Annotated in this window: 50 protein-coding genes; 33 read left to right on the top strand and 17 right to left on the bottom strand. The window is 69.0% G+C overall.

The annotated features are described in order from the left end of the window. Window positions 1-46: 46 nt before the first annotated feature. A complete protein-coding gene (gene bluB, locus ACFW3F_RS01160; protein WP_388053459.1) occupies window positions 47-685 on the bottom strand; it encodes a 5,6-dimethylbenzimidazole synthase in 639 nt (212 codons plus the stop codon). A 182-nt stretch (window positions 686-867) separates the two neighbouring features. Here bluB and ACFW3F_RS01155 point away from each other — a divergent pair, with 182 nt between their 5' ends. After that, complete coding sequence (locus ACFW3F_RS01155) at window positions 868-2376, top strand: YifB family Mg chelatase-like AAA ATPase (RefSeq protein WP_388053457.1); 1509 nt, start codon at window positions 868-870, stop codon at window positions 2374-2376. After that, on the top strand, window positions 2373-3518 hold the full coding sequence (gene dprA, locus ACFW3F_RS01150) for a DNA-processing protein DprA (protein WP_388053455.1): 1146 nt from the start codon (window positions 2373-2375) through the stop codon (window positions 3516-3518). The genes ACFW3F_RS01155 and dprA overlap by 4 nt, the downstream gene beginning before the upstream one ends. Window positions 3519-3520: 2 nt before the next feature. Here the strand turns inward: dprA and ACFW3F_RS01145 are convergent, their stop codons facing one another. Next, window positions 3521-4099 (bottom strand): TetR/AcrR family transcriptional regulator, encoded by a 579-nt coding sequence (locus ACFW3F_RS01145; protein WP_388053453.1) that lies wholly within the window; start codon window positions 4097-4099, stop codon window positions 3521-3523. 172 nt (window positions 4100-4271) lie between these two features. On the opposite strand from ACFW3F_RS01145, the gene ACFW3F_RS01140 reads away from it, so the two are divergent. Next, window positions 4272-5138 carry a siderophore-interacting protein gene (locus tag ACFW3F_RS01140; protein WP_388053451.1) on the top strand — a complete coding sequence of 289 codons (867 nt, stop codon included), beginning with the start codon at window positions 4272-4274 and terminating at the stop codon, window positions 5136-5138. Between the two features lie 91 nt (window positions 5139-5229). Next, window positions 5230-6114 (top strand): tyrosine recombinase XerC, encoded by an 885-nt coding sequence (locus ACFW3F_RS01135; RefSeq protein ID WP_388053690.1) that lies wholly within the window; start codon window positions 5230-5232, stop codon window positions 6112-6114. A gap of 27 nt (window positions 6115-6141) precedes the next feature. Here ACFW3F_RS01135 and ACFW3F_RS01130 read toward each other — a convergent pair whose 3' ends face one another. Then, on the bottom strand, window positions 6142-6561 hold the full coding sequence (locus ACFW3F_RS01130) for a M23 family metallopeptidase (protein ID WP_388053688.1): 420 nt from the start codon (window positions 6559-6561) through the stop codon (window positions 6142-6144). Window positions 6562-6980: 419 nt separating this feature from the next. Between ACFW3F_RS01130 and rpsB the strand changes: the two genes are divergently transcribed. Both rpsB and tsf read left to right on the top strand, forming a co-directional pair. Then, window positions 6981-7802, top strand: coding sequence for a 30S ribosomal protein S2 (gene rpsB / locus ACFW3F_RS01125; RefSeq protein WP_388053449.1), 822 nt, complete (start codon window positions 6981-6983; stop codon window positions 7800-7802). 56 nt (window positions 7803-7858) lie between these two features. Then, complete coding sequence (tsf, locus tag ACFW3F_RS01120) at window positions 7859-8683, top strand: translation elongation factor Ts (RefSeq protein ID WP_388053447.1); 825 nt, start codon at window positions 7859-7861, stop codon at window positions 8681-8683. A 58-nt stretch (window positions 8684-8741) separates the two neighbouring features. On the opposite strand, the gene ACFW3F_RS01115 is transcribed toward tsf, so the two are convergent. Both ACFW3F_RS01115 and ACFW3F_RS01110 read right to left on the bottom strand, forming a co-directional pair. Then, window positions 8742-10427 (bottom strand): MFS transporter, encoded by a 1686-nt coding sequence (locus tag ACFW3F_RS01115; protein WP_388053445.1) that lies wholly within the window; start codon window positions 10425-10427, stop codon window positions 8742-8744. After that, complete coding sequence (locus ACFW3F_RS01110) at window positions 10424-11845, bottom strand: condensation domain-containing protein (protein ID WP_388053443.1); 1422 nt, start codon at window positions 11843-11845, stop codon at window positions 10424-10426. The genes ACFW3F_RS01115 and ACFW3F_RS01110 overlap by 4 nt, the downstream gene beginning before the upstream one ends. A gap of 302 nt (window positions 11846-12147) precedes the next feature. Here ACFW3F_RS01110 and ACFW3F_RS01105 point away from each other — a divergent pair, with 302 nt between their 5' ends. The 4 genes from ACFW3F_RS01105 to ACFW3F_RS01090 all read left to right on the top strand — a co-directional run bounded on the left by ACFW3F_RS01105 (window position 12148) and on the right by ACFW3F_RS01090 (window position 15465). Next, window positions 12148-13179, top strand: a complete 1032-nt coding sequence (locus ACFW3F_RS01105; protein WP_388053441.1) for an alpha/beta hydrolase — start codon at window positions 12148-12150, stop codon at window positions 13177-13179. A gap of 87 nt (window positions 13180-13266) precedes the next feature. After that, a complete protein-coding gene (pyrH, locus tag ACFW3F_RS01100) occupies window positions 13267-14001 on the top strand; it encodes a UMP kinase (RefSeq protein WP_058250098.1) in 735 nt (244 codons plus the stop codon). 58 nt (window positions 14002-14059) lie between these two features. Next, window positions 14060-14617 carry a ribosome recycling factor gene (frr, locus tag ACFW3F_RS01095; protein ID WP_388053439.1) on the top strand — a complete coding sequence of 186 codons (558 nt, stop codon included), beginning with the start codon at window positions 14060-14062 and terminating at the stop codon, window positions 14615-14617. Further along, the gene (locus tag ACFW3F_RS01090) at window positions 14614-15465 is read left to right on the top strand and encodes a phosphatidate cytidylyltransferase (RefSeq protein ID WP_388053437.1); all 852 of its coding nucleotides are present in this window, start codon (window positions 14614-14616) and stop codon (window positions 15463-15465) included. The genes frr and ACFW3F_RS01090 overlap by 4 nt, the downstream gene beginning before the upstream one ends. 20 nt (window positions 15466-15485) lie before the next feature. Here the strand turns inward: ACFW3F_RS01090 and ACFW3F_RS01085 are convergent, their stop codons facing one another. Then, a complete protein-coding gene (locus ACFW3F_RS01085) occupies window positions 15486-15899 on the bottom strand; it encodes a lipopolysaccharide assembly LapA domain-containing protein (RefSeq protein WP_388053435.1) in 414 nt (137 codons plus the stop codon). A gap of 30 nt (window positions 15900-15929) precedes the next feature. Here ACFW3F_RS01085 and rlmN point away from each other — a divergent pair, with 30 nt between their 5' ends. Next, the gene (gene rlmN, locus ACFW3F_RS01080; protein ID WP_388053433.1) at window positions 15930-17036 is read left to right on the top strand and encodes a 23S rRNA (adenine(2503)-C(2))-methyltransferase RlmN; all 1107 of its coding nucleotides are present in this window, start codon (window positions 15930-15932) and stop codon (window positions 17034-17036) included. Between the two features lie 78 nt (window positions 17037-17114). Here rlmN and ACFW3F_RS01075 read toward each other — a convergent pair whose 3' ends face one another. Further along, window positions 17115-17396, bottom strand: a complete 282-nt coding sequence (locus tag ACFW3F_RS01075) for a DUF2631 domain-containing protein (protein WP_388053431.1) — start codon at window positions 17394-17396, stop codon at window positions 17115-17117. 141 nt (window positions 17397-17537) lie between these two features. Here ACFW3F_RS01075 and dxr point away from each other — a divergent pair, with 141 nt between their 5' ends. From dxr to ACFW3F_RS01050, 5 genes are all read left to right on the top strand, one after another. Then, on the top strand, window positions 17538-18713 hold the full coding sequence (gene dxr, locus ACFW3F_RS01070) for a 1-deoxy-D-xylulose-5-phosphate reductoisomerase (RefSeq protein WP_388053430.1): 1176 nt from the start codon (window positions 17538-17540) through the stop codon (window positions 18711-18713). 51 nt (window positions 18714-18764) lie between these two features. Further along, window positions 18765-19991, top strand: a complete 1227-nt coding sequence (locus tag ACFW3F_RS01065) for a M50 family metallopeptidase (protein WP_388053428.1) — start codon at window positions 18765-18767, stop codon at window positions 19989-19991. Between the two features lie 69 nt (window positions 19992-20060). Next, window positions 20061-21248, top strand: a complete 1188-nt coding sequence (gene ispG, locus ACFW3F_RS01060; RefSeq protein WP_388053426.1) for a flavodoxin-dependent (E)-4-hydroxy-3-methylbut-2-enyl-diphosphate synthase — start codon at window positions 20061-20063, stop codon at window positions 21246-21248. 32 nt (window positions 21249-21280) lie between these two features. After that, entirely contained in the window at window positions 21281-22117 is an 837-nt protein-coding gene (locus ACFW3F_RS01055) for a GNAT family N-acetyltransferase (RefSeq protein WP_388053424.1), read from the top strand. A gap of 58 nt (window positions 22118-22175) precedes the next feature. Beyond that, window positions 22176-24017, top strand: coding sequence for a penicillin-binding transpeptidase domain-containing protein (locus tag ACFW3F_RS01050; RefSeq protein ID WP_388053422.1), 1842 nt, complete (start codon window positions 22176-22178; stop codon window positions 24015-24017). On the opposite strand, the gene ACFW3F_RS01045 is transcribed toward ACFW3F_RS01050, so the two are convergent. Genes ACFW3F_RS01045 through ACFW3F_RS01035 form a run of 3 tightly spaced genes read right to left on the bottom strand, consistent with a single transcriptional unit; the run spans window position 23959 to window position 26956 of the window. After that, window positions 23959-24801: a heme ABC transporter ATP-binding protein gene (locus tag ACFW3F_RS01045; RefSeq protein WP_388053420.1), complete on the bottom strand. Its 843-nt coding sequence runs from the start codon at window positions 24799-24801 to the stop codon at window positions 23959-23961. The genes ACFW3F_RS01050 and ACFW3F_RS01045 overlap by 59 nt on opposite strands. Then, the gene (locus tag ACFW3F_RS01040; protein WP_388053418.1) at window positions 24795-25937 is read right to left on the bottom strand and encodes a FecCD family ABC transporter permease; all 1143 of its coding nucleotides are present in this window, start codon (window positions 25935-25937) and stop codon (window positions 24795-24797) included. The genes ACFW3F_RS01045 and ACFW3F_RS01040 overlap by 7 nt, the downstream gene beginning before the upstream one ends. Continuing rightward, complete coding sequence (locus ACFW3F_RS01035; protein WP_388053686.1) at window positions 25934-26956, bottom strand: hemin ABC transporter substrate-binding protein; 1023 nt, start codon at window positions 26954-26956, stop codon at window positions 25934-25936. The genes ACFW3F_RS01040 and ACFW3F_RS01035 overlap by 4 nt, the downstream gene beginning before the upstream one ends. Before the next feature lie 119 nt (window positions 26957-27075). On the opposite strand from ACFW3F_RS01035, the gene map reads away from it, so the two are divergent. After that, window positions 27076-27939 (top strand): type I methionyl aminopeptidase, encoded by an 864-nt coding sequence (gene map, locus ACFW3F_RS01030; protein WP_388053416.1) that lies wholly within the window; start codon window positions 27076-27078, stop codon window positions 27937-27939. Between the two features lie 28 nt (window positions 27940-27967). Here map and ACFW3F_RS01025 read toward each other — a convergent pair whose 3' ends face one another. Further along, window positions 27968-30268, bottom strand: coding sequence for a protein kinase (locus ACFW3F_RS01025; protein ID WP_388053414.1), 2301 nt, complete (start codon window positions 30266-30268; stop codon window positions 27968-27970). A gap of 150 nt (window positions 30269-30418) precedes the next feature. Between ACFW3F_RS01025 and ACFW3F_RS01020 the strand changes: the two genes are divergently transcribed. Next, window positions 30419-31993, top strand: a complete 1575-nt coding sequence (locus ACFW3F_RS01020; protein WP_388053412.1) for a cobyric acid synthase — start codon at window positions 30419-30421, stop codon at window positions 31991-31993. A gap of 71 nt (window positions 31994-32064) precedes the next feature. Continuing rightward, window positions 32065-32868 (top strand): alpha/beta fold hydrolase, encoded by an 804-nt coding sequence (locus ACFW3F_RS01015; protein ID WP_388053684.1) that lies wholly within the window; start codon window positions 32065-32067, stop codon window positions 32866-32868. 23 nt (window positions 32869-32891) lie between these two features. On the opposite strand, the gene mtr is transcribed toward ACFW3F_RS01015, so the two are convergent. Together mtr and ACFW3F_RS01005 are read right to left on the bottom strand one after the other, a co-directional pair. Continuing rightward, complete coding sequence (gene mtr / locus ACFW3F_RS01010; protein WP_388053410.1) at window positions 32892-34289, bottom strand: mycothione reductase; 1398 nt, start codon at window positions 34287-34289, stop codon at window positions 32892-32894. Continuing rightward, a complete protein-coding gene (locus tag ACFW3F_RS01005; RefSeq protein WP_388053408.1) occupies window positions 34286-35314 on the bottom strand; it encodes an alpha/beta hydrolase in 1029 nt (342 codons plus the stop codon). The genes mtr and ACFW3F_RS01005 overlap by 4 nt, the downstream gene beginning before the upstream one ends. 197 nt (window positions 35315-35511) lie before the next feature. On the opposite strand from ACFW3F_RS01005, the gene mqo reads away from it, so the two are divergent. Genes mqo through ACFW3F_RS00975 form a run of 6 tightly spaced genes read left to right on the top strand, consistent with a single transcriptional unit; the run spans window position 35512 to window position 43320 of the window. Further along, entirely contained in the window at window positions 35512-37038 is a 1527-nt protein-coding gene (mqo, locus tag ACFW3F_RS01000; protein ID WP_388053406.1) for a malate dehydrogenase (quinone), read from the top strand. 47 nt (window positions 37039-37085) lie between these two features. Then, complete coding sequence (locus ACFW3F_RS00995; RefSeq protein ID WP_388053404.1) at window positions 37086-37580, top strand: GNAT family N-acetyltransferase; 495 nt, start codon at window positions 37086-37088, stop codon at window positions 37578-37580. Further along, complete coding sequence (locus ACFW3F_RS00990; protein WP_388053402.1) at window positions 37577-39568, top strand: VWA domain-containing protein; 1992 nt, start codon at window positions 37577-37579, stop codon at window positions 39566-39568. The genes ACFW3F_RS00995 and ACFW3F_RS00990 overlap by 4 nt, the downstream gene beginning before the upstream one ends. 58 nt (window positions 39569-39626) lie before the next feature. Continuing rightward, the gene (gene cobO, locus ACFW3F_RS00985) at window positions 39627-40244 is read left to right on the top strand and encodes a cob(I)yrinic acid a,c-diamide adenosyltransferase (RefSeq protein ID WP_388053400.1); all 618 of its coding nucleotides are present in this window, start codon (window positions 39627-39629) and stop codon (window positions 40242-40244) included. Further along, window positions 40238-41707 (top strand): cobyrinate a,c-diamide synthase, encoded by a 1470-nt coding sequence (locus ACFW3F_RS00980; RefSeq protein WP_388053398.1) that lies wholly within the window; start codon window positions 40238-40240, stop codon window positions 41705-41707. The genes cobO and ACFW3F_RS00980 overlap by 7 nt, the downstream gene beginning before the upstream one ends. Further along, on the top strand, window positions 41707-43320 hold the full coding sequence (locus tag ACFW3F_RS00975; RefSeq protein WP_388053396.1) for a GAF domain-containing protein: 1614 nt from the start codon (window positions 41707-41709) through the stop codon (window positions 43318-43320). The genes ACFW3F_RS00980 and ACFW3F_RS00975 overlap by 1 nt, the downstream gene beginning before the upstream one ends. 12 nt (window positions 43321-43332) lie before the next feature. On the opposite strand, the gene ACFW3F_RS00970 is transcribed toward ACFW3F_RS00975, so the two are convergent. Next, window positions 43333-44016, bottom strand: a complete 684-nt coding sequence (locus ACFW3F_RS00970; protein ID WP_388053394.1) for a response regulator — start codon at window positions 44014-44016, stop codon at window positions 43333-43335. Between the two features lie 142 nt (window positions 44017-44158). On the opposite strand from ACFW3F_RS00970, the gene ACFW3F_RS00965 reads away from it, so the two are divergent. The 3 genes from ACFW3F_RS00965 to ACFW3F_RS00955 all read left to right on the top strand — a co-directional run bounded on the left by ACFW3F_RS00965 (window position 44159) and on the right by ACFW3F_RS00955 (window position 48193). Continuing rightward, complete coding sequence (locus tag ACFW3F_RS00965; RefSeq protein WP_388053392.1) at window positions 44159-45166, top strand: acyl-ACP desaturase; 1008 nt, start codon at window positions 44159-44161, stop codon at window positions 45164-45166. 87 nt (window positions 45167-45253) lie between these two features. Continuing rightward, a complete protein-coding gene (cobA, locus tag ACFW3F_RS00960; protein WP_388053390.1) occupies window positions 45254-46543 on the top strand; it encodes a uroporphyrinogen-III C-methyltransferase in 1290 nt (429 codons plus the stop codon). A 99-nt stretch (window positions 46544-46642) separates the two neighbouring features. Next, window positions 46643-48193, top strand: coding sequence for a DHA2 family efflux MFS transporter permease subunit (locus ACFW3F_RS00955; protein WP_388053388.1), 1551 nt, complete (start codon window positions 46643-46645; stop codon window positions 48191-48193). A gap of 76 nt (window positions 48194-48269) precedes the next feature. Here the strand turns inward: ACFW3F_RS00955 and yaaA are convergent, their stop codons facing one another. Further along, entirely contained in the window at window positions 48270-49052 is a 783-nt protein-coding gene (yaaA, locus tag ACFW3F_RS00950) for a peroxide stress protein YaaA (protein WP_388053386.1), read from the bottom strand. On the opposite strand from yaaA, the gene ACFW3F_RS00945 reads away from it, so the two are divergent. After that, window positions 49051-50781: a proline--tRNA ligase gene (locus ACFW3F_RS00945; protein ID WP_388053682.1), complete on the top strand. Its 1731-nt coding sequence runs from the start codon at window positions 49051-49053 to the stop codon at window positions 50779-50781. The two genes, yaaA and ACFW3F_RS00945, sit on opposite strands and share 2 nt — an antisense overlap. Before the next feature lie 6 nt (window positions 50782-50787). Here ACFW3F_RS00945 and ACFW3F_RS00940 read toward each other — a convergent pair whose 3' ends face one another. Further along, on the bottom strand, window positions 50788-51288 hold the full coding sequence (locus ACFW3F_RS00940; protein WP_388053384.1) for a ferritin-like domain-containing protein: 501 nt from the start codon (window positions 51286-51288) through the stop codon (window positions 50788-50790). After that, window positions 51285-51848 carry a hypothetical protein gene (locus ACFW3F_RS00935; RefSeq protein WP_388053382.1) on the bottom strand — a complete coding sequence of 188 codons (564 nt, stop codon included), beginning with the start codon at window positions 51846-51848 and terminating at the stop codon, window positions 51285-51287. The genes ACFW3F_RS00940 and ACFW3F_RS00935 overlap by 4 nt, the downstream gene beginning before the upstream one ends. Before the next feature lie 96 nt (window positions 51849-51944). Here ACFW3F_RS00935 and rimP point away from each other — a divergent pair, with 96 nt between their 5' ends. The 4 genes from rimP to infB all read left to right on the top strand — a co-directional run bounded on the left by rimP (window position 51945) and on the right by infB (window position 56930). Next, window positions 51945-52541 (top strand): ribosome maturation factor RimP, encoded by a 597-nt coding sequence (gene rimP, locus ACFW3F_RS00930; protein ID WP_388053380.1) that lies wholly within the window; start codon window positions 51945-51947, stop codon window positions 52539-52541. A gap of 29 nt (window positions 52542-52570) precedes the next feature. Continuing rightward, a complete protein-coding gene (gene nusA, locus ACFW3F_RS00925; RefSeq protein WP_388053378.1) occupies window positions 52571-53581 on the top strand; it encodes a transcription termination factor NusA in 1011 nt (336 codons plus the stop codon). Between the two features lie 103 nt (window positions 53582-53684). Further along, window positions 53685-53969: a YlxR family protein gene (locus ACFW3F_RS00920; protein ID WP_388053376.1), complete on the top strand. Its 285-nt coding sequence runs from the start codon at window positions 53685-53687 to the stop codon at window positions 53967-53969. 99 nt (window positions 53970-54068) lie between these two features. Further along, a complete protein-coding gene (gene infB, locus ACFW3F_RS00915) occupies window positions 54069-56930 on the top strand; it encodes a translation initiation factor IF-2 (protein ID WP_388053374.1) in 2862 nt (953 codons plus the stop codon). Window positions 56931-57010 lie beyond the last annotated feature (80 nt).

Below are 57010 nucleotides of genomic sequence, written 5' to 3'. Positions count from 1 at the left end.
TGGAGTTGCGTCGAGATCGCGCGGTTCGAGGGGTCACGATCTGGTGTCAGCGCACGAAGAAGCGTTCCCTGGCGCCCGTCCGAGCCTGCCAACCGACACGTTCGAGTTCGGGCATGTCGGAGTCGTGGGCGGGGTAGCCGATGCACAGATAGGCGACCAGCTTCCAGGCGGACGGTACGTCGAGTGCCGCGGCCACCTGGTCGGGTTCGATGATCGACACCCACCCGACGCCGATGCCGCGGGCCCGCGCCGCCAGCCAGAGCGTGGAGATCGCGGTGACGACCGAATACTCCAGCGTCTCGGGCACGGTTTGTCGGCCGAGTCCCCGGCCCTGCACGACAGTGGGTTCGCAGAACACGGCGAGGTGGACGGGAGCGTCGTCGAGACCGGCGAGCTTGAGCGATGAGTACAGCTGTGCGCGTTCGCCCGTATAACCGTCCAGTGCGTCGGCATTGCAGCGGGTGAAGCTGTCACGCACCGATTGCCGGGCTTCGGCGGACCGCACCTCGACCCAGCGCCACGGCTGGCTGTTACCCACGGACGGAGCCAACTCGGCTGCCTCGAGGATTTTGGGGAGCACGTGGGGTTCTAGTGGTTCGCGGCGGAAGCTACGGACGTCGCGTCGCCACCGCAGCAGTCGGTCGAGATCACCGACGAACGCATCGTCGAAAGTTCCGTCGCTCATCGGGTGTCGAGCCTAGTCAAGCCTCTCGATCGACGGTACGGGTCCCTCGTGTGTGAACGCCGATGGTCTGGTGACGTCGGGCTTCTGTGGACAACAGTGGACAACGAAGCCCCCGTCCACAGATCGGCTGTCTGGGTAATTCGGGACGACCCGCCACGCGTGTCACCGGCGACACTGTGCCCATGTTGGGGCAAACACAGTCGGTGGGGCTCAATGCCTTTGCCGCGCGCGTGGTCGACGTCCAGGCGAGCGTCAGTTCGGGCTTGCCGGGATTCGCGGTGACGGGCAACCCGGATCCGTCGGTTCGGGAGGCGCGGGATCGGGTACGGGCTGCGATCAAGAATTCCGGGTTCAGTTTTCCCGAGCTGAAGGTGACGGTGGCGTTGTCGCCGGCCGACATGCCGAAGATCGGCTCGGGGTTCGACCTGTCGATGGCGGTCTCGATTCTGGCTGCCACTCAACAGGTGTCGGCGGAGAAGCTCAAGTCGACGATCTTCCTGGGCGAACTGGGGCTGGACGGTAGCGTGCGGCCGATCCGCGGGGTCCTGCCGGCGGTGATCGCGGCGCGGCAGGAGGGCTATTGCCGGGCCGTCGTGCCGATCGAGACGGTCGCCGAGGCGGCGCTCGTCGAGGGGATGGACGTCGGTGGGGCGACAAGTCTCAAGGAGGTTGCGCAGTGGCTGGCCGGTGACCATGTGCTCGACACCGTGCACGCGGCGATGACGACACCACCGCCGCCGATCCCGGACATGGCCGACGTCGTGGGTCAGCAGGAGGCCCGGCACGCGCTCGAGATCGCCGCGGCCGGAGCGCATCACGTGTTGATGACGGGGTCGCCGGGGATCGGCAAGACGATGCTCGCGCGTCGGTTGCCGGGTATCTTGCCGCCGCTGGGTCTCGAGGACTCGCTGGAGGTGACGGCGATCCATTCCCTGGTGGGGGAGTTGTCGCCCGGGCGTCCGCTGATCACCGAGCCGCCGTTCGTGGCCCCGCACCACAGTTCGTCGACGACGGCTCTGCTCGGTGGCGGTACCGGTTTCGCCCGTCCGGGCGCGGCGTCCAAGGCGCATCGAGGAGTGCTGTTCCTCGACGAGTGCGCCGAGATGAGTGTCAAGTCGCTCGAATCCCTGCGGGAGCCCCTCGAGGACGGCGAGGTCCGGGTGCCGCGGCGTGACGGCATGGCGGTCTATCCCGCGCGCTTTCAGCTCATCCTGGCGGCGAACCCGTGCCCGTGCGCGCCCGCCCACGACGTGGACTGTGTGTGCACGGCCGTCGTGCGGCGGCGCTATCTGGGCAAGCTGTCCGGGCCCCTGCTCGACCGCGTGGACATCCGCGTGCGCATGGACCCGCCGGGCAACACAGCGCTGATGAGCGGTGCCGGAGAGTCCAGTGCCGATGTCCGGGCCCGCGTCACCGCAGCGCGTGCCACCGCGATCCAACGGTGGGCCGAGTTCGGGTGGCGCACCAACGCCGAGGTTCCCGGGTCCGCGCTCCGGCAGAGGTTCCGATTGCCGCCCGACGTACTCCGGCCCATCGAACTCTTCCTCCGCGACGGCCGCGTGACGGCCCGCGGCGCCGATCGTGCACTCCGGCTCGCATGGACCCTCAGCGATCTGCGCGGCACCGACCGGCCCGTCGAAGACGATGTCGCGCAGGCACTTCTGTACCGAGACCGAGGAGCGACCTGGTGACCACCACCCATCCGCCGGAATCCCGTTCACCCGAATCGATCGCCTGGGCCTACCTGGCGCGGGTCACCGAGCCGCCGTGTGCCGCGGTCATCGCGCTCGTCGACGACGTCGGTGCGGTCGAGGCCGCGTCAGCGATCCGTCGGCGCACGGTGCCCGCGGGTCACGAGGCGGTGCTCGACGCGACGGCGGCCCGGTGCGGCTCCGACTGCGCCATCGAGGATCTCGACACCGCCGAACGGGTCGGCGCGCGACTGGTGACCCGCGGCGACCCGGAATGGCCGGCGTGGTCGCTGCTGGCCCTGGGGCAGGCCGACACCGCGGCGCGCGGGGGTGAACCGCTCGCGCTGTGGGTGCGCGGCCCGGCCCGGCTCGACGATCTGGCCGCCGCGTCGGTCGCACTGATCGGGTCCCGCGCCGCGTCGTCGTATGGCGAACACGTCACGCAGACACTCGCATCGGGACTGTCGGCCCAGGGTTTCGCGGTGCTCTCCGGCGGAGCTTTCGGCATCGACGGCGCCGCCCACCGCGCGGTCGTCGCGGCGGGCGGGGTCACCGCGGCGGTGATGGCATGTGGGATCGACCGGGACTATCCGGCGTCACACTCCGCCCTGCTGGCGGCGATCGCGCGCACGGGCGCGGTGATCAGCGAGTACCCACCGGGCACGACAGCGGCCAAACATCGCTTCCTCACCCGGAACCGGCTGGTGGCCGCGATGAGTGGCGCGACCGTGGTGGTCGAGGCAGGTCGGCGGTCCGGTGCGGCGAACACCGCTGCCTGGGCGCGCAAGCTCGGCCGGCCGCTGGGGGCGGTGCCCGGTCCGGTCACCTCGGCAACGTCCGTCGGCTGCCATCGGATGATCGCCGACGACCTGGCGGTGCTGGTGTCGGACGTCTCGTCGATCGTCAACCTGGTACGACCCGACGGAGGGGGTGACATCGGGCGCGGCCGAACGAAATCGACCGATGGGCTCAGTGCCGAGCAACTGCGGGTCCATGACGCCATCCCGGGCCGGGGTGGCGTGGGGATCGAGGAGATCGCTTTCGCCGCGGGGCTCGAGGTCGGCGTCGTGCGCTCGGCGCTGGCACATCTCGACATCGAGGGTCATGTGCACAATGTCGATGGACGATGGCGCCTCGCGTGACCTCAGCGGCGGGTGAGGATCTCGATGATGACGTGCAGATCGTCGACGGTCGCCTCGTTCAGACGGCCGTGCGCGTGGACATAACCGATGCCCGCGTACAGCAACGTCGTGGCGCGAGCGTGCGCCTCCGCCTCGGAGAACCCGAGCTCGCGCATGGATGCGTCGGCGATGGCGAAGATCCGGCTGTCGAGCGCGTCGACGGAGTCCGCGATCGACTCGTCGGTCTCGGCCCACCGTCGCAGGGCCGACTCCATCGCCCAGCGCCGAGGGTCGGACAGCAGTCGCGCCATCCCCTCGACCCTCTCGATCGGGGGCAGCGCTTCGAGTGCCTCGATCCGCGCGGCCGCCGCGGATTGGGCATTCCGACAGTGTTCGGCGAGAGCGGACTTCAGCGCCCCGATGTCGGTGAAGTGCCAGTAGAAGCTGCCCTTGGTGACCCCGAGACGCGCGCTCAGGCGCGAGATCTTGAGGGAGTCGATGCCGTCGTCGACCAGGATCTGTGTCGCGGCTTCCAGCCAGTCGTCCACGCTCAGCCGCGAACCACGGCGCGGGGTGGATTGATCCACGGGCTGATCCGGCATGGAGTCACCTCTGGTCGGGTCTCACGACGTCTGATTTTAGTAATGGCAAAGTCTCAGATTCACATCGCTTGATCGGATAAAAACCTTACAACCGCGGATAGGTGGTTCGCTCGGCTAAAGCTAAGGGTCCCCTAATCTGGTAGGCGTAGGGTTGACCCGAAAGGGAGGTTCGATGGCGAAACGCGTGAACACGATGACGGTCCTGCGGAGTGAGCGGATCAGTCCGCACTTCGTGCGCTTGTACCTGGGCGGGAAGGGGTTCGACGACTTCCAGCCCGCGCTGGGCAAGTCGGGGAAACCGGACACCGACATGTATGTGAAGTTCATCTTCGCCCCGCCCGGGGTCACCTACCCGGAGCCTTTCGATCTGCAGGAGATCCGCTCGAACGAGCCGCCGGATCGCCAGCCGGTGCTGCGGACCTACACCGTGCGTCGTATCGATGCAGAGGCTCGCGAACTCGTCGTCGACTTCGTCGTCCACGGCACCGAGGGCATCGCCGGTCCCTGGGCAGCGGCGGTCGAGCCGGGCGAGACGATCCGCTTCATCGGGCCGGGCAGCGGCTACCGCCCCCGCACCGACGCCCCGTGGCATCTGCTGGCCTGCGACGAAGCGGGTCTCCCCGCGGTGGCCGCCGCACTCGAGGCGCTTCCCGCCGACGCCGTCGCGAAGGTCGTCATCGAGGTCGCGGGTCCCGAGGACGAGCTGGAACTCGGGGGACCCGCCGGAGCAGAGATCTCTTGGGTTCATCGTGGCGGGCCTGCGGGCGATGTGGACGACTCGATGGCCGGCGACAACGCCCCGCTGATCGAGGCCGTCCGCGCGACGGAGTGGCTCGACGGCGAACCACATGTCTTCATCCACGGCGAGGCGCAGGCGGTGATGCACAACCTGCGGGCCTACATCCGCAAGGAGCGCGGCGTGAGCGCGGCGAACGCCTCGATCTCCGGGTACTGGCGGCGTGGACGCACCGAGGAGGGCTTCCGGCAGTGGAAGGCCGATCTCCGGGCCGAGGAAGAAGGGGTCCGCGCCCCGGGCTGACCACGTTCAGCGCCGCCGTCGGGGCACCGATTAGGTCACGACGCCGCGTGTGCGGTTGCCCTCGGATGTCCGACACGGTGAGGTCGTGACCATGCTCGACGACTTCGCCGACCACCTGCGCCTGGAGAAAGGGCGTAGTGAGCACACCATCCGTGCGTACGTCGGTGGCGCTCGCGCTCTGGTCTCGTTCGCCGGTGCCCGCGGCATCGCGGTCGGCGACATCGACCTCGCGCTGCTGCGGGCGTGGCTCGCGGAACTGACCCGGCGCGGGGCTGCGCGCACGACCGTTGCCCGACAGGTCTCGGCGGCGAAGACCTTCTGTGCGTGGGCGGTCCGTGAGGGCTACCTGGCGGCCGACCCCTCTCAGCGGCTGAAGGCGCCCAAGGCGCACCGGACGCTGCCCGCGGTCCTGGCGCCGGTCCAGGCCGAGGCCGCGATCGCGGCGACCGGCGCGGATCGATCGCCCGATGACCCCATCGCGCTCCGCGACCGGGTCATCCTGGAGTTGTTGTACGCGAGCGGGGTTCGCGTGGGGGAGCTGTGCGGGCTGGATGTCGGCGACGTCGACGCCGATCGGCGGGTGGTCCGGGTGATCGGCAAGGGGGACAAGGAACGGTCGGTGCCGTACGGGGAGCCGGCCGCGCGCGCGATCGACGTCTGGCTCCGCCGGGGACGCCCGGCCCTGGCGGTCGGATCCTCGGGCGCGGCGCTGCTTCTCGGCGCACGCGGTGGTCGGCTCGACCAGCGGATGGCACGCTCCGTCGTGGCACGCGCGGTCGACGCGAGCGGCGGGCCGGCGACCGGACCGCACGGACTCCGGCACAGCGCCGCCACGCACCTGCTCGAGGGCGGCGCCGACCTGCGCGTCGTCCAGGAACTGCTCGGACACTCGTCGCTGGCCACAACGCAGATCTACACGCACGTGAGCGTCGAACGCCTGCGCGCGGTCCATCGTCAGGCGCACCCGCGGGCATGACCGCCTCCGTTCGGATGACCTCAGTGGTCAGCCGACCGGTTTGAGTCGGACGCGCACCGCGCCGAGCAGACCCAGGGGGTCGAGGTAATCGGCCCCGCGACCACTGCCACGCCGGGCACCCCAGTGCAGGCACACGATCACCGGACATCCCGGATGTCCGCTGATCACCGTCCCGATGATCTCGCCGCGGGAGACATGGTCACCCGCCGCGACGATCGCCTCGACCGGCTCGTAGGTCGTGATCACGCCGTCAGGGTGCGACACCGAGACCAGAGGTCGCCCGGCGACCGTTCCCGCGAAGCGCACCCGTCCCGCACCCGCTGTACGGACGGCCTGGCCGGGCGAGGCGGCGAGGTCGACGCCGCGATGGCCCGGCTGCCAGCGCTTCTCGGGCTCGTCGTAAGCGGTCACCACCGTCGGTCGGGGCGACAGTGGTGCCGAGTACATGCCGTCGGCGGCGGCCGCGGGTGCAGGTCCGGCGGACCAGAGGGTAGCCAGGAGGAGCGCGGCGAGGGGACGCGGTGATGGGGTTGGCACTCTGTTAGGACGCAGCGTAGGCCGAGTGGGATCCGCTGGGTGCGCCACGTCCTCGGATTCGTCCTCCGACGTGGGCGAAGGCGTTTTGGTGTTCCCTCCGCCGCGGCGTAAACTCCTGAACGCACCTCATCGCTCGTTGGTGAGGTGACTTCGCGCGCCTGCATTCAGTTCGCTGTCGCTCCGGGGTTCAACGCCCTGACCAGCACAGTCGACGAACACACGCCAAGTGAGCAGTCCCGGAGCGGCCCATGCCGTCCCGGGTTCACTCGGTTGCGGGCGCCAGGGTCGGTACCGACGGTGCCGACGACAACTGCGAGAAAAGGACGATCATGGCTGTCGTGACCATGAAGCAGCTGCTTGACAGCGGCGCACACTTCGGGCACCAGACCCGCCGTTGGAACCCGAAGATGAAGCGATTCATCTTCACCGACCGCAACGGCATCTACATCATCGATTTGCAGCAGACGCTGACCTACATCGACAAGGCGTACGAGTTCGTCAAGGAGACCGTCGCCCACGGCGGCACCATCCTCTTCGTCGGCACCAAGAAGCAGGCACAGGAATCGATCGCCGCAGAGGCGACCCGTGTCGGCATGCCGTACGTCAACCAGCGTTGGCTCGGTGGCATGCTCACCAACTTCTCGACCGTCCACAAGCGCCTGCAGCGCCTGAAGGAGCTCGAGACCATGGAGCAGACGGGTGGCTTCGAGGGTCGCACCAAGAAAGAGATCTTGATGCTCACCCGCGAGAAGAACAAGCTCGAGCGCACGCTCGGCGGTATCCGCGACATGGCCAAGGTTCCCTCGGCCGTGTGGATCGTCGACACCAACAAAGAGCACATCGCCGTCGGTGAGGCACGCAAGCTGAACATCCCGGTCATCGCGATCCTGGACACCAACTGCGATCCCGATCTCGTCGACTACCCGATCCCGGGCAACGACGACGCCATCCGCAGCGCAGCTCTGCTCACCCGCGTCGTGGCCTCGGCCGTGGCCGAGGGTGTCCAGGCCCGTGCCGGTGCCGCCAGCGGCGACGCCAAGCCCGAGGCCGGCAGCGGTGAGCCGCTGGCAGAGTGGGAGCAGGAACTCCTGACCCAGGCTGCGGCACCGGCCGGTGGCGACACCGCGACCGAGACCCCGGCTGCCCAGTAGTTCCGACTGCTCTGCAGTCCGGTCCCAACACACTTCCCGAAGGAGGCTCGCCGACGATGGCGAACTACACCGCAGCTGATGTGAAGCGTCTCCGTGAGCTCACCGGCTCTGGAATGCTCGACTGCAAGAACGCGCTGGCCAACAACGACGGTGATTTCGACAAGGCCGTCGAGGAGCTGCGCATCAAGGGTGCCAAGGATGTGGGCAAGCGTGCTGAGCGCTCCACCGCCGAGGGCCTGGTCGCGGCCAAGGGCGGCGCGCTCATCGAGATCAACTCCGAGACCGACTTCGTCGCGAAGAACGGTGAGTTCCAGCAGCTCGCCGACGACATCGTGAACGCGGCGGCCGCGGCCAAGACGAACGACCTCGACGAGCTGAAGAAGGCGCCGCTCGGCGACGGCACCGTCGACGAGGCCGTGGCGGCACTCTCGGCCAAGATCGGCGAGAAGCTCGAGCTGCGTCGCGTGGCCTACTACGACGGTCCGGTGGCCGTGTACCTGCACAAGCGTGCCTCGGATCTTCCTCCGGGCGTCGGCGTGCTGGTGTCCTACACCGGTGAGGGCGAGGGCGCCGAAGAGGCCGCTCGCGGCGCTGCGATGCAGGTCGCTGCTCTCAAGGCGCGCTACGCCACTCGTGACGAGGTCCCCGCGGACGTCGTCGAGAACGAGCGTCGCATCGCCGAGCAGACCGCCAAGGAGGAGGGCAAGCCCGAACAGGCTCTCCCCAAGATCGTCGAAGGTCGCGTCAACGGCTTCTACAAGGATGTCGTGCTGCTCGACCAGGCATCGGTCCAGGACTCGAAGAAGTCCGTCAAGGCCCTGCTCGACGACGCAGGTGTGACCGTCAAGGGATTCACCCGGTTCGAGGTCGGTCAGGCCTGACCTGATCGACGTCGCTCCACATCGCCCCGTCTCCGCAAGGAGACGGGGCGATTCGCGTTCATCGGGTCTGTCCGGCCCTCAGCGCCAGAGTCAATACCGCGATCGCCACGGCGACGAGACCCAGCGCCACGAGTGTCGTCCGCAGGGCGCCCAGGAACGTCCGAGCCGTCACCGACCGCGCTGCATCCTGTGTCCACGGCCGGGCTTGCGCGGAAATCGCCGCCACCGCAGGCGACGCCGTCCCACCGGCGCAGGCGGGAGCCGGCCGCTCGGGATGGGAGGAACGCAGCTGCTCGCTCGCGCAAGATGCGAAACGATCGGCCACGGCGCTGTGCAGCAGCGGTCGGATCGGTGACTCCGGCAGGGCGGCAACGAGTTCGGATCGCACCGCCGGAACGGTCTCGGCTGTCTGGCCGGCGACCTGACCGAAGAAGAAGATGGTGACGATCGCCAGGCCGATCGAGGCGCCGATCTGCTGAACCGTGGGAATCGTCCCGGTGGCCGTTCCCACCGTGGACTCGGTGGTGTCGGAGAGGATCACGGCCTGGAGCGGGGCGATGAACAGGCCGGTACCGACGCCCCCGAGCACCAGCGGACCGAGGAGGCCGGGGAGCGGCAGGGTTTCCGCCGTCGGCTCGATGATCATGGCGAACCAGACGAATCCTGCACCGACGGCGAGCGACCCGGCCATCAGAGTGTGTGGTGCGGTGAACCGGGCGACCGCGCCTGGTGAGAACAGGGAGCCGACGGCGGCGCCGATCGCGAAGGGCAGCGCCAGCATCCCGGTCCGAAACGCCGAGTAGTCGAGCCCGAACTGGGCCGAGATCGACACGGTGAAGAAGAAGCCCGCGAACACGCTGAAGAACAACAGTGACAGGAGCAGTCCGACCGAGAACCGGCGGGAGGCGAACAGCTGTGGTCTCAACAGGGGAGTGCCGCCGCGGGCGTCGACGCGCACCTCGTGAACAGCGAACAGCAGCAACAGGATTCCGGCCGCCCCGATCATCACCCAGAGGATCGGTGGCCATCCCATCTCGCGTCCGAGGGCCAGCGGATAGAGCAGCAGGAACAATGCCGTCGCCGACATGACCACGCCTGGGACGTCCAAGCGTCCCGGTGTCGGTTCGCGAGCCTCGGGTAGGCGTCGGTAGGCGAGCAGGCAGGACAGGATGCCGAGTGGGACATTCACGAAAAAGATTGCACGCCATCCCCATCCGAACACATCGGCGTCGACCAGGAGTCCGCCGACAACCGGGCCCAGGATGGCGGCGAGGCCGGCGACGGCCCCGTACACGCCGAAGACGAGCCCGTGGCGTCGCTTGTCGAACAGGGCCGCGATGAGCGCCAGCGTCTGTGCGGACATGAGGGCGGCACTCACGCCCTGCAGGCCGCGAAACGCGATGAGCTCGCCCGGCCCGGCCGCCACTCCGCACAGCACCGACGTGACCGTGAAGGCGACCATTCCGGTCACGAACATCCGACGACGTCCGAGTCGGGCCCCGAGGGTCGCCGCCGTCAGCAGGGTACAGGCGAAGGCCAGCGTGTAGACGGTCAGGACCAGGAGTTGCTGCGACGTCGAGGCGCCGAGATCCCGGGCGAGATCGGGCAGTGCGATGTTGACGATGGTGGTGTCCAGCATCTGCATGAACACCCCGAGCAGACATCCCGCGAGGGCGGCCCACGCGCCCGGGCGCTCGCCGAGGGCGCCGGTCGTCTCCCGGCCGGCGGCCGGGCCCGCGGTCACGGTGCGAGAGCCGGCAGCGATGGTCGATAGTCGCCCTGGTCGGCGACCGCCGACATCACCGCGACGAATCGCTCCACGTACCGCGTCACCGACTCATGCGCGATCTCGGTGTTGGGATACAGCAACGTGATCGAGGTCTCGCCGGAGAACCGGTTGACCCACATGTACACCTCCTCGCTGCTCCCGCGATTGCCGAAGAGGCAGCCGTTCCCGGCTTCGAAGATCTCCACGCCCGGCAGTTTGCGGACGTCGATGTAGGACACCATCGGTACCGCCCAGCCGGAGGAGACCGAGATGTCGTCGTCGGGCTCCACGAGTTCGAGGACCCGGTGGAAAGATATGTCGGTCAACTCTTTTCCGGACTCGTAACTGTGGGCGGCCTGGGGTGCGAGGGAGCAGAAGGTGGTGTCGTCGTCGACGGTGAGCGGGACAGGGATCAGACTGGTGAACCAGCCCACCGATTTCAGCTCCCCGGCGCCTGATCGGGTGCTCTTCGGTGTCATCCCGAAATACTCACTCTGACCGGTGAACTCGGCATACACGAGGGCGGCGGCGGTCATGATCCCGGCGATCATGTTCGCTCCCAGGTCGCGGCAGATCTGCTCGAAACGTGCGGCCGCGGACTCGTCGAACAGGGTCGAGTTCACGATCGCGCTGCGCGTGTAGGTCTGTGCGCCGGTGCCGAGCGGCAGCGGGAAGCTCGGCAGGCGACCGCCGTTGGCCTGGACCAGATCGATCCAGCGCTGCACGTGTGGGGACCGACGCGTCAGCTGTCGCGACACGGTGCGTTCGCGCACACAGTAATCGAGGTAGCTGCCGACCGGTGGTAGCTCGGCGTCGCCTCCGAAGGCCGCGTTCATGTAGAGCGTCAGCAGGTCCACGCACGTGATGGCCTGCGAGATCCCGTCGGTGTTGAGATGGTCGGCTGCGGCGTAGAGCGTGAACCCGCCGTCCCACTCGATCGCGCCGAAGGTGAAACAGTCCCAGTTGAACGGTCCCGAGGTCTCGTCCTGAACGTGCGTCCGTAGTTGCGATGCGTCGCGGTCGCCGTGCGCGACCGCAACCAGTTCGACGACCTCCGGGGGCACGAGGTGGCGCTGGACCGAACCATCGTCCTCCATCGAGAACCACGACCGGAAGCTGTCATGGCGCCGCACGAACTCGTTGACCGCCGTCGTCATGGCCGAAACGTCGAGGGGGGCCGAGACGTCGAAGGCCATCAGGCAGAGTCGGGCGAACCGGAACCCCGCGGACTCATTGCGCCACGCCACCCGCAGGTACTCCTCCTGCTGGTGGGACGGCGGAGAGGGGTGCACAGGAGCTCGGTCGGCACCCGTCACCGAAGCGAGGGAGGCCACCCAGCTGGTCAGGTGACCGGGACGGGGGTCCCATTCCTCGATGAGGCCGAACTTCATCATGTGTGTACCTCGATTCGCCTGCGGGAAAGTGGGTCTGGCGTCCGCCACACGGACAGATGTCCGAAGCCCCCGGACGGTGGAGCGGCCGACCGGGACGCACCCTACCGCACGGTAACCTCGACGGTCGGGGAAACGGGTCAACATCGTCGAGATGGGACGCACTGCGCCACATCGTCTCTTTGATGACTCGAATACTGTTGCGTTGCTGGACGATTGACCCATGTGGACATCGAGCGATGCGTCGGGCAGACTGCCGTGGTTGCGCGTGTGACGCCGGTCGCACCCGAATGAAGGTGAGGGGTATGGACGAGGGGTCTGCCAACGGGGATCGACCACGGCTCCGGCGCACCACGGTGCGGACCGCCGTGCTCGTGATGTCGCTGGTCGCCGCGACTCTCGGGATGGTGGTGCCCGCCGCCGCATCGCCGGCGCCCGCGCGCATCGTCTCCGAAGCGGTACAGCGAGGTGGCGAGATCGAGATCGGCGTCCGGTCCGCGGCGATGCGACGGGTGGTTCCGGTCAAGGTGTGGCCGGCCCGCGGAGGCGGACGTGCGCCGACGCTCTATCTGCTCAACGGGGCCGCCGGCGGCGAAGGCGGGAGCAGCTGGTTCGACCGGACCGACATCCGGACGTTCTTCGCCGACAAGAACGTGACCGTCGTCGTGCCGATGGGTGGTGCGGCGAGTTACTTCACCGACTGGCGCCGACCCGACCCCGTGCTGGGGACTCAGAAATGGGCGACCTTCCTCACCGAGGAACTGCCGAGAACGATCGACGAGCGGTTCGACGGCACCGGCCGCAACGCGGTCGCCGGGATCTCGATGGCGGGCACGTCGGTGTTCCAGCTGGCCCTGCGTGCGCCGTCGGTGTACGAGGCGGTGGGGTCGTTCAGTGGGTGCGCCCAGACCAGCGATCCGCTGGGCCAGGCCGTCGTCCGGATGGTCGTCGAAGGCCGCGGCCGCGGCAACGTGATGAACATGTGGGGCCCGCCCGACGATCCTGCCTGGCGCGCCAACGACCCGTACCTGCACGCCGAAGCGTTCCGGGGCACCTCGATCTACGTGTCGAACGGGTCCGGGATGCCGGGCCGATATGACACGCTCGACGGTCCCGGCATCGACGGCAACGGCTCCAAGCTGTTCGATCAGATCGCGGTCGGTGCGGTGATCGAGACCGCCACGGCCCAGTGCACGCGCAACCTCCAGCGCCGGATGCAGGCTCTCGGGGTCCCGGCGACCTTCCACCTCTACGAGGGCGGCACCCACGCGTGGCCGTACTGGCAGGACGAACTGCATCGTGCCTGGCCGCAGTTCGAGGTGGCCCTGCGCGGGTGACCTCGCGGCGGCGCGCGCGACGCGTGTCGCGGGTCGGTTCCGGTGACGACGTACGATAGTTCACCGAACCGACGAGTGAGGAAGCCGATGAGTGAAGCGTCCGACCCCATCCGGCGGGATGGATTCCGTAGGGTCTTGCTGAAGTTGGGTGGCGAGATGTTCGGTGGCGGCGAAGTCGGGCTCGATCCCGACGTCGTGGGTACCGTGGCAGACCAGATCGCAGACGTCGTCAATTCCGGTGTCCAGGTCGCTGTCGTGATCGGCGGCGGAAACTTCTTCCGCGGTGCCGAACTGCAGCAGCGAGGCCTCGACCGGAGCCGATCGGACTACATGGGCATGCTCGGCACCGTGATGAATTGCCTTGCGCTGCAGGATTTCCTGGAGAAGCGCGGCATCTCGACCCGAGTGCAGACCGCGATCACGATGGGGCAGGTCGCCGAACCGTATCTGCCGTTGCGCGCCCAGCGGCACCTGGAGAAGGGTCGCGTCGTCATCTTCGGCGCCGGCATGGGCATGCCCTACTTCTCCACCGACACCACCGCTGCCCAGCGTGCGCTGGAGATCAAGGCCGAGGTGGTCCTGATGGCCAAGGCCGTCGACGGCGTGTACGACGCCGACCCGCGCACCAACCCCGACGCCACGCTCTTCACCGAGATCACCCACCGCGAGGTGCTCGACAAGGAACTCAAGGTCGCCGACGCGACGGCCTTCAGCCTGTGTATGGACAACAAGATGCCGATCTTGGTGTTCAATTTGCTCCAGCAGGGCAACATCGCCCGTGCGGTCGCAGGCGACCGCATCGGCACCCTGGTCAGCACCTGAACCCGACGCCTCACCCCGAGATCGACGAGAACCCCGACCGAACGGAACAAGGACGAACATGATCGACGACGCGTTGCTCGACGCCGAGGAGAAGATGGAGAAGGCGGTCAACGTCGCCAAGGAGGACATGGGTTCGATCCGTACCGGGCGCGCGAATCCGGCCATGTTCAACAAGGTCAACATCGAGTACTACGGCTCGATGACACCGGTGACCCAGGTCGCGAGCATCAACACGCCCGAACCGCGACTCGTCGTGATCAAGCCGTACGAGGCGTCGACACTGCGCGACATCGAGACCGCCATCCGCAACTCGGACCTCGGGGTCAACCCCACCAACGACGGCACGATCATCCGGATCGCGATCCCGCAGCTCACCGAGGAACGACGCCGCGAACTGGCCAAGCAGGCCAGGGGCAAGGGTGAGGACGCGAAGGTCTCCATCCGCAACGTGCGTCGCAAGGCCGCCGATGAACTCAAGCGCATCCAGAAGGACGGCGAGGCGGGCGAGGACGAGGTCACCCGCGCCGAGAAGGAACTGGACAAGACCACGGCGATCTATGTGCATCAGATCGACGACCTGGTCAAGCACAAAGAAGACGAATTGCTCGAGGTGTGAACGAGGTTCCGCAACGAGGCGGTGAGAAGAAGTCGCGCGCGGGTCGCGACCTGCCGGCCGCGATCGCGGTCGGCGGCACACTCGGCATCAGCATCATCGCGATCCTGATCTTCGTGCCGAAGGTCTGGTACGGCCTCGTCGCCGTCGCCTTCGCGATCGCCACCTGGGAGGTCGTCAAACGCCTCCGGACCGGGGGTTATGAGGTCGCGCTGTGGCCGCTGCTCATCGGCGGGCAGGCGATCATCTGGGCGAGTTGGCCGTGGGGGCCGACCGGCGCGCTCGTCGCGTTCGTGGCGACGGTCCTGGTGTCCATGGTGTGGAAGCTGCTGGGTCAGGGAATCAACCACGCGCCGGTCAACTATCTGCGAGACCTCGCCGTCACGGTGTTCGTGCTCGCGTGGCTGCCGTTGCTCGCCTCGTTCGGTGCGCACCTGGTGGTCCAGGACGACGGTGCGGCGCGGGTGGCCACCCTGATGGTCGTCGTGGTGTGCTCCGACGTCGGCGGCTATGCCGCGGGTGTGATGTTCGGCAAGCACCCGATGGCGCCGGCGATCAGTCCGAAGAAGTCCTGGGAGGGCATGGTCGGCTCTCTCCTCGTCGGCACCGTGGGTGCCGTCGGGTGCGTGGTGTACCTGATCGGGAGCCACTGGTGGATCGGCATCATCCTCGGACCGGTCCTGGTGGTCTGCGCGACGCTCGGTGACCTCGTCGAATCGCAGGTGAAGCGCGACCTCGGCATCAAGGACATGGGCACGCTCCTGCCCGGGCACGGCGGCATCATGGACCGGCTCGACAGTCTGCTTCCGTCGGCGTTCGTCGTGTGGGTCGTGCTGACCGCGCTGCTCTGACCGGACGTCGACCGCTCGGGCTAGGTGGCCGTCTTCTTCAGCGCACGCCGCAGCTGCAACATCCGCAGACCTCCGACGAGCGCGACGATCAGGGCGCCGGCGATGGCCGCGATGAGCAGACTCACACCGAGCGGCAGGTTCACCTCCCAGAACAGGAGCTCGATCGTCTGCGAATCGAGGTTCTGCACGATGAAGACCAGCAGCAGGACGAGGATGATCGCGCCGATCACCACTCCGAACCAGGTGGCGCGCGTCCGCGTGTGTTCCACGTCGGCGACCGTGCGTTGGCGCCGAGCCCGGTGGTCGGGGCCGGGGTCGGGGGAGTGCTGATCAGGAGTCTGCGGGTGGCCGGCCGCGGGTACCGGTGACCCGGCGGGCTGTTCGCCCCATGCAGGTACCGAGCCTGTGTGCCGTCGGTCCTCGGGTGTCGTCATTGGTTCATCATGACATGCGACAATGGCGAAATGACCTCATTGCCACTTGTGTTCGACGCGCCCAGACGCGGGCGTCCGCCGACACACTTCGCCGACCTCGACGCCGCCGGTCGCGTCGCGGCACTGGCCGAGCTGGGGCTGCCGAAGTTCCGGGCCGATCAGCTGGCCCGTCAGTACTACGCGCGTCTCAACGGGAACGTCGACGAGATGACCGATCTGCCGGCTGCCTCCCGTGAGTTGGTGCGGGACAAGCTCTTTCCGCAACTACTCACCCCGGTCCGGCACATCTCCTGCGACGACGACGCCACCCGCAAGACGCTGTGGCGCCTGCACGACGGCACTCTCCTCGAGAGCGTCCTCATGCGCTACTCCGAGCGCAACACGCTGTGCATCTCGAGTCAGGCCGGTTGCGGCATGGCCTGCCCGTTCTGCGCCACCGGGCAGGGCGGGCTCGATCGGAACCTGTCGACCGGCGAGATCGTCGACCAGGTCCGCGCCGCGGCTCGAGCGCTGCGCGACGGGGAACTCGGCGAACCCGGGCGTCTGTCGAACGTCGTGTTCATGGGCATGGGTGAGCCGCTGGCCAATTACAAGCGTGTGGTGAGCGCAGTCCGGCAGATCACCTCGCCCGCGCCGGAGGGCCTCGGGATCTCGGCACGTTCGGTGACCGTGTCGACCGTCGGTCTCGCGCCGTCGATCCGTCGCCTCGCCGACGAGGGGCTCGCGGTCACGCTCGCCGTCTCCCTCCACACACCCGACGACGAACTGCGCGACACCCTCGTCCCGGTGAACAACCGATGGTCGGTCGCCGAGGTGCTCGAGGCGGCGCGCTACTACGCCGACACCACCGGTCGGCGCGTCTCGATCGAGTACGCCCTCATCCGTGATGTCAACGACCAGCCCTGGCGGGCCGACCTGCTGGGGGAGAAGCTGCGCCGCGCCCTCGGGTCGCTGGTACACGTGAACCTCATCCCGCTGAACCCGACGCCGGGCTCGGAATGGGACGCCAGTCCCAAACCGGTCGAACGCGAGTTCGTCCGGCGGGTCCGCGAACAGGGCGTGTCGTGCACCGTCCGCGACACGCGGGGACAGGAGATCGCCGCGGCGTGTGGGCAGCTGGCGGCCGAGGAACGCTGAGGTCAGACGAGACCTGACACCAGAAACGCCGAGCGGATCACCGCTCGGCGTTTCTGGTGAGTCTGTCGTCGTGGCCGGTCAGGACCACTTCCCGCGGCCCATCCACCATCCGCGGACCGCGAAGAAGAGCGTTCCGACGGCGAAGGCGATGAGGTACAGATCCTCGATGTGGCCGGTGTGGTTGCCGATGATCATCGCGAGCAGGAACAGAGCGAAGAAGATCGCTGCGCCGGAGAAGGTCTTGGTCGCCATTCCGTGCCAGCCGAACCGGGCCGACGGGGCCTCGGCGGGTTCACGGCGCCAGCCGGTGTCGACGACTTCGGCGTGTCCACCAGTGTGCTCCACATCGGTGCTTGCCACAGGCACTCCTCACAGCGCGGACGTCAGATCTCTGACGATCGGTAGTAGGTCTCGATCAGCATAGCGGCATACCCGACGCGCCGAACGGTCCGGTGCCACCGGCCGAACGGTCCCGGTTCCGACATGGTCCAGAATGAACGGGTGCCCACACGCGTGCTGATCCTCGGTTCCACCGGTTCCATCGGCGTCCAGGCGCTCGAGGTGATCGCCGATCATCCCGACCGTTTCGAGGTCGCCGGACTCGGCGCCGGCGGGTCGAACCCCGACCTGCTCGCCGAGCAGGCCGCCGCGTTCGGAGTGCCGGCCGCGCGGGTGGCCGTCGCCGACCCCGCACGGGCGACGGAACTCACCGAACGTCTCGGCGGCCCGATCCTCGGCGGGCCCGATGCCATGTGTGACCTGATCGACGCGGTCATCGCGGACACCGGCGTGGATGTGATCCTCAACGCGGTCGTCGGATCGATCGGACTCGCACCCAGCCTCGCCGCGCTCCGATCGGGTGCCCGGCTCGCACTGGCCAACAAGGAGTCGCTCGTCGCCGGCGGCGCACTCGTCCTCGATGCCGCAGCGCCCGGTCAGATCGTGCCGGTCGACTCCGAGCACTCCGCGATCGCGCAGTGCCTGCGCGCGGGGACGGCCGCCGAAGTCGACCGGTTGGTTCTCACCGCATCGGGTGGCCCGTTCCGTGGGTGGACCCGCGCGCAGCTCGAGGACGTCACCCCCGAGCAGGCCGGCCGCCATCCCACGTGGTCGATGGGTCCGATGATCACCCTCAACTCGGCGACCCTGGTCAACAAGGCGCTTGAGGTCATCGAGGCGCACCTGCTCTTCGACGTCGACTACGACCACATCGACGTCACCGTCCACCCGCAGTCGATCGTCCACTCGATGGTGACCTTCGTCGACGGCGCCACGGTGGCGAAGGCTTCACCGCCGTCGATGAAACTGCCCATCGCTCTCGCGCTCGGCTGGCCGGATCGGGTGCCCGGCTCGTCCTCGGCGTGCGACTTCTCGACCGCGTCGTCGTGGACGTTCGAACCCGTCGACGACACGGTGTTCCCGGCGATCGACCTGGCCCGGCGTGCCGGGAGCGCGGGTGGCAGCCTGACCGCCGTCTACAACGCGGCGAACGAAGCCGCCGCGGCCGGGTTCTTCGCAGGTGCGATCCGGTTCCCCCGCATCGTCGGGGTCATCGAGGAGGTGCTCGGCGAGGCGGATCAGTGGCGCCGGACGCCAGGTACTGTGGAAGAGGTCTTCGCCGCCGATCGGTGGGCCCGGGATCGCGCTGCGCAGCTGGTCGCGGCCGCATCCTCCTGATCGGCGGCTCTCGTGAGCGGGTACGTCCCGTGATCCGGATGGAGTAGGTACGTGAGTTTCGCGATCGGCGTCACGCTGTTTGCGGTGGCGCTGTTGCTGTCGGTCGCCTGGCACGAGTGTGGCCACATGTGGGCCGCGCAGGCGACGGGCATGAAGGTCCGGCGCTACTTCGTCGGCTTCGGCCCCACGATCTGGTCCACCCGTCGCGGCGAGACCGAGTACGGCATCAAGGCGCTGCCGCTGGGCGGCTTCTGCGACATCGCCGGGATGACCCCGCACGAAGAGCTGGCCTGGGACGAGAAGGACCGGGCGATGTACAAGCAGAAGGCCTGGAAACGGCTGGTCGTGCTGTTCGCCGGACCGGCCCAGAACTTCATCCTCGGCTTCGTGCTGATCATCATCGTCGGCCTGACGTTCGGACTGCCCAACCTCAACCCGGGTCCGACCCCGGCGAGAGTCGCCGAGACCCAGTGCGTGTCGTCGACCATCACGATCGCCGGCAACGAGCAGAAGAACTCTCCCTGCACCGGCTCCGGTCCGGCCGGCGCCGCCGGACTTCTCCCCGGTGACGACATCGTGGCGATCAACGGTCAGCCGGTCGGACAGGCATCGGACCTGACCCCGGTCATCCGCGAGTCCACCGGGCCGGTGTCGCTGACCGTCGACCGCGACGGCCGGCGACTCGACCTGACGATGACCCCCGAGCCCGTCACGGTCACGGCGACGCGCGCCGACGGCACGAGCGAGACCCAGAGCTACAACATGGTCGGGATCGCCTACGACGTCCCGCCGGGGATCATCAGCTACAGCGGCTTCGAGATCATCCCGGGCGCGATCGGCTTCACCGGCGATCTGGCCGTCGAGACCTGGAACGCGTTGTTGTCGCTGCCGACGAAGATCGGCGCGCTGTGGACGGCGGTCACCGGCGGAGAACGCGCCCTCGACACCCCGGTCAGTGTGTACGGAGCCTCGGTGCTCGGCGGTCAGGCCGTCGAGCGGGGGCTGTGGGACATGTTCTGGATGCTGCTGATCAGCATCAACTTCTTCCTCGGACTGTTCAACCTGGTCCCGCTCCTCCCGCTCGACGGCGGTCACATGGCGATCGTCGGATACGAGAAGGGCCGCGACACGATCCGCCGCCTGTTCGGCCTCGCTCCCGGGGGAGCCGTGGACTACTACAAGTTGCTCCCGATCACCTACGCGGCGGTGGTGGTGATGGCCGGTTTCATGGTGCTCACCCTCACGGCCGACATCGTCAACCCGATCAATCCGTGGTGAGCCCCCGCGACGAACACCCGGTGAACTCACCGACGCACACCAACACTCCCGATCCCCAGAGGTGAAGAGATGAACGCCCCGACTTCCGCGAACGCCGTGCCGATCGGACTCGGCATGCCCGCCGGGCCGCCGCCGGTGCTCGCTCCGCGTCGCAAGACCCGCCAGTTCTTCGTCGGTTCGGTGGGCGTCGGCAGCGACCACCCGATCTCGGTGCAGTCGATGACGACGACGAAGACCCATGACATCAACGCCACCCTGCAGCAGATCGCGGAACTGACCGCGTCCGGTTGCGACATCGTGCGCGTCGCGTGCCCGCGCCCCGAAGACGCCGAAGCGCTTCCGATCATCGCCAAGAAGTCCAAGATCCCGGTGATCGCCGACATCCACTTCCAGCCCAAGTACATCTTCGCCGCCATCGATGCCGGATGTGCCGCGGTGCGCGTCAACCCCGGCAACATCAAGGAGTTCGACGGCCGGGTGAAGGAGGTCGCCAAGGCGGCCGGTGAGGCCGGCGTCCCGATCCGGATCGGCGTCAACGCCGGGTCCCTCGACAAGCGCATCCTGCAGAAGTACGGCAAGGCGACGCCCGAGGCGCTCGTGGAGTCGGCGCTCTGGGAGGCCGGGCTGTTCGAGGAGCACGGCTTCGGCGACATCAAGATCTCGGTGAAGCACAACGATCCGGTGATCATGGTGGAGGCCTACCGGCAGCTCGCCGCCGCGTGTGACTATCCGTTGCACCTCGGGGTGACCGAAGCCGGGCCCTCGTTCCAGGGCACGATCAAGTCCGCGGTCGCTTTCGGAGCGCTCCTCAGCGAGGGCATCGGCGACACCATCCGTGTGTCCCTGTCCGCACCGCCGGCCGAGGAGATCAAGGTCGGCGACCAGATCCTGCAGTCGCTGAATCTGCGCCCACGCAAGCTCGAGATCGTCTCGTGTCCGTCGTGCGGACGCGCGCAGGTCGACGTCTACAAACTCGCCGACGAGGTCACCGCCGGCCTCGAGGGCATGGAGGTCCCGCTGCGCGTGGCCGTGATGGGATGCGTCGTCAACGGCCCGGGTGAGGCCCGCGAAGCCGATCTCGGTGTCGCGTCCGGCAACGGGAAGGGACAGATCTTCGTCAAGGGCGAGGTCATCAAGACGGTCCCCGAGGCGCAGATCGTGGAGACCTTGATCGAAGAAGCGCTGCGGATCGCCGAGGAATCAGGGGAAACTGGAGACGGTACTCATGTGGGCTCACCCGTGGTGACCGTTTCGTAGGTCGGCCGGAGGCTCGAGAGGGAGGAGCGGCGTTGCTGAAGCTACTGGGCGACAAGCCGCTCGGCGCTCGCGATGCGGCTGCCGTCGAACGCGTCCTCACCTCGGACCCGGTGGCGATGTGCATGGTCGCGGCCCGTTTCGAGACGCACGGCATCAATCCCCGGCTGCTCGGCGGTGAGCTGTGGACCGCACACAACCCGGCGTCGTCGCTCTGTTTCTCCGGCGCCAACCTGATCCCGCTCAGCGGCTCGCCCGAAGATCTCGAACACTTCTCCGACCGCGCCATCGCCGCACCGCGGGCGTGTTCCTCCATCGTCGGCCGCGCCGAGCTCGTCATGCACATGTGGGGACAGATCGAGCCGGTGTGGGGGCCGGCGCGTGAGGTCAGGCCGGTACAGCCGCTGCTCGCGCTCACCTCGTGCTCGGCGGTGCCCGCCGACCCGCTCGTACGCCTGGTGACCCTCGACGACCTCGACGCCTACATGCCCGCGGCCATCGACATGTTCATCGGCGAGGTCGGTGTCGATCCGACGGCCGGCGACGGCGGTCGCTCCTATCGACGGCGCCTCGCCTCGCTCATCACAGCGCAGCGGGTCTTCGCGCGCTTCGATGGTCCCGACGTGGTGTTCAAGGCCGAGATCGGCTCGCTGTCCCGGCGGGTCGGCCAGATCCAGGGCGTCTGGGTGGATCCGGACCGGCGCGGCGAAGGATTCGGACTGGGCGGCACCGCGGCAGTTGCGGAGGCCGTTGCGGCACACGGCCGCATCCCCAGTCTCTATGTGAACAGCTTCAACGTCACGGCGCGCGCGGTGTACGACCGCATCGGATTCACCGAGGTCGGCACCTTCGCGACCGTTCTCGTCGACTGAACCGCCTTCCCGCGTGGCGCCGCGGGAATCCGACCGCGCCACCATAGACTCGACTCCGATGTGGCGCATGCGAACTCGATGGACCCCGGCGGTGATCGTCGCGCTGTGTGCTGCCGTGACGGTGGCCACGGTCGGCTGCTCGGCCTCCGAGGACGACGGCCCGCGCCGCGCCGCGGAGCGCTTCCTGCAGGCCTATGCCGACCGCGAGGTCGTGGCCGCGGCCGCGCTGACCGACACGCCGGCCGCTGCCGAGTCCGCGATGGAGTCGGCGTGGGCCGGTCTGGGCGCCGAGGCACTCGACTCGGAGGCGGGCCGGGTCCGCGTCACCGGGGACACCGCCGAGGTGGACGTCGACTACAACTGGGCGCTCCCGCGGGGTCGCGACTGGGCCTATGACGCCACCCTGCGGATGGGCCGGTCCGACGACGGTTGGGCAGTGCGCTGGGCGTCGACGAACATCCACCCGAAACTCGGCGCCGACCAACGACTCTCGCTGCAGGTGATCGAGGCGCCGCGCGCCACGGTCAACGAGGCCGACGGTTCGGAGGTGATGGTCAACGGCAGCGTCGTCGGGGTCAACTTCGATGCGTCCGCCGCCGTCGAACAGGGCGCGTCGGTCGCCGAGTCGGTGACGAGTGCGGTGGCTGCGCTGCGCCGGTTCAGTCCCTCGCTCGACGAGCAGACGATCACCGAACAGGTCACCGCGAATCGGCAGCAGTACCCGCTCGCCCGGCTCTCGCACGAACAGTTCGACCGGCTGCGGGATCAGCTGGCGATCCCCGGTGTGGTGACCAACGAACAGGCCGAACTGGTCCCCGAGGACCCGCGATTCGCGCCCGCCCTGCTGACCGAGGTCAAGAAGGTCGTCGACTCCGAGGTGTCGGGGCGCGCGGGCTGGCGCGTGGTGACGGTCAACCCCAACGGCCTCGACGCCGACGTGCTCGCCGACCATGATCCCGACCCCTCACCGGCGGTCTCGCTGAGCCTGTCGCGGACGGTGCAGAACGCAGCGCAGCGAGCGGTCAACGCCACCAACCGGTTCCAGGTCGCGCTGGTGGTCGTGCAGCCGTCGACCGGGCGGATCCTCGCGGTCGCGCAGAATCCCGCGGCCGACCGGCAGGGTCCCATCGCGACGACCGGTCTGTACCCGCCCGGTTCGACGTTCAAGATGGTGACCGCCGCCGCCGCGATCAGTCATCGCATGGCCACCCCCGACACGCCCGTCGGCTGTCCCGGCGCCATCCAGATCGGGCCGCGCCTGATCCCGAACTACGACGGCTTCTCGCTGGGCACCGTGTCGATGCTGCGGGCGTTCGCGCAGTCCTGCAACACCACGTTCGCCAAGCTCGCCAGCGAGATGGGCCCGTCGGACCTCGCGCACGCCGCAGCGGCGATGGGGGTCGGACAGCAGTACGAGATCGCCGGGCTCGACGCCGTCTCCGGTTCGGTGCCGATCGAGAACGAACTCGTCGCCCGCAGCGAAGACGGTTTCGGCCAGGGCAAGGTCCTCGTGTCGCCGCTCGGTCTCGCGCTGGTGGCCGCGACCGTCGCGAACGGCGCGAAGGCGCCCGTGCCCCAGCTCATCCTGGACAAGCCGACGAAGGTCGAGGGGCCGACCCCGACCATGGCCCCCGAGGTCTACGACCAGCTCCGACCGATGATGCGAGCCGTGATCACGAGCGGTACGGCGTCGGTGATCGACGGGCAGGGAGCGGTGTTCGGCAAGACCGGTGAGGCGGAGTTCGCCGGCGGGTCACACGCCTGGTTCGCGGGCTACCGCGGCGACATCGCCTTCGCGACGCTCGTCGTGGGCGGCGGGGACTCGAACAACGCGGTGGCCGTCACCCGTGACTTCTTCGGCGGTCTCGGGCCGGGGTACGCGGTGCGCCCTCTCTCCTGACCGGCAGGATCACCTGTCGCCCGTCGTGGTCGATGACCTCGACGGGGTGGTCGTAGGTGCGGCTGAGCAGGTCGACCGTCATGACCTCCGAGGTCGGTCCGATCGCCAGCAACCGGCCGTCCTTCATCACGGCCACCCGGTCGGCGTAGGCGGCCGCGAGGGTCAGGTCGTGCACCACCAGCAGCACCGCATTGCCGGCATCGCGGTGGACGCGCAGGATGTCGAGCACCTGTTCCTGGTGGTGGATGTCGAGTGCCGCGGTCGGCTCGTCGAGCATCATGACGGGAGTGTCCTGGGCGAGGGCGCGAGCCAGCGAGACACGTGCCTGCTGGCCCCCGGAGAGTTGGCCGAACGGCCGGTCGGCGATGTCGCCGAGTTCGCACAGCCCCATCGCATCGGCGATCACGGCGGGGGAGTTCGCGGCGCGGGACGTCCGCAGCCACGGATACCGACCCATCGCGACGACCTGGGCCACGGTGAAGGGTGTGTCCACCCGGTTCTGTTGTGTGACCAGCGAGCGGTGGCGGGCGAGCTCGCGCATGGAGGTCGTCCCGACGTCCCGCCCGTCGACCTCGATGTGTCCGCGCGCCGGCGCACGGGTGCCCGACAGCACCGACAGCAGCGTCGACTTGCCGCATCCGTTGGGTCCGACGAGGGCGACGAGTTCGCCCGGCCCGACGTCGAGGGACACTCCGCGGACGACCTCGCGTCCGCCGAGGACGACGGACACGTCCCGCGCGTGGATACCCAGGACCGGGGTGGCCGGGGTCTCGACCGTCACCATCCGGCACCCGCATGTCGGCTGCGACGCAGCAGGATGAAGAAGACCGGACCGCCGATGAGGGAGGTGAACATGCCGAGCGGGAGGTCGGCGTCACCGAGCATCGTCCGTGCGGCGAGGTCGGCGCCGGTGATGACCAGCGCACCACCGATCACGCTGGTCGGCAGCAGGATCGCGTGGCGCGGTCCGACGATGAGTCGCATCACGTGCGGCACCACCAGGCCGACGAATGCGATGATCCCCGCGAAGGCGACCGCGGCCGCGGTGAGCACCGCGGTCAGGACGATCGCCTGACGGCGAACGGCTTCCACGTTCACGCCGAGGGACGCGGCCTGGATGTCGCCGAGTGCGAGCAGATCGAGCTTGTGGACGAGGAACAGGCACGCGGCGACACCGACGATGACGAGTGGCGCCACGACCCAGATCTCGCTCCAGGTGCGGCCGGCAAGGGAACCGAGCTGCCAGAAGATGATCTGTTCACGGGCGGCGGTGGTGGCCACGAAGGTGAGGAACGCGATGATCCCGGCGGCGAATGCGTTGATGGCGATACCGGTGAGCACCAGCATGATCGCCGACGACGAGCCGTCTCGGAGAGACAACACGTACACCGCAGCCGCGGTGATCAGGCCGAACACGAACGCGGCCCCGGCCAGGGCCCAGTTGCCCGCCGCGCCACCGGCTCCGGCGGTGCCACCGGCGAGCACGATCATCAGGCAGGCGCCGACCGCGGCACCCGAGGAGACGCCGATGATCCCCGGCTCCGCCAGCGGATTCGCGAGCACCCCCTGCAGCAGGCAGCCGGCGGCGCCGAGCGCGGCACCGACGAACAGTCCGAGCACGATGCGGGGGAATCGCACGTTCCACAGTGCGCCTTCGCCGTTCGGGTGTGACGGAAGCGGACCGAGATCGAGGTGGAAGTGGTGAGCGATGCTGCCGAGCACCTCGAGCGGTGGCACCGACACCTTGCCGGACCCGGCCGACACGATGACGAGGACGAGCGTGGCGATGAGCATGACGGCCACCACCGTGAGATCGCGCACCCGGTGCGGTGTCCCGCCCGGAGCAGGGACGGCGGTGGACGCGGGCGTCGGCCGGGTCGACTGCTCGGTCGGTGTGCCGGCCGGGGCGGGTTCGGTCATGCGTAGATCGACCTCGCGAGGGCGCCGAGTACCAGTCCGACCTCGGGTCCGAACGCCAGGATCTGACTCTCGTCCATCTGGACGACCCGTCCGTTGCGGCCGGCTTCGGTGTCGGCGACGCCCGGCAAGGTCAGCACTCCCTCGGGTCCGCCGACGGTCGCCGCGCCCTGGGTCATCACGAGGATGACGTCCGGGTCGGCGGTGATCATGGCCTCGGCGCTGATCGCGGTGAATGCGCCGGTGAGATCGGCCGCCGCGCCGGCATCCCGGCCGCCGAGCGCCTCGATCAGATCGTCGGCACCCGATCCGGGCCCGGCCAGGAGCAACAGGTTTCGGCCGCGGATGTAGAGAAACGCGATGGTGGGATCCCCGGACGGGTCCGGGACCAACTCGCGTGCGGCCTCGATCTGGGCGTCGGTCCGTTCGACGAGCTTCTCCCCGGCGTCGGCGACACCGAGCGCGGCCGCGACCGAGCGGATCAGGGTGTTGTTGGACTCCAGATTGCGGATGGCCGGGAGGACGACGACCGCGACCCCCGAGTCGCGGATCTGGTCGACCGCGGCGGTCGGCACGGTGGACTCGCTGACGAGGAGGACACTCGGGTCGAGTGCCAGAACGGATTCGGCGTTGAGGCTGTGCCCGCGGTTGGTCACCACCGGCAGCGACCTCGCCGCCGGGAAGGCGGTCGACGTGTCGCGGCCCACCATGCGCGACCCGAGTCCGAGGGCGTACACGATGTTGCCGAGGGTTCCGTTGATGTCGACCGTGATGATCCGGTCGGCGTCGTCGACCGTCACGTTCCCGTACCGGAGCGAGTCCACGGAGGCGGGGAGTCGGGGAGTGGGGTTCTCGACGACGGGAGTGACATCGGACTCCGGGAGGGTGGCGGTCTGCGGGCCGTTGCGCAGTTGCGCGCCCGGCGAGTGCCGGTCCTGCTCGATCGGGGTGACGAAGCATGCCGACACGCTCAGGACGGTCAGCACCATCACGAGGACCGCCCGTAACCCCCTGGTCCGCACCGTCACACCTCCGTCGTCGACCGGGTGCCCGGCATCGGCGCCCACCGGCGAGCTTAGTGGCGTCCGGTCCCGTGTCCGCCCACGGGCCTCGCCGCGACGGGCAGGGATAGTCTGGTCGCATGCCAGTTCGTAGTGCCCTCACGCCTGGGATCGTGTCGCCCGTCCGCTCCGTGCCCGACTCCATCGAGCGTCCCGAATATGTGTGGAAACCGACGGTCAACGAGGGGCACGAGCCCTGGGTGCAGACCGCCGAGACCATCGAGAAGATGCGCATCGCGAGCAAGATCGCGGCCAACGCACTCGCGGAGGCGGGCAAGGCCGTCGCCCCGGGCGTGACCACCGACGAACTCGACGCGATCGCGCACGAGTACATGATCGACCACGGCGCGTACCCGTCGACGCTGGGCTACAAGGACTTTCCGAAGTCGTGCTGCACCTCGCTCAATGAGGTGATCTGCCACGGCATCCCGGATTCGACGGTGATCGCGGACGGGGACATCGTCAACATCGACGTCACCGCCTACATCCACGGCGTACACGGCGACACCAACGCGACCTTCCTCGCCGGCGATGTCGACCAGGAGGCCGTCGATCTCGTCGAACGGACCCGGATCGCGACCGAGCGGGCCATCAAGGCCGTGAAGCCGGGCCGTGAACTCAATGTCGTCGGCCGTGTCATCGAGTCCTACGCGAATCGCTTCGGATACACGGTCGTGCGCGACTTCACCGGCCACGGCATCGGTGAGACCTTTCACAACGGGCTGATCGTGCTGCATTACGACGAGCCGAACGTCGACACCGTCCTCGAGCCCGGGATGGTGTTCACCATCGAGCCGATGATCAATCTCGGTGCGCTGCCGTGGGAGTTGTGGGACGACGGCTGGACCGTGGTGACCGCCGACCGGAGGTGGACCGCGCAGTTCGAGCACACCCTCGTCGTCACCGACACCGGCGCCGAGATCCTCACCCTGCCCGACAACTGAGGCCCTCGGCCGATCGGCGCGGGTCGACTTAGGAAGGGAACCGGACGGGTTGCGGTTCGCTGCTCGTCGTGGTGGTCCCGTTGCCGAGCTGGCCCTTGCCGTTGAGACCCCAGCAGTACATCTCGTCGTCGGCGACCGCACACACGTTCGCCGAACCGGTGGTGACCTCGGTGACCCCCGACAGGCCGTTGACGCGGTCCGGGCTCTTGTCGGGTTGATCGCTGCGCGAACCCCAGCAATATGCCGAGCTACCGGCAGCGGCGCAGCCGCCGTAGGCGGCGGTGGACACCTCGGTGGCACCGCGCACGTCGATCCTCGTCGGGGTGCGCCGGTTCTGCTCGGTGCCGTCACCGAGCTGGCTGCTGGTGTTCTGACCCCAGCAGAAGACGCTGCCCGAGCCGGCCACCGCACACGTGGAGTAGAGGCTCGTGCTGATCGAGGTGGGCGAGTCGAGCCCGACAACCCGTGTCGGTGTCAGACGGTCGATGGTGGTGCCGTCGCCGATCTGGCCCTCTCGGTTGTTGCCCCAGCAGTACGCGGAGCCACCGGAGATCGCGCAACTCGTGGTGTGCGAAGTGGAGATCGCGGTCACGCCCGACAGACCCCCGACGCGGGTGGGCACGTCGACCGAGCCGGTGCTGCCGTTGCCGACCTGACCGCTGGCGTTGTTGCGCCAGCAGTAGGCATCACCGTCGCTGATCGCGCAGATCGTCAATCCGACCGACACCGCCGACACCCGTGACAGGCCGTTCACCTTCGTGGGGAGGGGGACATTCTGTCCCGGCTGCCCGACACCGTAACCCCAGCAGTACAGGTCGCCGGAACTGATCGCGCAGGTCGTGCCGAGGCCGCCCATGCTGACCGCGGACACGTCGGAGATTCCGGTGATCGCGACGGGCCGTGGACGGTCGGTGGTCGTGCCGTCGCCCAGCGTGCCCCGCTCGTTGCCGCCCCAGCAGAACAGGCGACCGTCGCGAACGGCGCACGTGCTGTCGCCGCTGGAGGCGATCGAGTCGAAAGTGCCGCTGCCGCCGGAAGATCCGCCGGAGGTGCTGGGCCCCGACGTCGACGATCCGGCGGCCGTCGTCCCGGGATCCGATTCCGATCCGCTGAGGGCGATGGCGGCACCGACGACACCGATCACGAGGACGAGGACGCCGAACACCGCGGCGATGATCCACGCCGTGCGAGACCCGGATCGCCCCTGTCCGGGACCGGGACCGTGGGGTCCGCCGGGGCCGGTCGGGTATCCGGGGGGTGGGCCGCCGCCGGGACCGTAGGCGGGGTAGGAGGCGTAGTTGCCGGCCGCGAGCGGTTGCGGGCGGTGAGCCGCGGCCGGGTGTACCGGCGCATGCTGGGTGGGCGGATGCTGGGTGGGCTGGTGCTGGGCGGGCTGATGTTGACCCGGCGGTTGGTTCCGCGGGAACGACGGCGTCGGGGCGGGGGTGGTCGCGATCCAGCCTTCGGGCATCCCGGAGGACGGGCCGGGCCGCCGTGTGCCGGGGTTCGTCGGTGCGGTCTCGACCGCCCGGGCGAGCGTCGCGGCGAACTCGGAGCAGGACGCGAACCGGTCGGCGGGATTCTTGGCGAGGGCGCGCGCGAACACCGGATCGAGGTGGGCGAGATCCGGCCGACGCTCGGAGATCCGCGGTGCGGGTGTGTTGACGTGACCGGCGATCAACGCCATCGGGGTCTGCCCGGGGAAGGGTTGCGCTCCGGTGAGGAGCTGGAACGTGGTGCACGCGAGCGCATACTGATCCGACGCCGGGATCGCCGCCTCGCCGGTGAGGATCTCGGGTGCGGCGTAGGCGAGGGTGCCGACGAACAGATTGGTTGCGGTCATCTTCGCGCCGTCCATCAGGCGGGCGATGCCGAAGTCGAGGACGGTGACCCGCGTGATCCGGCCGTCGGGGCCGCGGGCGATCACGATGTTCGCGGGCTTGATGTCGCGGTGGATCACACGCTGGGAGTGGGCGTAGTCGAGGGCGTCGGCGACCTTGCCCACGATCGTCACCGCGTCTTCGACCGGTAGCGCCGACGCGGCGGTGAGGTCCTCGCCGTCGAGGTAGGTCATCGAGAACCAGGGGCTGCCGTTCTCCACGCCATGTGTGTAGACCGTCACGATGCCGGGGTGATCGAGTGCCGCGGCGGTGCGGGCCTCGTTGCGGAACCGCTCGGCGAAACTGGGATCGGCGGGATTGGGCGAGATGATCTTGAGAGCTTCACGCCGTCCCAGGGTCGGGTGTTCGACGAGCCAGACCGTTCCCATTCCGCCGCGGCCGAGCAACGAGAGAACGCGATACCCGGCGAAGACGGATCCGGGCTTCACGACCTCCACGTCCGATGACCCCCCATTGCTTCGCGTGACCGGCTGTTGACCTGTCCGTTGGGGTCACTGTATCCAGCCCCGCGGGGCCGCGAGTGCAACGGTGCGTCGTGTGAACGACGCCACTGCGGTCGGCACCTCTAGTCTGTCCGGGTGGACGGACTCGGTGGCGCACTGCTCGTGGGCGGTACCAGCAGCGATGCCGGGAAGAGTCTGATCGTTGCCGGCCTGTGCCGGGCTCTGCGACGCACCGGAGTGCGTGTCGCGCCGTTCAAGGCGCAGAACATGTCGAACAACTCGGTGGTCACCCTCGACGGCGGCGAGATCGGCCGCGCGCAGGCGTTGCAGGCGTTCGCATGTGGACTCGAGCCGTCGACCCGGTTCAACCCGGTCCTGCTGAAACCGGGCAGTGACCGCCGCTCGCACGTCATCCTCCGCGGCCGGCCCGCCGGCGACGTCGGTGCCGCCGACTACCTGGAGTGGCGGTCGCATCTGGGTGCCGTCGTCGCCGACGAGCTGGCCGGTCTCCGACGCGACTTCGACGTCGTGCTCTGCGAGGGCGCGGGTTCGGTCGCCGAGATCAATCTGCGCGCCAACGACATCGCGAATCTCGGTCTCGCCCAGGCGGCCCGCCTGCCGGTGCTGCTGGTCACCGACATCGACCGGGGCGGGTCGCTGGCCCATCTGTTCGGGACCACCGCAGTCCTCGACGACGCCGACCAACGACTGATCGCAGGGTTCGTGGTCAACAAGTTCCGTGGCGACCCGTCGATCCTCGAACCGGGACTGCGCCAGGTCGAGGCGCTGACCGGGCGGCCGACGCTCGGGGTGGTGCCCTTCGCCGACGACCTGTGGCTCGACGCCGAGGACTCCCTCGCCGCGCCGGTCGGGCGACGCGTCGGGCCCCCGCGCTCGTTCACCGAATCCGGCGCCGCAGTGGGCGCCCGGTTGCGGGTCGCCGCCATCCGCCTGCCGCGGATCTCCAATTCGACCGATGTCGAGGCGCTGGCCTGCGAACCCGGTGTCGACGTCACCTGGGTCGACGACCCGGCCGGGGTGGCGGCCGCCGACCTCGTCGTCGTGCCCGGCACCCGCGCCACCGTCGCCGACCTCGAGTGGGTTCGGGCGCGGGGTCTCGGTGAGGCACTGACCGAACGCGCCGCGCGCGGACGCCCGATCGTCGCCGTCTGCGGCGGATTCCAGATGCTCGGCCGAACACTCGACGACCGGGTGGAGTCCGGTCGGGGACGCGTGCCGGGCCTCGGCCTGTTCGACCTCGACATCGAGTTCCATGCCGACAAAACCGTGCGACAGGTCACCGGCATCCATGGCAGCGCGACCGGGCCGCCGAGATCCGGGGTACCGATCAGCGGCTACGAGATCCATCACGGCCGGGTGACCCGATCGGCGGAGGACACGTGGATCGTCGACGATCGGCACGGACCCGAGGGTGCGGTCCGGGGGCCCCTGCGGGGGACACACTGGCACGGCCTGCTGGCGTCCGACGACTTCCGTCGCCGTCTGCTCACCGAGGTGGCGTCGGAGGCCGGGGTCCGTGGATTCCGGGTGGCCCCCGACACCGATGTGGACGCCGTGCGCCGCCGGCAGGTCGATCAGATGGCCGACCTCGTCACCGAACACCTCGACCTCACCGCCGTGACACGTCTCATCGAACAAGGGCCGCCGCACAATCCGCCGGTCATCCGGCACCACCTCGAGCGTTCGTAGGCGCTGCGGTCGCCGTCGACTGGTGGTCCCGGCCGGGTTATCGTGGCCCAATGACTGAAGGGACACGTCAGGTGACGGTGGACGGCCTCACCTTCGACGTCCGGATCGGGGGACCGGAGACCGGTCCGTGGGTTCTGCTGCTGCACGGTTTCCCCGTGAACGGAAGCTGCTACGACGAGGTTCTGCCGCGTCTCCACGAGTCGGGCCTGCGCACCTTGGTGATCGACCAGCGCGGATACAGTCCGGGCGCGCGTCCGTCCGAGGTGGACGACTATCGCCTCACTCACCTGGTGTCCGATGTGATCGGCGTGCTCGACGCGCTCGGCATCGGCTACGCGATCCTGGTCGGGCACGACTGGGGCGGCATCGTCGCGTGGCATCTCGCCGGGAAATATCCCGACCGGTTCACCGGACTCGTCGTCGGGAGCACCGGACATCCGTCGGCCATGCGCGACGCTCTCGTCGGCAGCGATCAGCGTGAACGCTCGTCGTACATCCTCGATTTCGTCGCCGACGGGGCAGAGGAGAAACTTCTCGCCGACGACGGCGCACAACTGCGGGCCGTGGGGATCACCGAGGACGAACTCGCCCCGCTGCGCGAGCCGGGGGCCCTGACCGCCGCGCTGAACTGGTATCGCGCGAACTTCACCGGCGACATCAAGACGACGATGGCGTGCCCGCCGGTGGAGATCCCGACGACGCTCCTGTGGAGCGACGCCGACACCGCGCTGGGTCGCGAACAGGCGCAGGGCAGCGGCCGGTACGTCTACGGGGACTTCCGCTACTGCGAGCTCGCCGGCGTGGACCACTGGATTCCGCAACATGCGGCTCCGGCCCTCGCCAGCGAGATCGCGCTGCGCTCAACCATTTTCTGAGGTTCTCGCCGGGCGCGCGCCCGTCAGATCTCCAGTCCGAGCAGCGCGTTCTCGAGGACTTCGGGCATCGCCGGGTGAATCCAGTACTGTCCGCGGGCCAGCTCGTGTGCGGTCTGTCCGAAGTGCATCGCCTGGATGACCGGCTGGATGACGGTGGGTGCCTGCGGTCCGATGAGATGAGCGCCCAGCAGCCTGCCGGTACCGCGTTCGGCGATCAGCTTGCAGAATCCGGTGGTGTCCTCCATGGCCCAGCCGTAGGCGACGTCGCCGTAGGCCTGCACCTTGACGGCGATGTCGAGGCCGGCGTCGCGGGCCTCGACCTCGGTCAGGCCCACTGAGGCGATCTGGGGATGGGTGAAGACCGCAGCCGGGACGTACCGATGGTCGAAAGAGTCGAGATCGGTTGCGTCCCAGCCTTTCAGCAGGTTGGCCTGGACGACCCGCTGCTCGTGGTTGGCGACGTGTTTGAGCTGGTAGGGGGAGCTGACGTCGCCGAGCGTCCAGACGCCGCGAGCGGCGGTGCGACCGTGGGGGTCACAGCGCACGCGGCCTTCGTCGTCGAGTTCGATGCCGACGGAGTCGAGGTTGAGCCGGTCGCCGTTCGGTTGGCGGCCGGTCGCGACGAGAAGTACGTCCGCCTCGAGCGTCGTGCCGTCGGAAAGTTCCACCCGCACACCGCCATCGGGCAGATCCTCGGCACCGGTGATCGTGGTCTGCAGCCGTACGTCCCACTTGTCTCGGGCCACCTGGGTGAACCGGTTGGAGATGTCGGCATCCTGTCGGCGCAGCAGCGCCGGTCCACGCGCGATGATCGACACATGTGAGCCCAGTGCGCCGAAGACATGTGCGAATTCGGCGGCGATGTAACCGCTTCCGGCGATGATCAGGCGTTCGGGCAACTCGGCCAGGCGCATGACGTCGTTGTTGGTGTAATAGGTGACGCCCGAGTCGGCGATGACCTGGGGGATCACCGCGCGCGAGCCGGCGGCCAGCACCACCTCGGTGGCGAGGACCGTGTCACCGTCCCGCGTGACCAGGCGATACCGGCCGTCGTCGTCGCGACCGTCGAACTCGACATGGGAGTCGTACACGGTGATGTTCTCGCAACGGTCGACGCGATATTCCTTGCCGCCCTGCGACAGTGGATCGATGCGGCCGAACACGCGTCCGACGATCCCCGGCCAGTCGACGGAGTCCACCTTGGCGTGCACGCCCAGACGCGCGCCGTGGGTGGCGATCTCGGCCACCTCGGAGGCGTAGACGAACATCTTGGTCGGGATACAGCCCACGTTGAGGCAGGTGCCGCCGTAGACGCCCTCCTCGAAGATCGCGAGCGTCTTGTCCGCGAACCGGTCGTCGGGGATGGAATTGCCGCTCCCGGAGCCGATGATGGCCAGGTCGACGACCTGCGTGGCGGTCATAGGGGATTCTCGCTTTCGGTTGAGAGGACGGTGGCCAGCCAGTGGTCGACCTCGCGATAGGCGTGCTCACGAGCGTGCGCGACGGACAGGAAGACGTCGTGTCGGGCATCGGGGATGGGTACCGCGGTCACCCGGCCGCCGAGGCTGCCGCTCCAGCGCGCGATGTGGGTGACGTCGAGGACGGCATCGGCGTGATCGGTGGACGCGGAGTAGGTCCTGGCGAAATGTGTTTTGTCCGAGCGCAACACGAGGGCGGGGACGCCGACGTCGATGCCGTGGTGCAGACGGCGCTGGCCGGTGCGCACCGCGTCGAGGAAACCGAACGTGACCGGGAATCCGCCCAGCGGCTTCGCCGACAGGTCGTAGTTCCACTCGCCGTGGGCGCTGTCGTGCAGGCTCTCGCCGTAGGCCTGCGAGAGTTCCTTCGGGATCACCCTGGTCGGTGCGACGGCGGCCACCGCCTTGATGACCATGGTGACGGGCAGTGTGCGCAGCACCGCATCGCCCTGCAGATCGAACCAGGGCGAGTTCAGCAGCAGTCCGTCGATCGCGGCGTGTGTGGCCGGGTCGTGCCGGCGCAGCCGGTCGAGCCAGAGCGCGGTGACGAGGCCACCGGTCGAGTGGCCGGCCACCACGACCCGGCAGTCGGCCCCGACCTCGTCGAGGATGATCTGCAGCGACGCGGTGAGTTCCTCGTCGTACACCGAGAGGTCGGTGGTGAAGTGCGGCGTGTGGTGCGACTGCCGGGATCGCCCACATTTGCGCAGGTCCACGGCATAGAACGCGTAACCGCGGTCGACGAAGAAGTCCGCGAGCGGTTCGTGGAAGAAGTAGTCGGTGAAGCCGTGGACGTAGAGCACCGCACCGCGTGCGGGCGACGTCTCGGCACGGCGCACGAGGGTCGCGGTGACCGGTGACTCGCCGTCGGGGTCGGGTCCCAGCGGGAGCACGCGCTGCCGGTAATCGTCGAGGAATCGGTCGGGCCGCCAGTCGGCGGCTGCGGAGGCGCTCACGGCAGCCAGCATAGTGACAGGTCACCGACTGCCCGGGTGTCGTGCAGCACACAGTTGCGCAGGTCGATTCTCCCGGGGAACGTGCCATGCTGGACAATGGCCGTTGAGAAAGATCGGGCGAGAAGTGCCCGGTCGAGAAGTTGCCATCCGGGACGACGTGCCGCGCCGAACACAGGTCACAGTGTCCCACCAGGTGAAGTGGAGTCCAGGTGTCGAAAACGGAGATCACGACCGACGTCGCGTTGGTGGGTGCGGGAATCATGAGCGCCACCCTGGGAGCGCTGCTCCGGCAGCTGCAGCCCGACTGGTCGATCAGCCTGTTCGAGCAGCTCGACGCGGCCGCCGCGGAGAGCAGCGATCCGTGGAACAACGCCGGCACCGGGCATTCGGCGCTGTGCGAGCTCAACTACACGCCGAAGACCGCCGACGGTGACGTCAACATCGACAAGGCGATCACCATCAACGAGCAGTTCCAGGTGTCGCGCCAGTTCTGGGCCCACGCGGTCGACAACGGCATCCTCGGCGACCCGTCGGAGTTCATCAACCCCATTCCGCACGTCGCGTTCACCCATGGCACCGAAGGCCACGAGTACCTCCGTAAGCGCTACGACAACCTGGCCACCCAGACCCTGTTCGAGGGCATGGAGTTCGTCGATGATCCGGCCGAGTTCACCGCGCGACTGCCGCTGATGTCCGCAGGACGCGACTTCGACGACCAGGTCGCGCTGAACTGGTTCGACCAGGGCACCGACGTCGACTTCGGAGCGCTCACCCAGCAGCTCCTGAACTACGTCGCCCAGGGCGCCGACATCTATTTCGGACATTCGGTCACCAACCTGTCCAAGCAGTCCGACGGCAGCTGGATCGTGAAGGTCCGCAACGGGCGCACCGGACAGAAGCTGTCCGTGCACGCGAAGTTCGTGTTCGTCGGTGCCGGCGGTGGCGCCCTGCACCTGCTGCAGAAGTCGGGCATCAAAGAGGCCAAGGGCTTCGGTGGATTCCCCGTGTCCGGCGAGTTCTTCCGCTGCACGAACCCCGATCTCGTCGCCGAGCACCAAGCGAAGGTCTACGGACAGGCCGCCGTCGGTGCACCCCCGATGTCGGTGCCCCACCTCGACACCCGCGTCATCAACCACAAGCCGGGCCTGCTGTTCGGTCCGTACGCCGGGTGGTCGCCCAAGTTCCTGAAGAGCGGCAAGATCACCGATCTGCCCGCGTCGATCAAGCCGGGCAACCTGCTCCCGATGGTGTCGATCGCGCCGAAGGAGTTCGGCCTGCTCAAGTACCTCATCAGCGAACTCGCGGCCGGCCCTGCCGACCGGGTGAAGACGCTGTCGGAGTTCGTCCCCCGCGCCCTCGGTTCCGACTGGGAGCTCATCACCGCCGGACAGCGCGTGCAGGTCATCCGCAAGACCGGCGTCGGCGGGCAGCTCGAGTTCGGCACCGCGGTCGTGGCGGCCGGTGACGGCACCATCGCCGGCCTCCTGGGTGCGTCTCCGGGCGCGTCGACGGCCGTTCCGGCGATGATCTCGGTGCTCGAGCAGTGCTTCCCGAAGGAGTACGAGGGCTGGTCGTCGAAGCTCTCCGGGATCATCCCGTCCTTCGGTGAGAAGCTGAACGGCAACCGTGACCTGTACCGCCAGGTCTGGGACTGGACGAACAAATCCCTACAGCTGACCGAGCGCAACCAGACGCCCGCCGAGACCGGTGAGCTCGCGCCGGCCACCGCGGGCTGACCTGCCGCGAGGTGAAGTCCGGCCGCGTTGTGTGCTAACCACGACACATGATCTCCGAACCGCGGGTGCATCGCGCCCAGGCCGATGACATCGACGCAGCGACCCTGTATCGGATCCTGCGTCTGCGGGTCGAGGTCTTCGTCGTCGAGCAGGCGTGTCCCTACCCCGAGCTCGACGGGCGCGATCTGGAACCGACCACCCGCCTGTTCTGGATCAGCGACGGCTCCGCGCCCGACGGGGACGGGGACGTCGAGGCGGGCGTGGTGCCGGCCACCCTGCGACTCCTCGAAGAGCCGCAGACCGACGGTCGACAGGTGTTCCGGATCGGCCGGGTCTGCACCGAGCGGAACCATCGGGGCCGCGGTCTCGTGGCGATGCTCATGACGGCCGCACTCGACGAGGTCGGCGAGCGTCCGTGCCGGATCGAGGCGCAGGCCTACCTCACCGAGATGTATGCGAATTTCGGCTTCGCCCGCGACGGCGACGAGTACCTAGAGGACGGGATCCCCCACGTGTCGATGCTCCGCGCCGGACCGCGATGACCGCCGTCGGTGAATTCCCGGCCCTCGCCGATCTGTCCGACGTGCGCTATCCCTTCAGTGCCGTCGTCGGTCAGGAGCAGCTGAAGCTGGCGCTGATCCTCTCGGCCATCTCACCGGGCATCGGTGGTGTCCTGATCCGTGGGGAGAAGGGGACCGCGAAGTCGACGATCGTGCGTGGACTGGGTCCGTTGCTCACTGCCCCGGGCGCGGGCGACGAGACCGCCGGTCGCGTCGTGGAACTTCCCATCGGAGCGACCGAGGACCGGGTCATCGGCTCACTCGACCTCACCTCGGTGCTGCGGGACGGCCGTGCGGAGTTCACTCCGGGTCTGCTTGCCCGGGCGCACCACGGGGTGTTGTACATCGACGAGGTGAATCTCCTCGCCGACCACCTCGTGGACGTGCTGCTCGATGCGGCGGCGAGCGGACGGGTCACGATCGAACGTGATGGTGTGTCACATACCCAGGCAGCCGATTTCGTTCTCGTCGGGACCATGAATCCGGAAGAGGGGGAGCTGCGCCCGCAGTTGCTCGACCGGTTCGGGCTCGCCGTCGACGTGGCAGCCGGTCGCGAGGTCGACGAACGCGTCGAGGTGGTGCGCAGGCGGATGGCCTACGACGCCGACCCGGAGTCGTTCGTCGCCGCCCATGCCGACGCCGAACACGAACTCACGCAACGCATCGCGACCGCGCGGGCCGCCGTGGGCGACGTCGTACTCCCGGACCGGGAGCTACGCCGGATCGCCGGGATCTGCGCGCATCTCGACGTCGACGGACTCCGCGGCGACATCGTGGTGGCGCGGACCGCACTCGCCCATGCCGCCTGGCGCTCGGCCACGGTCGTCGAGGACGTCGATGTGCGGGCGGCGGTCGAGCTCGCCCTGCCACACCGCCGGCGCCGCAACCCCTTCGACGAGTCGGGGCTCAGCCAGGATCAGCTCGACGAGGCGATGTCCGCGGGCGATGACGCGGCCGGACCCGAGGCGCCCGACGACGACCCGGGACCACCCGAGACCCCGCCGCCCGGCGGTGGCGAAGAGCCCCCCGGATCGTCGGCACCCGACACCGGCACGACGCCCGAGGCGGACGCCGAGCCCGATGCGGCGCCCGAGACCGGCGACGCCGACATCTCACAGAACGCACCCGGGCCCGCGTTCGGCTCCGCGCCGGCGCCGACCGGTCGTCGGCTCCGGACGCTGCGAGTCGACGGACTCGGCGACGGGGACCCGGGCCGGCGCTCCAAGGCGCGTAGTCGCCGCGGACACACCACCCACGCCGTCGACTTCGATGCCGAGCGTCCGGTCCACCTGTTCGGCACCGTGCTCGCCGCCGCCGGCCGGGCCGCACGCCGGGACGACGGGCCGGGCAGCCTGCGGATCGCGGCGCCGGACCTGCGGTCGGCCCAGCGGGTCGGCCAGGAGTCGAACCTGGTCGTCTTCGTGGTCGATCTCAGCGGTTCGATGACTGCCCGCCGTCGTCTGGCCGCGGTGTCCGAGCTGTGCGTGGAGATGCTGCGCGACTCCTACACCCGCCGCGACCGCGTTGCGGTGGTCGTCGCCCGGGGATCCGCCGCGACGCTCGCGGTGCCACCCACGAAATCGGTCGAGATCGCGGTGCGGCGGCTCGAAGAGATCCGTACCGGTGGCCGGACGCCGCTGGGCGAAGGTCTGCAACTCGCCGCCGATGTGGTGCAGCGGTGCCGCCGCGCGGAGCCCGACCGGCGGCCACTGCTGGTGGTGCTCACCGACGGCCGGGCCACCTCCGGTCGCGACACGACCGGCCGAAGCGCGATGGCACGAGCGCGCGCGGCCGCGGACGGGATCCGGCGTCGAGGCATCGGGTCCGTGGTCGTCGACTGTGAGCAGGGCATGGTGCGGCTCGGACTCGCCGGCGACCTCGCTGCTCACCTCGGTGCGAGCCTTATCCCCATGGACGAACTGTCGGCCACCGCGCTCACCGGACCGGCACCCGCCCGCGGGGCGGCCTGAGTCACCGGCCCGCCGGCCCATACCGATCCGCCGGCCCGAACCGATTAGGAGAAGTCGAGTGCCCCAGGGAGTTCCGGTCAGCATTCCCGATGACGGGTTGACGACGCGACAGCGCCGCAACCAGCCCGTCCTCGCGGTGCACACCGGCGACGGCAAGGGCAAGTCGACCGCTGCCTTCGGCATGGCGATGCGCGCGTGGAACGCGGGCATGCGGGTGGCGGTGTTCCAGTTCGTCAAGAGCGCGAAATGGAAGGTCGGGGAGGAGTCGACGATGCTCGCCCTCGACCGGCTGCACGCCGAGACCGGCGCCGGCGGTCCGGTGGAATGGCACAAGATGGGTCAGGGCTGGTCGTGGTTGCGCGCCAACTCCGACCACGACGACGACCACGCCGCGGCCGCGCAGGCCGGGTGGGCCGAGATCGCCCGCCGCCTCGACGCCGGCGAGCACGACTTCTACGTCCTGGACGAGTTCACCTACCCGCTGCACTGGGGATGGGTCGACACCGCGGAGGTCGTCGAGACCCTCGCCCGCCGTCCCGGCCGCCAGCACGTGGTCATCACCGGGCGACGCGCGCCCCAGGAACTCGTCGACGCCGCCGACCTCGTCACCGAGATGCGCAAGATCGCCCACCCGATGGATGCCGGTCGCAAGGGACAGAAGGGGATCGAATGGTGAGTTCCGCCGGGCACTCTCGCGCGCATTCGACGCCTGCCGTCGTGATCGCCGCACCCTCGTCGGGTAGCGGGAAGACGACCGTGACCACCGGGCTCATCGGCGCACTGCGGGCGGCCGGACATCGGGTGGCGCCGTTCAAGGTCGGACCCGACTACATCGATCCCGGCTACCACGCCGTCGCCGCCGGACGGCCCGGACGCAACCTCGACCCGAACCTGGTGGGCGCCGATCGCGTCGCACCGCTGTTCGCCCACGGGGCGGCCGGCGCCGACATCGCGGTCGTCGAGGGCGTGATGGGACTGTTCGACGGCCGGATCCTCGATCACGACGACGACACGGGTGCCGGCCGGCTCGGCGTCGGTTCCACCGCGCACGTCGCGTCGATCATCGGGGCGCCGGTGATCCTCGTCGTCGATGCCGCAGGCCACAGCCAGTCACTGGCCGCGGTCCTGCACGGGTTCCTGTCCTATGACCCCTCGGTCTCGATCGCGGGCGTCATCCTCAACAGGGTCGGTTCACCTCGCCACGAGATGGTGCTGAGACAGGCCGCCGCACGGGTGGGGCTGCCGGTCCTCGGCGCGCTGCGCCGTCACCCGTCCCTGACCGTGCCCTCCCGTCACCTGGGGCTGATCCCGGCCGCCGAGCGCAATGCCGACGCGGTCGCGGCCGTGGACGCGATGACCGCACACCTGCGCGGTGCCCTCGACCTGCCGGCCATCGTGGCCGCCGCCCGCGGACGGTCGGTCCCCGACGCGACGGCCTGGTCGGCATCGGAAGCCGTTGCGCCCCATCGGTCCGCCATGTCGAAAGGTTCACCGGTGATCGCGGTCGCCGGGGGAGCGGCGTTCACCTTCGGTTACACCGAGCACGCCGAGATGCTGACGGCCGCGGGCGCGCGCGTCGTCGTTTTCGACCCGCTCGCGGACCGGTTGCCCGCGGACGCAGCCGGCGTCGTGATCGGGGGCGGCTTCCCGGAAGAACATGCCGAGGCGCTCGCCGCCAACGACCTACTGCGCGCCGACCTCCGTGCGCACGCCGCGGCGGGTCGTCCGATCCACGCCGAATGTGCCGGCCTGCTGTATCTGTGCGCCCAGCTCGACGGGCACCCGATGAGCGGCGTCCTCGACATCGCCGGACACTTCGGTCCGACCTTGACCCTCGGCTATCGCGATGCCGTCGCCGTGAGCGACTCGGTCCTGTTCCGGACCGGCGAGCGGGTGACGGGCCACGAGTTCCACCGCAGCGGGGTCAGCGACGGCGCGCTCGCGCCGGCCTGGGCGTGGCGGGATCCGGCGGGGCGGGCGTCGACACACGGGGTCACCACGGCATCGGTCCATGCTTCTTACCTGCATCTGCATCCGGCAGCGATTCCAGAGGCGCTGTGCCGCTTCGTGTCCCGGGCCGCCGACATGGGGCGAGTGCAGTCGCACGAGCCCGCAGGCGACATCGCCGGAGCGTCCTGATGCTCGCGCACCGGCTCCGCGAGACCCTGGACGCTCTCGCCGATCACGGTGCCGACGACCCGGCTCTGCTGCGAGAACTGCTGGAAGCGGTCCTCGTCGTCGGTCAGGGCGTCGAACTCGACCGGGCGCTGCAGCGCATCGTGGAGGTCGCGGCGGGCCTGGTGGACGCCCAGTACGGCGCGCTCGGCGTGCGCGGCCCGGACGGTGGCCTGAGTGAGTTCGTGCACATCGGCATCACCGACGCCCAGCGCGCCACCATGGGGCATCTGCCGGTCGGACGCGGAGTCCTGGGCCTGCTCATCGACGACCCCCGCCTGCACCGCATCCACGATCTCGGCGCCCACCCGACCTCGGTCGGGTTCCCGCCCAACCACCCGCCCATGCACACGTTTCTCGGTGCGCCGATCATGGTGCGCGGGGAGGTCTTCGGCAGTCTCTATCTGACCGAGAAGCGGTCCGCGGAGGATTTCTCCGAGGTCGACGAGACCGTCGTCGCGGTCCTCGCGGTCGCGGCCGGTATCGCCGTCGACAACGCGGGCCTCTTCGAACGCGCCCGCACGCGACACCGCTGGATGCAGGTCCTCGCCCGGCGCGGATCGGAGCCGCTGGCCGGAATCGCGCTGTCGGACACCATGTCCCGCATGTGCACAGATGTCGCCGACCTGGTCGGCGCCGTCGATGTCTATCTGTTCACCGAACTGGCGGGGCAGGTGGAACTGCGCGGGCACACCGGCGAGCCGGTGCAGATCGACACCTTCATCGCCCCGGACGCCACGGCGCTGCGGGTCCAGCGCTCCGGCCAGATCGCCGAGCCGCTCGTCCGTCACGGCGCCCGCTGGACGTCGGTCCAACCCCTACAGCGCGCGTCGGGCGCCTTCGGGTGGATGCTCATCACCCACCGCAACCGCCCGTACTGGGACGACGAGGAGATCGCCGGGCTCGCCGGTGTCGCCGAGGTCGCCTCACTGGCAGTCGTCTACGCCGAACAGCAGCAGATCGCCCGCGATCTCGAGGTGCTCGAGGACCGGCATCGAATCGCCCGCGACCTGCACGACCACGTCATCCAGCGACTCTTCGCGGTGGGCATGTCGGTGCAGACGCTGCTCGCCGGGAGCACCGATCCGGCCGCCGCGACCGCGCGCCTCGAGCAGATCATGACCGACCTGGACCGCACCATCGCCCAGATCCGCACCTCGATCTTCGACCTGCAGACGGCTTACGGGTCCGACGCCGATCCGACACTGCGGCGGCGAGTGCTCGACATCGTCTCCGAGCTGTCCGGGCACGCGACGATCACCCCGAGCGTGGAATTCGCCGGCCCGGTCGACACGGTGGTCCCCGACTCCCTCGGGCCGCACATCGACGCGGTCCTGCGGGAAGGGTTGAGCAACGCGCTCCGGCACGCGCGGGCCCAGCACATCGAGGTCTCGGTCACCGCCGACGACGTGCTGACGGTCGAGATCAGCGACGACGGGATCGGCATCGGTGCCGACGTGACCTATCGCGGACTGGAGAACCTGACCCGCCGGGCCGAGGAGTGCGACGGGACGTTCAGCGTCTTCACCCGCACGGGCGGGACGACGCTGACCTGGTCGGTACCGCTGCTGGGCTGATCGGCTCTGAGCTCAGTCCTTGCCGTCGCGGAGCTTGGTCGCCATCACCGCGACCTGCGTGCGGCGCTGCATGTCGAGCTTGCCCAGGATGCGGGAGACGTAGTTCTTGATCGTCTTCTCCGCCAAGAACATCCGCTCCGCGATCTGCCGATTGGTGAGCCCCTCGCCGACGAGGGCGAACACCTCACGCTCCTGATGGGTCAGCTCGGCGAGCGGATCCTTCTCGGTCTGCTTGCCATCGCGCAGCTTGGCGAGCAGAGCCGCCGTGGACCGGTCGTCGAGCAGTGAACCACCCCGGCCGACGGTCCGGACCGCGGCGACGAGGTTGTGTCCGAGGATCTGTTTGAGGACGAAACCCGAGGCGCCGGCCAGGACGGCGGCGAGCAGCGCGTCGTCGTCGGCGTAACTGGTCAGCATCAGGCACTTGATCGTGGGTTCGGCGGCCCGGACGTCCCGGCACAGTTCGACGCCGTTGCCATCGGGCAACCGGACGTCGAGGACTGCGACATCGGGTTTGGTCGCCAGGATGCCGACGAGGGCCTCGCCGACCGATGCCGCCTCGCCCACGACCTCGATGTCGCCGGCAGTCCCGAGGAGGTCCCGCAGGCCGCGCCGGACGAGTTCGTGGTCGTCGACGAGGTAGGCGCGTACCGGGGTCGGATCGGTGCTGCCGGAATCCGTCGTGACAGGGGCCATGGGTCTGAAAGTACCGGATGCGCGACGACGCCGACTCGCGACGTCGGACCCCATACAGGCGGGACTTTTGCCTCACGAGCAACGCATGTCCCGTCGCGCAGAGTGGACGGTACGAACCCCGAGCCCGCGACCAGGAGAGCACGTGACAACCCTCATCGGACCCCCCGACGCCGAACTCGGCAACCCCGGCATGACCGGCTCGGACCTGCTGCGTGAACTGCTGCCCGTGTGTGAGACCGAGGTCGGACGACATATGAAGATGACCCGGGACTGGCACCCGCACGATTACGTGCCCTGGGACGACGGCCGCAACTTCGCGGCACTCGGCGGACATGACTGGGATCCGTCGCACTCCCGGCTCTCCGACGTCGCCAAGGCCGCGATGATCACCAACCTGCTCACCGAGGACAACCTGCCGTCGTATCACCGGGTGATCGCCGACAACTTCACCCTCGACGACGCCTGGGGCTGGTGGGTGGGCCGCTGGACCGCCGAGGAGAACCGCCACTCGATCGTGATGCGCGACTACCTGGTGGTGACGCGGGGCGTCGACCCGGTCGAACTCGAAGAGATCCGCATGGCGCACATGACGTCCGGATTCAACCCGCTGCCCGACGACGACGGGCAGCGTGACCACAGTTTCGACATGCTGTTCGCCGTTGCCTACGTCAGCTTCCAGGAACTCGCCACCCGGGTGTCGCACCGCAACACCGGAAAGGCGTGCGGTGACCCCATCGCCGACCGCATGCTGCAGCGGGTCGCGGCCGACGAGAACCTGCACATGCTCTTCTACCGCAACATCGTCGCCGGGGCCCTCGACCTCGTCCCCGACCAGACCATGGCCGCCATCCACGCGATCGTGACGAACTTCCAGATGCCCGGCGCGACCATGCCGAACTTTCGCCGCAACGCCGTGCTGATCGCCAAAGGCGGCATCTACGATCTGCCGCAACACATGTCGGACGTCGTCATGCCGGTCCTGCGCAAGTGGCGCATCTTCGAACGCGACGACTTCGGGCCGATCGGCGAGCACTACCGAGAGCTCCTCGCGGAGTTCCTGGAACAGATGGACATCAAGGTGCGCAAGTTCGAGGAGTCGCGAGAACGAGCGCTCGCCCGGCAGCGTGCACGTGAGTTGAGGGAACAGTGACTGTCCCGGCTGCGGACGTGTGGGCGCACATCCGCCGGACGGGTGAGTTGCCGCTCTAGATCAGCGGTCCCGGTAGTGTCAGCTCCCATGTCCGAGCCTGACTCCGCCCTGTCGAATGTACCGGGGTCGAATGTCCCGGGGCCCCCGAACGTCCCTGGGCCTGACGCCTTCCCCTCCGGCGAGGGGCACTACCTGGTCGGCCTCGACCTCCGCGGACGGAAGGTCGTCGTGGTGGGCGGCGGGTCCGTCGCGCAGCGGCGGCTGCCCAATCTCGTCGCGGCGGGTGCCGACGTCCACGTCGTCGCTCTCGACCCCACGCCCGCCGTCGAATCCTTTGCCGGCATCACCGTGACCCAGCGCCGCTACGTCGACGGGGATCTGGAAGGCGCCTGGTACGCCATGGCCTGCACCGACGATCCCGACGTCAACGAGGCGGTGGTCGCCGAGGCCGAGCGCAGGCACACATTCTGCGTGCGCGCCGACGACGCCCGCCACGGCACCGCGGTCACCCCGGCGTCCGGCCGGCACCGCGACGTCCAGTTCGGTGTCCTCGCCGGTGGCGACCACAAACTGTCGGCCGCACTCCGGGCCGCGATGAGCCGGGCGCTGGCCGAGGGATCGCTGAGCGTCGACGACGCCGCCCCGCACGCCGCCGGCGTCGCCCTGGTCGGAGGCGGCCCGGGTGATCCCGACCTCATCACCGTCCGTGGCCAACGGCTCCTCGCCGAGGCCGACGTGGTGGTCGCCGACCGGCTCGCTCCGCCCGAACTGCTCGCCGAGCTCGGCCCGCAGGTCGAGATCATCGACGCCGCGAAGGTGCCCTACGGCCGTGCGATGAAGCAGGAGGCCATCAACGACGTCCTGGTCGAGAAGGCCAAAGAGGGCAAGTTCGTCGTCCGCCTCAAGGGCGGCGACCCCTACGTCTACGGGCGGGGCTTCGAGGAACTCCAGGCCTGCGTGGCCGCGGGCGTCCCGGTGACGGTGGTCCCGGGGATCAGCAGCTCGATCGCAGCCCCCGCCTCGGCGGGCATCCCGGTCACGCATCGCGGCGTCACCCACGAGATCGTGATCGCCTCCGGTCACGTCCCACCCGGTCACCCCGACTCGCTCATCGACTGGTCGGCGATGGGGAAACTCCGGGGCACCCTCGTCCTGATGATGGCCGTCGAACGCGTCGACGTCTTCGCCGACGCACTGCTCGACGGTGGCCGCCGACCCGACACCCCGGTCGCGATGATCGAGAACGGGTCGTTGCCGACCCAGCGTCTCCTACGCACCGATCTGGCGCATGCCGGCGAGGTCGCCGACGCCGAAGGGCTGCGTCCGCCCGCGATCGTGGTCATCGGCGACGTGGCCGCGTTCACCGAAGGAGCCTGACCAGATCTCAGCTGACCGGATCTCACCTGACCGGATCTCAGCCGACCGAACCAACGGGGATTGGCATGTCCCCGAGGTCGGCCGGTACGGTCGTTCTTTATGTCGACTCCCGGATCTGCGAACACCGGAACCGTGAACACTGGATCCGTGAACGGTGAGCAGTTCCGTCCGGTCTTCGGTCTACCGATCCTGGTGCTGTCCGGGATGCAGCTGCTCGTCGTGCTCGACGGCACCGTCGCCGCGCTGGCGCTCCCGAGTATCCGGGACTCGCTGTCGCTGTCGGAATCCAGCGCCAACTGGGTCATCAGCAGCTACGTCCTGGCCTTCGGCGGGCTCATGCTCCTCGGTGGCCGGCTCGGCGACACCTTCGGCCGCAAGCGGATGTTCATCATCGGCGTCGTGGCGTTCACCCTCACCTCGCTGCTCTGCGGCCTGGCGTGGAACGAGGCGAGTCTGCTCGCCGGCCGAGCCCTCCAGGGCGCCTCGGCGGCGATCGCGGCGCCCACGGCGATGGCTCTGGTCGCGACCACCTTCGCGCCCGGTAAACCCCGCAGCCAGGCCTTCGCGGTCTATGCAGCCATGACGGGCGTGGGGTCGGTGGCCGGATTGATCCTGGGCGGCGTGTTGACCGAGCTGTCCTGGCGTCTGGTCTTCCTCATCAACGTGCCGATCGGTCTGGTCGTCGTCGTCGGGGCGTTCGTGGCATTGCGCGAATCCCAGGGCGAACGGTTGCCTCTCGACGTCCCGGGGGCGGTCCTCGGCACTCTCGGTGCGACGCTGCTGGTCCTCGCCGTCAATGAGGGGCCCAACGGATGGGGAGAGCCGATCGTGGTTGGTTCCTTCATCCTCGGTGCCCTGGCCCTCGCCGCGTTCGTCGTCGTCGAACGTCGCGCCCGCAACCCGTTGCTGCCGTTCTCGCTCTTCGACAACAGCTCCCGCGTCGCTGCACTGCTCGCCATCTTGCTGGCCAGCATGATCATGATGTGCATGGCGGTGTTCATCTCGCTGTACCTGCAGGGCATCCTGCAGTATTCGCCGATCCAGAGCGGGCTCGCGGTCGTACCGTTCGCGTTCGGTCTGGGCATCGCGGCGGCCATCGCGTCGAAGCTGGCGCTGATGATCCAGCCGCGATGGCTCGTCCTGGTCGGCGGTGCGGTCATCCTCGTCGGCTGCCTCTACGCATCGTCGATCGCGACGGACTCACCGGACTACTTCCCGAGCATCTTCATCCCGGTCGTCGTCATCGGCTTCGGCGTGGGCCTGGCGGTCATCCCGCTGACCCTGTCCGTGGTGGCCGGGGTCGGCACCACCGAGATCGGCCCGCTGACCGCACTGGCCCAGGTCGCGCAGAACCTCGGCGGGGCTGTCGGCCTGGTCGTCGTCGGCGCCATGGTGACCTCGCGTGCGTTGTCGAAGGGCGGTACCACCGCCCCGGTGGAGACCATGAATCCCACCCAGCTCGCCGCCCAGGCCGAGGGTTACGGTCTGGCCTTCGCCGCCTGCGCGGGCATCGCCGTCCTCGCCGCGATCGTCGTGCTGTTCATGCGGTTCACGCCCGAGCAGGTCGCCGAGGGCCAAGCCGCCCAGGAGGCAGCCGACGCCGGCGTCGACGCCGAGACGAGCACCCAGGGGCCCGACGCCCAGCGATGAGTTGTGGCCGCCGGCACGGTCGGTCCCGACCGGCGCGTCTCACGGGTGACACCGCGCCGCGGATGGTGGCCTGGGGTCAGTCGGTCAGTACGACGATCCGGTCGGGTGCCTCGATCTCGACCCGTTGCCCGGCGTCGGAGAGGACCGCGGCCACGCCGTCGATGTCGCGGACGGTGCGCCGCGTGCGGACCAGTTCACGCGCCATCAGACCCTTGTAGTGCTTGTTGAAGTGGCTCACCACTTTGCGCGAGCCGTCCGGCTGTTCGGTCATGACAGTCGCCGTCACCGCGTCCCGGACCGGTCCGAGCTGGTGGTAGACCCCTGACCGCAGGTCCACGACGAAGTCGTCGACCGCGTCGAGTGCGGGGGACAGGTCCGGCTTCCACAGGGCCGCGAGCGTGGCCATGCCGGGCAACTTGGAGCCGCCGGAGAGTCGGTATGCGGGAATCGGATCGGGTGCCCGCACCACGCCGAACAAGGCCGAGCCGATCGCCAGCCGGTCGGCCGCTTTCGCCTTCCCGGCCCGGGTGAGCGACCGGTGGTCGAGGGCGTCGTAGAGGACGCCGGTGTAGCGCTCGATCGCCGGCCTGGTGGGGGACAGCCAGAGGTCGGCGTTGCGGTCGATCTCGTCGAGCTGTGTGGCGCCGAGCCCGAGTGCGGTGCGGCTGGCGTCGAGGTCGGCCGAGAGCGCCACGAGCGCCTCGGCGAGCTGCTTGCGGATCGGGTTCAGCTCGGGAAACGACAGCGTGTCGAGATCCAGGGGAGCCCCGCGTCCGCCGTCGGATTTTGTCTCTGAGGGAGGCAGGATGACGAGCACCGCAACACCATAACTAAGCTGGTTGGTCGTGATCACACGCATGTCGACCCTGTTCCTGCGGACCCTGCGCGACGACCCCGCCGACGCCGAGGTCCCCAGCCACAAGCTGCTGGTCAGAGCCGGTTACGTCCGCCGGGTCGCGCCCGGCGTGTACTCCTGGCTGCCGCTGGGTCTGCGCGTACTCAAGGCGATCGAGAACGTCGTCCGCGAGGAGATGAACGCCATCGGCGGCCAGGAGATCCTGCTGCCGGCCCTGCTGCCGCGCGAGCCCTACGACACCACCAACCGCTGGACCGAATACGGTGACGCGCTCTTCCGCCTCAAGGACCGCAAGGGTGCTGACATGCTCCTCGGCCCGACGCACGAGGAGCTGTTCGCGACCCTGGTCAAGGGTGAGTACTCGTCCTACAAGGACATGCCGGTCATCCTCTACCAGATCCAGACCAAGTACCGCGACGAGGAGCGGCCGCGAGCGGGCATCCTGCGTGGCCGCGAGTTCGTGATGAAGGACGCCTACTCCTTCGACCTCGACGACGACGGGCTCAAGACCGCCTACAACGCACACCGCGAGGCCTACCAGAAGATCTTCGAGCGGTTGCGGATCGAGTACGTGATCGTCGCCGCCACGTCGGGCGCCATGGGGGGCAGCGCCTCCGAGGAGTTCCTGGCCGAGTCCACGGTCGGCGAGGACACGTTCGTGCGCTGCGTCGAGTCGGGATACGCCGCCAACGTCGAGGCGGTCATCACCCGGGCCCCCGATCCGCTGCCCTACGACGACCTGCCCGCGGCGGTCGCCCACGACACACCCGGTACCCCCACGATCGACACCCTGGTCGAGTGGGCGAACGCCACGCTCGACGGGCAGTTCGGCGGCGCCGACACACTCAAGAACGTGCTGGTCAAACTCCGTGCACCGGGCGGAGATTGGGAAATCACCGGCATCGGCATCCCCGGCGACCGCGAGGTCGACTTCAAGCGTCTCGAGGCCTCCGTGGAGCCGGCCGAGGTGGAACTCCTCACCGACGCCGACTTCGCTGCGAATCCGTTCCTGGTGAAGGGTTACATCGGACCGAAGGCACTGGCCGAGAACGGAATCCGCTACCTCGTCGATCCGCGTGTGGTCGAGGGGACCTCCTGGATCACCGGTGCCGACCAGCCGGGCCGACACTACGTCGGCCTCGTCGCGGGTCGCGACTTCACGCCCGACGGAACCGTCGAGGCGGCCGAGGTCCGGGACGGCGATCCCTCGCCCGACGGCGCCGGACCCCTGGTGAGCGCCAAGGGCATCGAGATCGGGCACATCTTCCAGCTCGGTCAGAAGTACACCGACGCCTTCGAGGTCGACGTCCTCGGCGAGAACGGCAAACCGGTCCGGCTCACGCAGGGCTCCTACGGCGTGGGGGTGTCGCGTCTGGTCGCGGTCATCGCCGAGCAGTCCCACGACGACAAGGGGCTGCGCTGGCCGAAGTCCGTGGCGCCGTTCGCCGTTCATCTCGTGATCGCCAACAAGGACGAGGCTGCCGTCGCGGGTGCCGAACAGCTCGCCGCCGACCTCGACGCGGCCGGTCTCGAGGTGCTCCTCGACGACCGGAAGGCGTCACCCGGTGTGAAATTCAAGGACGCCGAACTCCTCGGCATGCCGACCGTCGTGGTCGTCGGCCGCGGATATGCCAACGGCACCATCGAGATCCGCGATCGCTTCACCGGCGAGGCCACCGAGGTCGCGGTCGACGCCGCGGTGGACGCGGTGGTCGATGCAGCGCGCGCCTGATCAGGGTCAGCCGTCGGCGGGTGACCCCGGGAACGCCACGGTGACCGGGCTCTCTTGCAGCACCACCCGCCACCGGGCGGCGCGCACCGCGCTCTCGGACAGCCCGTCGACGCCGATCCGCCGTCCGGTCTCGTCGCCGGCCTGCTCCAGCAGCGCGCGATAGGCGTTCGTGCAGTCGATCTCGGCGCTGAGCGCGGCGCGGGCAGCCGTCGCCGGGTCGGTGACCTCGACGGGAAGCGTGTAGCCGGCGGCGGCCGGCGGCGGAGTGTTCCCCGCGGCCTCGATGGCCCGCTCGATCTCGTCGCGTCGGGCCCGGTGTGCGGCTGCGTAGTCGGCGACGGTGCGCCGTCGTGAGGCGGCGACGAACGCGGTGATGACGCCGTAGGTGAAGACGGCGGCGTTCTCCACCCCGGCGGCGACGACGAGTGGGTCGTCGGGGTCGGCCTGCTGCCCGGAGGACTTCGACACCGGCGTGTTCGGCGACGTCGTGTTCAGTGGTGAGGTCATGCCAGTTGCACCTCTCGCATCGATGTGACCGCGGCGGCGACGGAACCCGTCACACCCGAGGCGTACCCGCCGGCGGTGAGCGCGACGCCGCGGGCCTGCCCGGCGGCGGAGTCGAGATCGGTGCGCAATCGTGCCAGCGAGGGCGCGGCCGGTGGGGCGCCGGTGGGCGAGGTCGAGGCAGTCCCCGGTGTGGTCGGACGATCGAGGGTCGCCGCGACCTCCTGATCGAGCCGGATGATCTCCTCACGCAGTGCGCGCGCGTGCTGGGCGCGCTGATCGGCGACGACACCGAGCGCGGTCGCGTACGCGGGCTCGACGGACACCAGGGCGCGTGCGGTGCTCTCGTCGGCGCGTGCCGACCGCACCAGGGGCACGAGGGTTTCGGCGAGGAGGGTCTCCGGGGAGGGCGACGAATCGCACCCGGTCAGTCCGACACCGGCCGCTGTGGCGCCGACGACGGCGGCGCCCGCGAGGAGTCCGCCACGCAACGCCGTGCGCCTGTCGATCGGGTACCGCACGGTCCGTCGCTCGATCGGGGGCATGCTCACCCGGGACATCATGCCAGCAGTTCTCGACTCGCTCGATCCACTACGATGTTCGGAGCAACGTCGTGCGACACCCGGCACGGCCCGACAACTGAAGACGAGGGGAGTGGCATGCCGATCAGCCCGACGCACGTGAGCGAACTCGTCGAAAAGCTTGTCGCCGAACGGGGATTCGATCTCGAGGACGTCACGGTGCGTAGTCGTGACGGCCAGGAGGAGCTGTCGATCGTGGTCGACCGCGACGGCGGCGGCGACCTCGACGTACTCGCCGGACTCAGCAACGACATCTCCGAGGTCCTCGACGCCACACCCGCCTTCGCCGATCTCGCCTACGTCCTCGAGGTGACCTCGCGCGGCGTCGAGAGTCCGCTGACCCTGCCCCGACACTGGCGCCGCAACACCGGTCGACGAGTGGTCGTCGAGATCGACGGTGAGACCGCGTCGCAGTCGCGCACGGTCACCGGACGCATCGGCAGGCTGCTCGACGATCCGTCGCCCGCGGTCGAGGTGGTCGTGAACCACAAGGGCCGGATCGCCGTGGAGACCGTCGACCTCGGCTCGGTGACCGAGGCCGTCGTGCAGGTGGACTTCTCCCAGCCGAGCGTCCGCGAACTGGAACTCTGCGGACTCGAACCGGACGAGATCGAAGCCCGCCGCGCGCCCGCCACGGCACGACAGGTGAACACGACAAATGAACCCGACAAATGAACCTGACAAATGAATAGGAGACCGACGACATGAACATCGACATCGCCGCCCTGCGCATGATCGAAGCGGACAAGGGCATCTCGATCGAGACCGTCATCACCGCGATCGAGACCGCGTTGCTGACCGCCTACCGGCACACCGACGGATTCGCGCCGCATGCCCGCGTCGACGTCAACCGCAAATCCGGTGCCGTCCGGGTGATGGCGCAGGAGGTCGACCAGGACGGGAACGTCGTCCACGAGTGGGACGACACGCCCGAGGGATTCGGCCGCATCGCGGCGACGACGGCACGGCAGGTCATCCTCCAGCGCCTGCGCGACGCCGAGAACGAGAAGAACTTCGGCGACCTCGTCGCCCACGAGGGTGAGATCGTCGGCGGCGTCGTGCAGCAGGACTCGCGTGCCAACGCCCGCGGGATGGTCGTCGTCCAGATCGGCAGCGACGCCAACTCGACCGAGGGGATCATCCCGCCCGCCGAGCAGGTGCCCGGCGAGGTCTACACCCACGGCGACCGGATCAAGTGCTACGTGGTCGGCGTCAGCCGCGGACCGCGCGGACCGCAGATCACCCTCTCCCGCACGCACCCGAACCTGGTGCGCAAGCTGTTCTCGCTCGAGGTGCCCGAGATCGAGGACGGGAGCGTCGAGATCGTCGCCGTGGCACGCGAGGCCGGACACCGGTCGAAGATCGCCGTGCACACCGGGGTCTCCGGGCTCAACGCGAAGGGTGCGTGCATCGGGCCGATGGGCCAGCGCGTGCGCAACGTGATGAGCGAACTCGCGGGCGAGAAGATCGACATCATCGACTACGACACCGACCCCGCGGCCTTCGTCGGGAATGCCCTGTCACCCGCGAAGGTTGTCTCGGTCACGGTTGTCGACGCCGAGCTCAAGGCCGCACGGGTCGTCGTGCCGGACTACCAGCTCTCGCTGGCCATCGGCAAGGAAGGGCAGAACGCCCGACTCGCGGCCCGGTTGACGGGGTGGCGGATCGACATCCGGTCCGACGCCGCACCGGTGGCCGAGGCCGGGCAGGAGTGACGTCCGCGGCGGCCGATTGTCCTCGACGCGCCCGCTCGCGCTAGACTGATCGATGGTTCAGCGATCCGCCCCTCGGTCGCCGGTCGGAGGCACACCCATCCGGATGTGCATCGGCTGTCGGCAGCGGGCAGAGGCCGGCGAGTTGGTCCGTGTCGTCGCGCAGCTGCGCGGTGACACCCCGACGGTCGTGGTCGATCCCGCGAAGACCATGCCGGGGCGAGGCGCGTGGCTGCACGCGCGGGCGGAGTGCATCTCCACCGCGACGCGACGCCGGGCCTTCGTCACGGCACTCCGGACCCCCGGTCTGACCGTGGACCCGGACGATCTCACCGAACAGCTCGGCGCGATCACCCACCAGAGGAAGGCTCCCCGGAGCCGGAACAGGTAGCAGAAGACATGAGCACACCGTGAAGTCACGATGAGCATGTACCGGACTTAAATCGAGGCCGTAGCGGGTGAGCCGCTTGGCCTCCAAGTGAGGAGAGCAGTGGCAGGCAAAGCCCGCGTGCACGAACTGGCCAAGGAACTCGGCGTCACCAGCAAACAGGTGCTCGAGCGACTCAAAGAACAAGGCGAGTTCGTCAAATCGGCGTCGTCGACGGTAGAGGCCCCCGTGGCCCGTCGACTGCGTGAATCATTCCCCGGCAAGGACGGGGGAGCCAAGGACTCCAAGTCGTCCCCGGCTCCCGGCCCACGCCAGAGCGCCAAGCCCGGACCGAAGCCGTCCGGCAGCAGCACCGCACCGAAGCCCGGTGCAACCACGACTCCGGCGGAACCCGCCGCCGACCGTCCGAGCCCCGGTCCGCGTACCAGCGGCCCGAAGCCGGGCGCACCCAAGCCCGCTCCCGCGCCGGTGGAGACCCCGGCGCCGACGCCCGCCCCCGCGGCGGAACGTCCCAGCCCGGCGCCCGCACCCGCGGCGCCTGCCCCGCAGGCCCCGGCCGCGTCGGCAGCACCTGCTGCCCCGACGTCGAGCCCGGGACCCCGTCCCGGCCCGAAGCCGGGTCCGCGCACTCCGCGGGTGGGTAACAACCCGTATTCGTCGGCACCGGCGCCCGCGCCCCGTCCGGCCGCCCGACCCGGTCCGGGTCAGGCAGGTCCGCGTCCCGGTGGCGGTCGTCCCGGCCCCGCCGGCCAGGGTGGTCCCCGCCCCGGTGGCGGTCGTCCCGCTCCCGGCCAGGGCGGTCCCCGTCCCAATCCCGGCAACATGCCCCCGCGTCCGAGCCCCGGCGCCATGCCGTCTCGCGCGGCCCGTCCTGACGCCCGCCCAGGTGGTCGTGGCGGCGCCGGCGGCGGCCGTGGTGGTCCCGGCGGCGGTGGCGGTGGTTACCGCGGCGGTGGCGGCGGAACCGGTGCGCCGGGAGGTCCTCCCGGTGGTGGCTTCCGCGGTCGTCCCGGCGGCGGTGGCGGTGGCGGCCGTGGCCGCGGCGGCGCTGCAGGCGCCTTCGGTCGTCCCGGTGGTGCACCGCGTCGTGGTCGCAAGTCGAAGCGGGCAAAACGCGCCGAGTACGAGAACATGCAGGCACCGGCCGTCGGTGGCGTCCGGCTGCCCCGCGGCAACGGCGAGACCATCCGTCTCGCCCGTGGTGCGTCGCTGTCCGACTTCGCCGACAAGATCGACGCCAACCCGGCATCGCTCGTCCAGGCGCTGTTCAACCTCGGCGAGATGGTGACCGCGACCGAGTCGGTCAACGACGAGACGCTCGAGCTGCTCGGCTCGGAGATGAACTACCGCGTGCAGGTGGTCAGCCCCGAGGACGAGGATCGCGAGCTCCTCGACAGCTTCGACCTCACCTATGGCGAGGACGAGGGCGGCGAGGAAGACCTCGAACAGCGTCCGCCGGTGGTCACCGTCATGGGCCACGTCGATCACGGTAAGACCCGACTGCTCGACACGATCCGCAAGGCCAACGTCCGTGAGGGCGAGGCCGGCGGCATCACGCAGCACATCGGTGCCTACCAGGTGAACACCCACCTCAACGGTGAGGATCGCCTGATCACGTTCATCGACACCCCGGGTCACGAAGCGTTCACCGCCATGCGTGCCCGTGGTGCCAAGGCCACCGACATCGCGATCCTCGTGGTCGCTGCCGACGACGGCGTCATGCCGCAGACGGTGGAAGCGGTCAACCACGCCCAGGCGGCCGACGTGCCGATCGTGGTCGCGGTGAACAAGATCGACAAGGAAGGCGCCGACCCGCAGAAGATCCGCGGGCAGCTGACCGAATACGGTCTGATTCCCGAGGAGTACGGCGGCGACGCCATGTTCGTCGACATCTCGGCCAAGCAGGGCGAGAACATCGACGCGCTGCTCGAGGCCGTACTGCTCACCGCGGATGCGTCGCTCGACCTGCGCGCCAACCCGGACATGGACGCCCAGGGTGTCGCCATCGAGGCGCACCTCGACCGCGGTCGTGGCCCGGTGGCGACCGTGCTGGTCCAGCGCGGCACGCTGAAGGTCGGCGACTCGATCGTCGCCGGCGACGCCTACGGACGTGTCCGTCGCATGGTCGACGAGCACGGCGACGACGTGCCCGAGGCGCTGCCGTCGCGTCCGGTCCAGGTCATCGGTTTCACCTCGGTCCCCGGTGCAGGCGACAACCTGCTCGTGGTCGAGGAAGACCGTATCGCCCGGCAGATCGCCGACCGGCGTAATGCGCGCAAGCGCAACGCGCTGGCCGCACGCAGCCGCAAGCGGATCAGCCTGGAAGACCTGGATTCGGCGCTCAAGGAGACCAGCCAGCTCAACCTCATCCTCAAGGGTGACAACTCGGGTACGGTCGAGGCCCTCGAAGAGGCCCTGCTGAACATCGAGATGGGCGACGAGGTCTCGCTGCGGATCATCGACCGCGGTGTCGGTGGCGTCACCGAGACCAACGTCAACCTGGCGGCCGCCTCGGATGCGATCATCATCGGCTTCAACGTCCGCGCGGAGGGCAAGGCCACCGAGCTGGCCAACCGCGAAGGCGTCGACATCCGGTACTACTCGGTGATCTACCAGGCCATCGACGAGATCGAGAGCGCGCTCAAGGGCATGCTCAAGCCGATCTACGAAGAGGTGGAACTCGGCCGCGCCGAGATCCGCGCGATCTTCAAGTCGTCGAAGATCGGCAACATCGCCGGTTGTCTCGTGCAGTCGGGCATCATGCGGCGTAACGCCAAGGCCCGTCTGCTCCGCGACAACGTCGTGGTCGCCGAGAACCTCACCGTCTCCTCGCTCAAGCGGGAGAAGGACGATGCCACCGAGGTTCGCGAAGGCTACGAATGTGGTCTCACGCTGACCTACTCGGACATCAAGGTGGACGACGTGATCGAGACCTACGAGTTGCGGGAGAAGCCGCGCGACTGATCGGCGGCGACTGACACCCGTACGACATCTCGACAGCTGTGGTGGGGGGCCCCCCCAAAACCGGCCGGGCCGCCCCCCCC

This window comes from Gordonia sp. NPDC058843 (assembly GCF_042743165.1).
Classification (GTDB): Bacteria; Actinomycetota; Actinomycetes; order Mycobacteriales; family Mycobacteriaceae; genus Gordonia.
This window is presented reverse-complemented; position numbering and strand designations above follow the sequence as displayed.

Excerpts from the sequence above, each read along its gene's own strand:
- ACFW3F_RS01040 (WP_388053418.1), bottom strand. The coding sequence starts at position 25,937 with ATGACCGAACCCGCCCCGGCCGGCACACCGACCGAGCAGTCGACCCGG.
- ACFW3F_RS00955 (WP_388053388.1), top strand. The coding sequence starts at position 46,643 with ATGTCGACTCCCGGATCTGCGAACACCGGAACCGTGAACACTGGATCC.
- rimP (WP_388053380.1), top strand. The coding sequence starts at position 51,945 with ATGCCGATCAGCCCGACGCACGTGAGCGAACTCGTCGAAAAGCTTGTC.
- ACFW3F_RS01005 (WP_388053408.1), bottom strand. The coding sequence starts at position 35,314 with ATGCTGGCTGCCGTGAGCGCCTCCGCAGCCGCCGACTGGCGGCCCGAC.
- ACFW3F_RS01140 (WP_388053451.1), top strand. The coding sequence starts at position 4,272 with ATGGCGAAACGCGTGAACACGATGACGGTCCTGCGGAGTGAGCGGATC.
- ACFW3F_RS01135 (WP_388053690.1), top strand. The coding sequence starts at position 5,230 with ATGCTCGACGACTTCGCCGACCACCTGCGCCTGGAGAAAGGGCGTAGT.
- ACFW3F_RS00935 (WP_388053382.1), bottom strand. The coding sequence starts at position 51,848 with ATGATGTCCCGGGTGAGCATGCCCCCGATCGAGCGACGGACCGTGCGG.
- ACFW3F_RS01110 (WP_388053443.1), bottom strand. The coding sequence starts at position 11,845 with ATGATGAAGTTCGGCCTCATCGAGGAATGGGACCCCCGTCCCGGTCAC.
- ACFW3F_RS01085 (WP_388053435.1), bottom strand. The coding sequence starts at position 15,899 with ATGACGACACCCGAGGACCGACGGCACACAGGCTCGGTACCTGCATGG.
- ACFW3F_RS00995 (WP_388053404.1), top strand. The coding sequence starts at position 37,086 with ATGATCTCCGAACCGCGGGTGCATCGCGCCCAGGCCGATGACATCGAC.
- ACFW3F_RS01130 (WP_388053688.1), bottom strand. The coding sequence starts at position 6,561 with ATGTACTCGGCACCACTGTCGCCCCGACCGACGGTGGTGACCGCTTAC.
- ACFW3F_RS00920 (WP_388053376.1), top strand. The coding sequence starts at position 53,685 with ATGTGCATCGGCTGTCGGCAGCGGGCAGAGGCCGGCGAGTTGGTCCGT.
- ACFW3F_RS00940 (WP_388053384.1), bottom strand. The coding sequence starts at position 51,288 with ATGACCTCACCACTGAACACGACGTCGCCGAACACGCCGGTGTCGAAG.
- tsf (WP_388053447.1), top strand. The coding sequence starts at position 7,859 with ATGGCGAACTACACCGCAGCTGATGTGAAGCGTCTCCGTGAGCTCACC.
- ACFW3F_RS01145 (WP_388053453.1), bottom strand. The coding sequence starts at position 4,099 with ATGCCGGATCAGCCCGTGGATCAATCCACCCCGCGCCGTGGTTCGCGG.
- rpsB (WP_388053449.1), top strand. The coding sequence starts at position 6,981 with ATGGCTGTCGTGACCATGAAGCAGCTGCTTGACAGCGGCGCACACTTC.
- ACFW3F_RS01155 (WP_388053457.1), top strand. The coding sequence starts at position 868 with ATGTTGGGGCAAACACAGTCGGTGGGGCTCAATGCCTTTGCCGCGCGC.
- map (WP_388053416.1), top strand. The coding sequence starts at position 27,076 with ATGCCAGTTCGTAGTGCCCTCACGCCTGGGATCGTGTCGCCCGTCCGC.
- ACFW3F_RS00980 (WP_388053398.1), top strand. The coding sequence starts at position 40,238 with ATGGTGAGTTCCGCCGGGCACTCTCGCGCGCATTCGACGCCTGCCGTC.
- ispG (WP_388053426.1), top strand. The coding sequence starts at position 20,061 with ATGAACGCCCCGACTTCCGCGAACGCCGTGCCGATCGGACTCGGCATG.
- ACFW3F_RS00975 (WP_388053396.1), top strand. The coding sequence starts at position 41,707 with ATGCTCGCGCACCGGCTCCGCGAGACCCTGGACGCTCTCGCCGATCAC.
- pyrH (WP_058250098.1), top strand. The coding sequence starts at position 13,267 with ATGAGTGAAGCGTCCGACCCCATCCGGCGGGATGGATTCCGTAGGGTC.
- ACFW3F_RS00990 (WP_388053402.1), top strand. The coding sequence starts at position 37,577 with ATGACCGCCGTCGGTGAATTCCCGGCCCTCGCCGATCTGTCCGACGTG.
- ACFW3F_RS01045 (WP_388053420.1), bottom strand. The coding sequence starts at position 24,801 with ATGGTGACGGTCGAGACCCCGGCCACCCCGGTCCTGGGTATCCACGCG.
- ACFW3F_RS01050 (WP_388053422.1), top strand. The coding sequence starts at position 22,176 with ATGTGGCGCATGCGAACTCGATGGACCCCGGCGGTGATCGTCGCGCTG.
- frr (WP_388053439.1), top strand. The coding sequence starts at position 14,060 with ATGATCGACGACGCGTTGCTCGACGCCGAGGAGAAGATGGAGAAGGCG.
- yaaA (WP_388053386.1), bottom strand. The coding sequence starts at position 49,052 with ATGCGTGTGATCACGACCAACCAGCTTAGTTATGGTGTTGCGGTGCTC.
- ACFW3F_RS00970 (WP_388053394.1), bottom strand. The coding sequence starts at position 44,016 with ATGGCCCCTGTCACGACGGATTCCGGCAGCACCGATCCGACCCCGGTA.
- nusA (WP_388053378.1), top strand. The coding sequence starts at position 52,571 with ATGAACATCGACATCGCCGCCCTGCGCATGATCGAAGCGGACAAGGGC.
- bluB (WP_388053459.1), bottom strand. The coding sequence starts at position 685 with ATGAGCGACGGAACTTTCGACGATGCGTTCGTCGGTGATCTCGACCGA.
- ACFW3F_RS01105 (WP_388053441.1), top strand. The coding sequence starts at position 12,148 with ATGGACGAGGGGTCTGCCAACGGGGATCGACCACGGCTCCGGCGCACC.
- mtr (WP_388053410.1), bottom strand. The coding sequence starts at position 34,289 with ATGACCGCCACGCAGGTCGTCGACCTGGCCATCATCGGCTCCGGGAGC.
- ACFW3F_RS00945 (WP_388053682.1), top strand. The coding sequence starts at position 49,051 with ATGTCGACCCTGTTCCTGCGGACCCTGCGCGACGACCCCGCCGACGCC.
- cobA (WP_388053390.1), top strand. The coding sequence starts at position 45,254 with ATGTCCGAGCCTGACTCCGCCCTGTCGAATGTACCGGGGTCGAATGTC.
- rlmN (WP_388053433.1), top strand. The coding sequence starts at position 15,930 with ATGACCTCATTGCCACTTGTGTTCGACGCGCCCAGACGCGGGCGTCCG.